General features: G+C 68.1%; 47 protein-coding genes and 5 tRNA genes (2 of these 52 running past the window's edge). 39 read left to right on the top strand and 13 right to left on the bottom strand.

Features of this window, described 5'->3' with window-relative positions; genetic code table 11:
- The 7 genes from glp to NUG20_RS11620 all read left to right on the top strand — a co-directional run.
- Positions 1 to 144, top strand: partial view of a molybdopterin molybdotransferase MoeA gene (gene glp / locus NUG20_RS11650; RefSeq protein ID WP_263394655.1) — the final stretch only. 1074 nt of this gene lie to the left of the window's left edge; 144 of the gene's 1218 nt are visible here — the last part of the coding sequence; its start codon lies beyond the left edge, outside the window; the stop codon is at positions 142 to 144.
- Between the two features lie 576 nt (positions 145 to 720).
- Complete coding sequence (gene moeB, locus NUG20_RS11645; RefSeq protein WP_263394654.1) at positions 721 to 1860, top strand: molybdopterin-synthase adenylyltransferase MoeB; 1140 nt, start codon at positions 721 to 723, stop codon at positions 1858 to 1860.
- 349 nt (positions 1861 to 2209) lie between these two features.
- A complete protein-coding gene (locus tag NUG20_RS11640) occupies positions 2210 to 4054 on the top strand; it encodes a monovalent cation:proton antiporter-2 (CPA2) family protein (RefSeq protein WP_263394653.1) in 1845 nt (614 codons plus the stop codon).
- Positions 4055 to 4543: 489 nt separating this feature from the next.
- A complete protein-coding gene (locus NUG20_RS11635) occupies positions 4544 to 6685 on the top strand; it encodes a TonB-dependent siderophore receptor (RefSeq protein ID WP_263394652.1) in 2142 nt (713 codons plus the stop codon).
- Between the two features lie 37 nt (positions 6686 to 6722).
- Entirely contained in the window at positions 6723 to 7040 is a 318-nt protein-coding gene (locus NUG20_RS11630; RefSeq protein ID WP_263394651.1) for an iron uptake protein, read from the top strand.
- A gap of 27 nt (positions 7041 to 7067) precedes the next feature.
- A complete protein-coding gene (locus NUG20_RS11625) occupies positions 7068 to 8735 on the top strand; it encodes a PepSY-associated TM helix domain-containing protein (protein ID WP_263394650.1) in 1668 nt (555 codons plus the stop codon).
- Positions 8728 to 9114, top strand: coding sequence for a DUF3325 domain-containing protein (locus NUG20_RS11620; protein ID WP_263394649.1), 387 nt, complete (start codon positions 8728 to 8730; stop codon positions 9112 to 9114). Before NUG20_RS11625 ends, NUG20_RS11620 begins: the two co-directional genes overlap by 8 nt.
- A gap of 106 nt (positions 9115 to 9220) precedes the next feature.
- Here NUG20_RS11620 and NUG20_RS11615 read toward each other — a convergent pair whose 3' ends face one another.
- Both NUG20_RS11615 and NUG20_RS11610 read right to left on the bottom strand, forming a co-directional pair.
- A complete protein-coding gene (locus NUG20_RS11615; RefSeq protein ID WP_263394648.1) occupies positions 9221 to 9994 on the bottom strand; it encodes an alpha/beta hydrolase in 774 nt (257 codons plus the stop codon).
- Positions 9995 to 10291, bottom strand: coding sequence for a DUF1244 domain-containing protein (locus NUG20_RS11610; protein ID WP_263394647.1), 297 nt, complete (start codon positions 10289 to 10291; stop codon positions 9995 to 9997).
- A 51-nt stretch (positions 10292 to 10342) separates the two neighbouring features.
- Here NUG20_RS11610 and folD point away from each other — a divergent pair, with 51 nt between their 5' ends.
- The 8 genes from folD (at position 10343) to NUG20_RS11570 (ending at position 19762) form a co-directional block, all read left to right on the top strand.
- The gene (folD, locus tag NUG20_RS11605; protein WP_263394646.1) at positions 10343 to 11263 is read left to right on the top strand and encodes a bifunctional methylenetetrahydrofolate dehydrogenase/methenyltetrahydrofolate cyclohydrolase FolD; all 921 of its coding nucleotides are present in this window, start codon (positions 10343 to 10345) and stop codon (positions 11261 to 11263) included.
- 164 nt (positions 11264 to 11427) lie between these two features.
- Positions 11428 to 12885: an IMP dehydrogenase gene (gene guaB / locus NUG20_RS11600; RefSeq protein ID WP_263394645.1), complete on the top strand. Its 1458-nt coding sequence runs from the start codon at positions 11428 to 11430 to the stop codon at positions 12883 to 12885.
- Positions 12886 to 12891: 6 nt separating this feature from the next.
- A complete protein-coding gene (locus tag NUG20_RS11595; RefSeq protein WP_263394644.1) occupies positions 12892 to 13248 on the top strand; it encodes a hypothetical protein in 357 nt (118 codons plus the stop codon).
- Positions 13232 to 14797: a glutamine-hydrolyzing GMP synthase gene (gene guaA / locus NUG20_RS11590; RefSeq protein ID WP_263394643.1), complete on the top strand. Its 1566-nt coding sequence runs from the start codon at positions 13232 to 13234 to the stop codon at positions 14795 to 14797. The genes NUG20_RS11595 and guaA overlap by 17 nt, the downstream gene beginning before the upstream one ends.
- Positions 14798 to 15149: 352 nt before the next feature.
- On the top strand, positions 15150 to 15824 hold the full coding sequence (locus NUG20_RS11585) for a response regulator (protein WP_263394642.1): 675 nt from the start codon (positions 15150 to 15152) through the stop codon (positions 15822 to 15824).
- Positions 15821 to 17140, top strand: a complete 1320-nt coding sequence (locus tag NUG20_RS11580) for a sensor histidine kinase (RefSeq protein WP_263394641.1) — start codon at positions 15821 to 15823, stop codon at positions 17138 to 17140. Before NUG20_RS11585 ends, NUG20_RS11580 begins: the two co-directional genes overlap by 4 nt.
- 88 nt (positions 17141 to 17228) lie before the next feature.
- A complete protein-coding gene (locus tag NUG20_RS11575) occupies positions 17229 to 17582 on the top strand; it encodes a hypothetical protein (RefSeq protein ID WP_263394640.1) in 354 nt (117 codons plus the stop codon).
- A gap of 32 nt (positions 17583 to 17614) precedes the next feature.
- A complete protein-coding gene (locus tag NUG20_RS11570) occupies positions 17615 to 19762 on the top strand; it encodes a prolyl oligopeptidase family serine peptidase (protein ID WP_263394639.1) in 2148 nt (715 codons plus the stop codon).
- Positions 19763 to 20144: 382 nt separating this feature from the next.
- On the opposite strand, the gene NUG20_RS11565 is transcribed toward NUG20_RS11570, so the two are convergent.
- Complete coding sequence (locus tag NUG20_RS11565) at positions 20145 to 20612, bottom strand: PaaI family thioesterase (protein WP_263394638.1); 468 nt, start codon at positions 20610 to 20612, stop codon at positions 20145 to 20147.
- Positions 20613 to 21196: 584 nt separating this feature from the next.
- On the bottom strand, positions 21197 to 23134 hold the full coding sequence (locus NUG20_RS11560; RefSeq protein ID WP_263394637.1) for a M61 family metallopeptidase: 1938 nt from the start codon (positions 23132 to 23134) through the stop codon (positions 21197 to 21199).
- A 731-nt stretch (positions 23135 to 23865) separates the two neighbouring features.
- Between NUG20_RS11560 and NUG20_RS11555 the strand changes: the two genes are divergently transcribed.
- From NUG20_RS11555 to NUG20_RS11540, 4 genes are all read left to right on the top strand, one after another.
- Positions 23866 to 24981, top strand: coding sequence for an ATP-binding protein (locus NUG20_RS11555; protein ID WP_263394636.1), 1116 nt, complete (start codon positions 23866 to 23868; stop codon positions 24979 to 24981).
- Positions 24982 to 24985: 4 nt separating this feature from the next.
- A complete protein-coding gene (locus tag NUG20_RS11550; protein WP_263394635.1) occupies positions 24986 to 25345 on the top strand; it encodes a response regulator in 360 nt (119 codons plus the stop codon).
- Between the two features lie 416 nt (positions 25346 to 25761).
- The gene (locus NUG20_RS11545) at positions 25762 to 27276 is read left to right on the top strand and encodes an ATPase domain-containing protein (protein WP_263394634.1); all 1515 of its coding nucleotides are present in this window, start codon (positions 25762 to 25764) and stop codon (positions 27274 to 27276) included.
- On the top strand, positions 27273 to 28985 hold the full coding sequence (locus tag NUG20_RS11540) for a response regulator (protein ID WP_263394633.1): 1713 nt from the start codon (positions 27273 to 27275) through the stop codon (positions 28983 to 28985). Before NUG20_RS11545 ends, NUG20_RS11540 begins: the two co-directional genes overlap by 4 nt.
- A 36-nt stretch (positions 28986 to 29021) precedes the next feature.
- On the opposite strand, the gene NUG20_RS11535 is transcribed toward NUG20_RS11540, so the two are convergent.
- A complete protein-coding gene (locus NUG20_RS11535) occupies positions 29022 to 30374 on the bottom strand; it encodes an Nramp family divalent metal transporter (protein ID WP_286038006.1) in 1353 nt (450 codons plus the stop codon).
- A gap of 146 nt (positions 30375 to 30520) precedes the next feature.
- Here NUG20_RS11535 and mntR point away from each other — a divergent pair, with 146 nt between their 5' ends.
- From mntR to orn, 3 genes are all read left to right on the top strand, one after another.
- Entirely contained in the window at positions 30521 to 30985 is a 465-nt protein-coding gene (gene mntR / locus NUG20_RS11530; protein WP_263394632.1) for a manganese-binding transcriptional regulator MntR, read from the top strand.
- Positions 30982 to 31479, top strand: a complete 498-nt coding sequence (tadA, locus tag NUG20_RS11525; protein ID WP_263394631.1) for a tRNA adenosine(34) deaminase TadA — start codon at positions 30982 to 30984, stop codon at positions 31477 to 31479. The genes mntR and tadA overlap by 4 nt, the downstream gene beginning before the upstream one ends.
- 115 nt (positions 31480 to 31594) lie before the next feature.
- Positions 31595 to 32176 carry an oligoribonuclease gene (gene orn / locus NUG20_RS11520; RefSeq protein ID WP_263394630.1) on the top strand — a complete coding sequence of 194 codons (582 nt, stop codon included), beginning with the start codon at positions 31595 to 31597 and terminating at the stop codon, positions 32174 to 32176.
- 66 nt (positions 32177 to 32242) lie between these two features.
- Here the strand turns inward: orn and NUG20_RS11515 are convergent, their stop codons facing one another.
- Together NUG20_RS11515 and ppsA are read right to left on the bottom strand one after the other, a co-directional pair.
- Entirely contained in the window at positions 32243 to 33199 is a 957-nt protein-coding gene (locus NUG20_RS11515) for a mechanosensitive ion channel family protein (RefSeq protein WP_263394629.1), read from the bottom strand.
- Positions 33199 to 35574 (bottom strand): phosphoenolpyruvate synthase, encoded by a 2376-nt coding sequence (gene ppsA, locus NUG20_RS11510; protein ID WP_263394628.1) that lies wholly within the window; start codon positions 35572 to 35574, stop codon positions 33199 to 33201. The genes NUG20_RS11515 and ppsA overlap by 1 nt, the downstream gene beginning before the upstream one ends.
- A gap of 146 nt (positions 35575 to 35720) precedes the next feature.
- Between ppsA and NUG20_RS11505 the strand changes: the two genes are divergently transcribed.
- From NUG20_RS11505 to NUG20_RS11495, 3 genes are all read left to right on the top strand, one after another.
- Positions 35721 to 36542 carry a posphoenolpyruvate synthetase regulatory kinase/phosphorylase PpsR gene (locus tag NUG20_RS11505; RefSeq protein WP_263394627.1) on the top strand — a complete coding sequence of 274 codons (822 nt, stop codon included), beginning with the start codon at positions 35721 to 35723 and terminating at the stop codon, positions 36540 to 36542.
- Positions 36543 to 36685: 143 nt separating this feature from the next.
- Complete coding sequence (locus tag NUG20_RS11500) at positions 36686 to 37192, top strand: DUF1249 domain-containing protein (RefSeq protein WP_263394626.1); 507 nt, start codon at positions 36686 to 36688, stop codon at positions 37190 to 37192.
- Positions 37193 to 37295: 103 nt separating this feature from the next.
- Positions 37296 to 37784 carry an NUDIX hydrolase gene (locus NUG20_RS11495; RefSeq protein WP_263394625.1) on the top strand — a complete coding sequence of 163 codons (489 nt, stop codon included), beginning with the start codon at positions 37296 to 37298 and terminating at the stop codon, positions 37782 to 37784.
- Between the two features lie 282 nt (positions 37785 to 38066).
- Here NUG20_RS11495 and NUG20_RS11490 read toward each other — a convergent pair whose 3' ends face one another.
- The gene (locus NUG20_RS11490; RefSeq protein ID WP_263394624.1) at positions 38067 to 38825 is read right to left on the bottom strand and encodes a 3-hydroxybutyrate dehydrogenase; all 759 of its coding nucleotides are present in this window, start codon (positions 38823 to 38825) and stop codon (positions 38067 to 38069) included.
- 142 nt (positions 38826 to 38967) lie between these two features.
- Here NUG20_RS11490 and NUG20_RS11485 point away from each other — a divergent pair, with 142 nt between their 5' ends.
- From NUG20_RS11485 to NUG20_RS11460, 6 genes are read left to right on the top strand one after another with little or no spacing between them, the layout of a single operon-like run.
- Positions 38968 to 39582, top strand: a complete 615-nt coding sequence (locus NUG20_RS11485) for a CDP-alcohol phosphatidyltransferase family protein (RefSeq protein WP_263394623.1) — start codon at positions 38968 to 38970, stop codon at positions 39580 to 39582.
- 46 nt (positions 39583 to 39628) lie between these two features.
- Positions 39629 to 40810 (top strand): class III poly(R)-hydroxyalkanoic acid synthase subunit PhaE, encoded by a 1182-nt coding sequence (phaE, locus tag NUG20_RS11480; protein WP_263394622.1) that lies wholly within the window; start codon positions 39629 to 39631, stop codon positions 40808 to 40810.
- Positions 40807 to 41883, top strand: a complete 1077-nt coding sequence (locus NUG20_RS11475) for a class III poly(R)-hydroxyalkanoic acid synthase subunit PhaC (protein WP_263394621.1) — start codon at positions 40807 to 40809, stop codon at positions 41881 to 41883. The genes phaE and NUG20_RS11475 overlap by 4 nt, the downstream gene beginning before the upstream one ends.
- Positions 41884 to 41926: 43 nt before the next feature.
- Entirely contained in the window at positions 41927 to 42310 is a 384-nt protein-coding gene (locus tag NUG20_RS11470) for a YfeK family protein (protein ID WP_263398460.1), read from the top strand.
- A 28-nt stretch (positions 42311 to 42338) separates the two neighbouring features.
- Positions 42339 to 42548, top strand: a complete 210-nt coding sequence (locus NUG20_RS11465; protein ID WP_263394620.1) for a PspC domain-containing protein — start codon at positions 42339 to 42341, stop codon at positions 42546 to 42548.
- Positions 42549 to 42559: 11 nt separating this feature from the next.
- On the top strand, positions 42560 to 42997 hold the full coding sequence (locus NUG20_RS11460; protein ID WP_263398459.1) for a hypothetical protein: 438 nt from the start codon (positions 42560 to 42562) through the stop codon (positions 42995 to 42997).
- Between the two features lie 2 nt (positions 42998 to 42999).
- Here the strand turns inward: NUG20_RS11460 and NUG20_RS11455 are convergent, their stop codons facing one another.
- A complete protein-coding gene (locus NUG20_RS11455; protein ID WP_263394619.1) occupies positions 43000 to 44211 on the bottom strand; it encodes an NAD(P)/FAD-dependent oxidoreductase in 1212 nt (403 codons plus the stop codon).
- 175 nt (positions 44212 to 44386) lie between these two features.
- Between NUG20_RS11455 and NUG20_RS11450 the strand changes: the two genes are divergently transcribed.
- From NUG20_RS11450 to NUG20_RS11440, 3 genes are all read left to right on the top strand, one after another.
- Complete coding sequence (locus NUG20_RS11450) at positions 44387 to 44602, top strand: hypothetical protein (RefSeq protein ID WP_263394618.1); 216 nt, start codon at positions 44387 to 44389, stop codon at positions 44600 to 44602.
- Positions 44603 to 44677: 75 nt separating this feature from the next.
- Positions 44678 to 46306 (top strand): hybrid sensor histidine kinase/response regulator, encoded by a 1629-nt coding sequence (locus NUG20_RS11445; protein ID WP_263394617.1) that lies wholly within the window; start codon positions 44678 to 44680, stop codon positions 46304 to 46306.
- A gap of 127 nt (positions 46307 to 46433) precedes the next feature.
- Positions 46434 to 48812, top strand: coding sequence for a Tex family protein (locus NUG20_RS11440; protein WP_263394616.1), 2379 nt, complete (start codon positions 46434 to 46436; stop codon positions 48810 to 48812).
- 66 nt (positions 48813 to 48878) lie between these two features.
- On the opposite strand, the gene NUG20_RS11435 is transcribed toward NUG20_RS11440, so the two are convergent.
- Positions 48879 to 52730, bottom strand: a complete 3852-nt coding sequence (locus NUG20_RS11435; protein ID WP_263394615.1) for a PAS domain-containing protein — start codon at positions 52728 to 52730, stop codon at positions 48879 to 48881.
- A 116-nt stretch (positions 52731 to 52846) separates the two neighbouring features.
- Positions 52847 to 53227: a response regulator gene (locus NUG20_RS11430; protein WP_263394614.1), complete on the bottom strand. Its 381-nt coding sequence runs from the start codon at positions 53225 to 53227 to the stop codon at positions 52847 to 52849.
- Between the two features lie 134 nt (positions 53228 to 53361).
- Here NUG20_RS11430 and NUG20_RS11425 point away from each other — a divergent pair.
- The 5 genes from NUG20_RS11425 (at position 53362) to NUG20_RS11405 (ending at position 54478) form a co-directional block, all read left to right on the top strand.
- A tRNA-Leu gene (locus NUG20_RS11425) sits at positions 53362 to 53448 on the top strand.
- A gap of 528 nt (positions 53449 to 53976) precedes the next feature.
- A tRNA-Ala gene (locus tag NUG20_RS11420) sits at positions 53977 to 54052 on the top strand.
- Between the two features lie 48 nt (positions 54053 to 54100).
- A tRNA-Glu gene (locus tag NUG20_RS11415) sits at positions 54101 to 54176 on the top strand.
- Positions 54177 to 54281: 105 nt separating this feature from the next.
- A tRNA-Ala gene (locus NUG20_RS11410) sits at positions 54282 to 54357 on the top strand.
- Between the two features lie 45 nt (positions 54358 to 54402).
- Positions 54403 to 54478: transfer RNA gene (locus NUG20_RS11405), tRNA-Glu, on the top strand.
- A 64-nt stretch (positions 54479 to 54542) separates the two neighbouring features.
- Here the strand turns inward: NUG20_RS11405 and NUG20_RS11400 are convergent.
- Together NUG20_RS11400 and NUG20_RS11395 are read right to left on the bottom strand one after the other, a co-directional pair.
- Entirely contained in the window at positions 54543 to 56423 is a 1881-nt protein-coding gene (locus NUG20_RS11400) for an esterase/lipase family protein (RefSeq protein WP_263394613.1), read from the bottom strand.
- On the bottom strand, positions 56420 to 57256 hold the end of the coding sequence (locus NUG20_RS11395) for an efflux RND transporter permease subunit (protein WP_263394612.1). It continues 2244 nt past the right edge of the window; 837 of the gene's 3081 nt are visible here — the last part of the coding sequence; the start codon falls outside the window, past its right edge; it ends in the stop codon at positions 56420 to 56422. Before NUG20_RS11395 ends, NUG20_RS11400 begins: the two co-directional genes overlap by 4 nt.

The following is a 57256-nucleotide window of genomic DNA, read 5'->3' as shown; positions in this document are numbered from 1 at the left end:
CACGGCCAGCTGTGGGTGGAGCCGAACCCGGCCGACGGTTCGCATCGCCTGCGCGGCGCCGCCGACAGTGACGTGCTGCTGCGCCTGGACGAGGGCGCGCGCCAGTTCGAGGCCGGCGAAGTGGTCGAGGTGTTCGCGTACTGAGTCACGTGTGCGGTCGCCGGGCAGGTGAGCGCGTCAGATCGAGCGCGGGCTGTGGAGCGTCGCGCTACCTGAGTGACCGGCTGGCGACCTGTCGCTCTGGTGCGATCGAGATAGGCCGAGTCGCTCGATGTCGGCGAAGTGGTCGAAGTGTTCGCGTATTGAGCCGCGCGTTTGGTTACCCGGCAGGTGAGCGCGTCAGGACGAGTGAGGGCTGCGGAATGTCGTGCAGCCTACGCTGGCGGATTGGCTGCCTGCCACTCTGGTGCGATTGAGATAGGTGCGCCGCTTCGATGCTGGCGAGTGGTCGAGGTGTTCGCGTATTCGTTCCGCCGTGGGCCCGTGGGCCGCCGAAAGGCGCACGGCGGGTCGCGCGCGTGAGCAGGCGTTGCGCCGACCGGCCCCGGCCGCTGTGCTGCGGCCTGGGCACCTCGAGGCGATCGAGATGCGCCATGCAGCGCTTGGGTGAGGCGGAGCAGGGAAGGGCGAGGCGGCTTCCGCCCATCGGCCCACGCACGATGCGCTCCCGGACGTCCTGGCGCGAACGACGCGCCGCCGGTTTGCGCCGATAATGGGCGCATGAGCATCAGCGAACTGACCCCGCAGCAGGCCCGTGCGCGCATCGCCCAGGGCGCGCGGTTGATCGACGTGCGCGAGGAACACGAGCGCGCATCCGGCATGGCCGAGGACGCGCTCGGCGTGGCCCGCGCGCAACTGCAGGACGACCCGGCCGCGCATCTGGGCGCGGCCGACGCCGAGGTGATCCTGATCTGCCAGAGCGGCAAGCGTTCGCACGAGGCGGCGCTGTTCCTGCAGCGGGCCGGATATTCGAGAATCGCCTCGGTGCTGGGCGGCACCACACGCTGGCAGCGCGACGGCTTGCCGCTGCAGCGGCCGGCGTTGGCGCCGGAGCAGCAGGATTTCTTCGAGCGCTATTCGCGCCACCTGCGCCTGCCCGAGGTCGGCATCGAGGGCCAGCGGCGGCTGCAGGCGGCGCGCGTGCTGCTGGTCGGCGCCGGCGGGCTGGGCTCGCCGGCGGGCTTCTACCTGGCGGCGGCCGGAGTCGGCCAGCTGCGCATCGCCGACGACGACGTGGTCGACCGCAGCAACCTGCAACGGCAGATCCTGCACACGGAGGCGCGGATCGGGCAGCCCAAGGTGACCTCGGCGGCCGCGGCGCTGGGCGCGTTGAACCCGGGCGTGACGGTCGAGGCGGTGCGCGAACGGGTGACCGCGGCCAATGTCGAACGCCTGCTGCAGGACGTGGACGTGGTGCTCGACGGCTCGGACAATTTCCCGGCGCGCTATCTGCTCAACGATGCCTGCGTGAAGCTGGGCAAGCCGCTGGTGTACGGCGCGGTGCAGCGTTTCGAGGGCCAGGTCAGCGTGTTCGACGCCGGCCGCCGGCGAGGCCAGGCGCCATGCTACCGCTGTCTGTTTCCGGAGCCGCCGCCGCCGGAGTTCGCGCCCAGTTGCGCCGAGGCCGGCGTGCTCGGCGTGCTGCCCGGCATCGTCGGCCTGCTGCAGGCCAACGAGGTGCTGAAACTGCTGCTGGACATCGGCGAGCCGTTGCGCGGACGCCTGCTGTATTTCGACGCACTGACGATGCGTTTCCGCGAAACCCGCCTGGCCGCCGACCCGCAGTGCCCGCTATGCGCACCGGGGCAGGCGTTCCCCGGCTACATCGACTACGCGCGGTTCTGCAGCGCGGAAACCTGAGCCGGACGCGGAGCCGCCTTCGCTGGCACACAGTTGCAGTCAGTTGCGCGCAAACGTCACGAAGCAAAAAGCCCCTCTCCCCTCGGGAGAGGGGTTGGGGTGAGGGTCCGGCGCGAAGCGTCTCGTGGATTTGGGTACACGAGGCTGCGCCCGTACCCTCATCCGCCCCTGCGGGGCACCTTCTCCCAAAAAGGGGGCCATGGTCCCGCTGGGAGAAGGGAACAGCAACAGCCGACGCGCGCCTGCCTCCATGAAACACGAAGCGACTCCCGTCGCGACCACCGCGCCACCATGTCGCGCGCCGGCGCATGGGCTGGGGCCGTCCCGGCCTTGTGCGTAGAATCGGCGCATGACCAACGCAGTCGACAGCAGTGAATTGATCAAGGTGGTGGCGCTGCTCGGCGCCGCGGTGGTGGCGGTGCCGGTGTTCCGTCGCCTGGGCCTGGGCTCGGTGCTCGGCTATCTTGCCGCGGGCCTGGCGATCGGGCCGTTCGGCCTGGGCTGGTTCGCCGATCCGCAGGCGATCCTGCATGTGGCCGAACTGGGCGTGGTGATGTTCCTGTTCGTGATCGGGCTGGAGATGCGGCCGTCGCATCTGTGGAGCCTGCGCAAGCAGATCTTCGGCCTGGGCACGCTGCAGATCGCAGTCTGCGCCGCGGTGCTGACCGGGGTCGGACTGGGCCTGGGCATGCCGCTGCCGGTGGCCTTCATCGCCGCGTCCGGATTCGTGCTCACCTCCACCGCGGTGGTGATGCAATTGCTCGGCGAGCGCGGCGACATCGCCTTGCCGGCCGGGCAGAAGATCGTCGCGATCCTGCTGTTCGAGGACTTGCTGATCGTGCCGCTGCTGGCGGTGGTGGCATGGATGGCGCCGCTGCCGGCGATGCCGGACGCGCCGTCGCGCTGGGTCGGCATCGGCGTGGGCGCCGCGGCGATCGTCGGCTTGCTGGTGGCCGGACGCTGGCTGCTGAACCCGCTGTTCCGGCTGCTGGCCGCGGCCAAGGCGCGCGAAGTGATGACCGCCGCGGCGCTGCTGGTGGTGCTGGGCGCGGCGCTGCTGATGCAGCTCGGCGGGCTGTCGATGGCGATGGGCGCGTTCCTGGCCGGGGTGCTGCTGTCCGAGTCCACCTTCCGTCACCAGATCGAGGCCGACATCGAGCCGTTCCGCGGCATCCTGCTGGGGCTGTTCTTCCTCGGCGTGGGCATGGCCTTGAACCTCGCCGTGGTCGCGCAGAACTGGCCGCTGATCCTCAGCGGCGTGCTCGCGTTCATGGCCGCCAAGGCCGCCTGCATCTACCTGGTCGCGCGCGTCACCGGCAGCGGCAACGCGCAGGCGTTGGACCGCGGCGTGCTGATGGCGCAGGGCGGCGAGTTCGCGTTCGTGCTGTTCGCCGCGGCCGGCGCGGCCGGGGTCATCGATGCCCGGGTCAACGCCAACCTGACCGCGATCGTGGTGCTGTCGATGGCGCTGACCCCGCTGTTCGTGCTGCTGTACCGGCGCTGGGCGCCGGTGGAGGCGCCGTCGCTGGACGGCGTGGAAGCGGCCGACGGACTCACCGGCAGCGTGCTGATCATCGGCTTCGGCCGCTTCGGCCAGGTCGCCAGCCAGTCGCTGCTGGCGCGCGACGTGGACGTGACCATCATCGACAACGACATCGAGATGATCCAGAGCGCGGCCGAGTTCGGCTTCAAGATCTATTACGGCGACGGCACCCGCCTGGACGTGCTGCATGCCTCCGGCGCGCACAGCGTGCGCGCGATCGCGGTATGCATCGACAATCGCGAGGCGGCCAACCGCATCGTGGAACTGGCCACGCAGGAGTTCCCGCACGCCAAGTTGCTGGTGCGATCGTACGACCGCGAGCATGCGCTGAAACTGATCGCCGCCGGCGTGGACTACCAGATCCGCGAGACCTTCGAATCGGCGGTGGAATTCGGCCAGGCCGCGTTGATCGAACTGGGCATGGCCGAGGACGAGGCCGCGGGCATCGCCCGCGAGATCCGCCGCCGCGACGCCGAGCGCCTGGAGCTGGAGATCGCCGCCGGCGACGTGCGCGCCGGCAGCGGCCTGATGTACGGCAACGCCGTCCCGACCGTGCCCAAGCCGACGCCGTTCACCCCGCCGCGGCGCGAGAGCCGCACGCTCAATCCGGAAGCGGTGCCGGAAGACGCGCCGTCGGGGCAGGGCGACTAGGGCAGGGCGCTGCCCCGCAACGGGACGCTGCGCTCCATTCGTCGGCGAGTGGCCGACGTTCAAGGATCCATCCGGAAGAGGCCTATTAGGGCCGGGCCGAACAGAGCCCGCCGCGCCCGGTCTGCCGTCGGTGGAGATGAAGCCGGAGCCATTTCTTGAGTGTTGCGGAGATGTTCCAAAAGCACAGGCGGCTCCTGACGGTTCGCCATGGCGCCAGCCTGAGTGCCCGCTTGGCCCACGCACCACGGCGCGTCGATTGGAGCAGCGATTGACGGCTGCTGAACCTGTCTATAAAATGCGAATCATTCTTAATTGCACTCATTGGGCGCTCCACGCATCCGCACCGACCACGCGTCGCTTCCTGAAAGCCCGCCTGTCCGGTGCGAAGCCGCGCTCACCGCTTTACTCCTCAGCCCCCCAGACAGGCCAATGCGCTCAAAGAATTCCAGTCGGCTGCAATCCGCGACGTACAAGAATCCGTCGTCCTTCATGCGCGGCCACCTGGCCATCGCGATCGGCCTGGGCCTGGCGTGCCTGTCGGGCGCCGCGCTCGCCGCGCCGCAGGACGCCGCGGCCGGCGCGCAGGGCGGCAGCGCCGACACCGCCGCAACCGACCTGGACGCGGTGATGGTGGTCTCCCAGCGGGCCAGCCGGGTCAGTAACGGCGCGACCAACCTGGACCTGGACATCAAGGACACGCCGCAGTCGATCAGCGTGGTCAGCGCCGCGCAGATGGAGCAGTTCGGCACCGACAGCCTCAACGAGGCGCTGCGCCTGAGCACCGGCATCCAGGTCGAGGAATGGGAGACGAACCGCACCACCTTCACCGCGCGTGGCTTCGACATCGCCAACACCCAGATCGACGGCGTCGGCCTGCCCAACGGCTGGGGCATCGTCACCGGCGCGGTGGACACCTTCGGCTACGAGAAGCTGGAAGTGATCCGCGGCGCCAACGGCCTGTTGACCGGCGTGGGCAACGCCGCCGGCACGATCAACTACGTGCGCAAGCGCCCGACCAACGACCCGCGCGGGACGGTCGGCGTCAGCTATGGCTCGTGGGGCACCACGCGCGAAGAGCTGGACTATTCGACCCCGTTCACCGCCGACGGCACCTGGGCCGGCCGCGTGGTGGCCGCCCACGAGGAAGGCGGTTCCTACCTGCGCGGCAAGGACGACCAGCGCGATTTCTTCTATGGCGTGGTCGACGGGCAGATCGGCGAGAACGGCACGTTGACGTTCGGCTACTCCTGGCAGGACGCGCAGACCGACGGCAACATGTGGGGCGCGCTGGGCTTCATGTACAGCGATGGCACCCAGGCCGAATGGAGTCGCAGCGCCTCGACCACGCAGGACTGGACCTACTGGGACACCACGACCCAGACCGCGTTCGTCGAGTACATGCACCAGTTCGGCCCGGACTGGCTGCTGAAGCTGTCCTACAACCGCCGCGACATCCGCAACGACGACAAGTTGTTCTACGCCACCGACCTGGCCGGCACCGGCCTGCAGCCGGGCACCAACCTGGGCTTGTACGGCTACCCATGGGGTGGCAAGGACGAACTGACCGCCGACCTGGGCGCGGCCACGCTCAACGGCCATTTCCAGATGTTCGGCCGCGATCAGGAAGTGATGCTGGGGGTGAGCTGGTCCAGGAGCGAGAACACCAATCGCGAATACGCCCAGGCGATGTGCGGCGCCGCGCCTTGCGGCTATCTCGCCATGCCCAGCTTCCCATGGCCCGGCGACGCCATTGCCGAGCCGGTGTGGGGCGACAGTTCCGTGTACAGCACCCTGGACGAGCGGCTCAAGCGCGCCTACGGTGCGACCCGGCTGACGCTGAGCGACCGGCTCAAGGCCGTGGTCGGCGTCAACTATGCCCAATACCACCGCGACGGCGTCAACTACGGCGTGGTCTTCGACCAGACCGAGAGCAAGACCAGCCCGTACGCGGGGCTGACGTTCGACTTCAACGAACACGTGCTCGGCTATGCCAGCTATTCGGACATCTATCAGCCGCAGAGCCAGTCCGACGAGAACGGCCGCTACCTGGATCCGACCAAGGGTTCGAACTACGAAGTCGGCATCAAGGCCGACTGGCTGGACCAGCGCCTGCTGACCACGCTGGCCGTGTTCAAGGCCGAGCAGAACGGGCTGGCCACCGGCGCCGGCTACAACGCGCTCGGCCAGTTCTACTACACCGGCGTCGATGTCGAGTCCAAGGGCGTGGAACTGGAGGCGACCGGCAAGCTCACCGACGACCTCGACGTGGTGTTCGGCTACACCGCGCTGAAGCTGACCGGCCAGGACGGCGACGACACCTACCGGTGGGTGCCGCGGCGCACCGCCAACCTGATGCTCAGCGCGCGCCTGCCCAGCTACACCGCGCTATCCTTCGGGATCGGCGGACGCTGGCAGAGCGATATCTCCAACGTGGAGAGCAGCGGCTTCACCGTGCGCCAGGGCAGCTATGCGGTATTCAACGGCTTCGTCGCCTGGGATTTCCTGCCCAACGCGACGGTGCGCCTCAACGCCAACAACCTCGCCGACGAGAAGTACATCAACACCTTGCGCTACAGCGGCTACTACGGCGCGCCGCGCAACTACACGCTCAGCCTGAACTGGCGGTTCTGACCCCGCTCCGACCCACGCACAGACCATCGCCGACGCCATGTCCCGCACCGCCGCAAGCTCCGCTCCCTTCGCCGCCCCGCGCCTGCGCCTGGCCTCGCGCATCGCCGCGGCGGTGCTCGGCGGCTACGCCTTCGCGTGGGGAACGGTCGCCGCGGTCACCGCCTTGCTGTTCGCGGCCGACATGGAGTTCCACGATGCCGAGTTCCTGGGCGCCATCGCCGGACTGCTCGCCTATCTGGTGGCGTTCCTGTGGGCGATCGCGGCGCGGCGCCTGGCGCGGGTCTGGGCGGTGCTGCTGGGCGCCGGTGCGCTGATGGCCGCCGGCGCGTCGTACGTGCAATCGTTGCTGGCGTAATGTGCCGACCTTGAAACGGAGATAGTCGTGTTCCAGAGCTTCCGTCAATCCATGGCCTGGCTGCACACCTGGTTCGGCCTGGTCCTGGGCTTCGTGCTCATGGCCGCGTTCTTCTTCGGCGCGCTGTCGGTGTTCGACCGCGAGATCGACCGCTGGGCGATCCCGGCCACGCGTATCGAGCCGCAGCCCATGCCCTCGTTCGAGCGCGTGCTGCGCCCGGCGTTCGAGCGGATGCGGCCGACGCCTGAGGCCATCGACGCGATGCGCCCGCGCGTGAACGGCGCCATGCCCGAGCGCTTCGACACGGTGGTCAGCTGGAGCGCCTACACCACCCACCGCGACCCGGTGCTGGCGCTGTACGCCGGCTACGACGTGCCCAATGCCAAGGACCCGGAAGAAGCCATCTGGGCCTACAGCACCATCGATCCGCGCAATGGCCGCGCGCTGCCCAACGACCGCCTCAAGCTCGGCAGCGAGTTCTTCTACCCGATGCACTACAGCCTGACGCTGGACTGGAAGAACCTGGGCATCTGGATCGTCGGGTTCTCGGCGCTGATGATGCTCGTCGCGCTGGTCAGCGGCGTGGTGATGCACCGCAAGCTGTTCCGCGAGTTCTTCACCTTCCGTCCGGGCAAGGCGCGGCTGCGCAGCGTGCTCGACCTGCACAACCTCACCGGCGTGGTGGCGCTGCCGTTCCACTTCTTCTTCGCCTTCACCGGGCTGGTGATCTTCGCCAGCAGCTACTACTTCCCGGTCGGCCATACCCAGTTGCACGCGTTGCACGACCTGCACGAGCAGGTGGAAGCGCGCGAGACCGGGCTGCCGCACGACCGCGCCGGCGTACCCGCGGGCCTGGCGCCGGTGGATGCGATGGTCGCCGAAGCCCAGCGCCGCTGGCAGGCCAAGGGCAAGGCTGGCGAGGTCGGGTTCCTGGTGCTGCAGCACGTGGGCGACGCCAACGGCTACGTCAGCGTGTACCGCGCCGGCACCGACCGCATCGCGCTGGTCGGCGACGGCGTGCACTTCAAGGCCTCGACCGGCGCGCTGATCAGGGAAGACCCGCCGACCACGCCGGTCGGACGCGTCAGCGAGTTCCTCACCGGGCTGCACCTGCAGCACTTCCGCCATTGGCTGCTGCGCTGGTTCTACGTGCTGGGCGGGCTGGCCGGCGCGGTGTGCATCGCGACCGGCTTCGTGTTCTTCGTCGAGAAACGCAAGCGCCAGCATGCCAAGCAGGGCAGCCAGGGCGCGCGCATCGTCGATGCGCTGGCGGTGACCACGGTGACCGGCATGGTGCTGGCGACGCTGGGAATCCTGCTGGCCAACCGCCTGCTGCCGGAAGACCTGCCAGCGCGCGGCGATTGGGAGCGTTGGGCGTTCTGGGCGACCTGGATGCTGGCGCTGCTGCACGCGACCTGGCGCAGCGCGGCTGTCGCCCAGGGCCTGCCCAATCCCGCCTGGCGCGAACAGTGCTGGGCGATCGCCACCGGTGCGTTGGCCGCGGTGGCGTTGAACTGGATCACCACCGGCGACCACCTCGTGCGTACGCTCGCGGCCGGCTACTGGCCGGTCGCCGGCATCGACCTGTTCCTGCTGTCCAGCGCCACGCTGGCGTTCGTGGCCGCACGCAGGCTGGGACGGCGCGCGCGCGTCGCGCAGCCGCGTTCGTTGGCCGAGGAGCCTGCACGTGCCTGACGCCCTCTCCTCGGCCTGCCTGTTGGCGGCGGCCGTGCTCGCTAGCGTCGCCGGCATGGGCTGGCTGGCGCTGTCGATGCAGGCGCACGCGCAGCAGGTCCTGGGCCGCGTTCCGTCGCTGCCGGCGGCGCGCGTGCTGCGTTGGATGGGCGCGTCCGCGCTCGTCGTGGCGCTGGGGCTGTGCCTGGCGGTCGATCACGCCTCCATGGCGGCCTTGGTCTGGGTGATGACCCTGACCGGCGCGTCGCTGCTCGTCGCCTTCACCCTGGCCTGGCGCCCGCATTGGCTGCGCGCGCTCGTTCCGTGGGCGCGCCCGCTGCCGGCCCACGCGGGCGAGGCACGCGCGCAGCGGCGCGGGGATCCTCTACGGGACCGATAGGCGCCAGGCGCCGGTCCGTTGTCGCGTCGTCCGCAGCCCCGCCGGCACCTTGCCGTCGCGGCCTCGGGAAAACCGAAGTTCTCCGGACGGCCCGGGAGACGCAGCCTCAGCGCAAAAACGCCCGCAACGCCTGCGCATAGCGCGGGTCGGCGCTGATGTCGTCGTGTCCTGCGCGGGGCAGGGAGACCAGCTCGGGCGGCTGCGGCAGCGCATCGAGCAGGCGCTGCGTGCTCGATGCCGGCACCACCTGGTCGCGTCCGGCGCGTAGTACCAGCAAGGGGCCGCGGTAGCCGCGCAGCGCGCTCGCCGAGTCGTAGCGATCGCGCAGCAGCCAGCGCACCGGCGCCCACGGGTAGTGCGCTTGCGCGGCGGAGGCCAGGCTGTCGAACGGAGTGACCAGCACCAGCCGCGCCAACGGCCGCCGCGCCGCCAGCTGGCTGGCGACGCCGCTGCCCAGGCTGCGCCCGAGCACGGCGATCTCGGCTTGCGGCTGGGTGGCGCGCACGTGGTCGTACAACGCCAGGGCGTCGCCGATCAGCGCCGCCTCGTTCGGCGTGCCGTCGCTGGCGCCGTAGCCGCGATAGGCCAGCAGGTACACGCTGTAGTCGGGCAGCAGCGGCGCCAGCTGCGCGCGGGCATGGCGCAGGTCTTCGGCGTTGCCGCCGAAGTACAGCAACACCTTGTCGCGGCCCGGATTGACCCGCCAGCCGCGCAACGACAGGGCGGGGCTGCGCTGCAGGGTGAAATCGGTCTGCGCCGCAGGCACCCGGGTCGCCTGCGGGAAATACAGCAGTTCGCGCTGGCCAAGGTAGAGCAGGGCGCAGACCACCAGGTAGGCGACGATCGCGATGGCCGCCACGATGCCCAGATTGCGCAGCATCTATCCGTGCCGGCGCTGCGCGTCGGCGAAGGCCGCCAGTTGCTCCGGGGTGGCCTCGGCCTGGAACTGCGCCTTCCAATCGGCGAAGGGCATGCCATAGACGCGTTCGCGCGCCTGCTCCTTGCTCAGGGTCTCGCCTTCGGCGGCCGCGGCCTCGCGGTACCAGTCGGCCAAGCAGTTGCGGCAGAAGCCGGCCAGGATCATCAGGTCGATGTTCTGCACGTCGCTGCGCTCCTGGTTGAGGTGCTGCAGCAGCCGCCGGAACGCGGCGGCCTCGATGCGGGTGGTGTCGGTCATGGCGGAATCGGGGACAATGGGGTCCCCCAGACTCTACACCCGCTCGCCCTGATGACCGACTCCGCGCCCGTCTCCTCCGTTCCAGCCCGCATCCTCGACGGGCGGCGCATCGCCGACGGCCTGCTCGACCAGCTCAAGGCCCGGGTCGATGCGCGGCTGGCGGCCGGGCAGCCGCGGCCGGGCCTGGCGGTGGTGCTGGTCGGCGGTGATCCGGCGTCCACGGTGTACGTGCGCAACAAGCGCCGCGCGGCGGAAAAGGTCGGCATCGAGGCGTTCGACTACGATCTTCCGGCAGGTACCGGCGAAGCCGAGCTGTTGGCGCTGATCGACCGCCTTAATGCCGACCCGAAGGTCCACGGCATTCTGGTGCAGCTGCCGCTGCCGGGCATTCCCGACGCCAGCCGGCTGATCCACCGCATCGATCCGCGCAAGGACGTGGACGGCTTCCACCCGGAGAACGTCGGCCACCTGGCGCTGCGCGAATTCGGCCTGCGTCCGTGCACGCCGCGCGGCATCGTCACTCTGCTCGGGCATACCGACCAGCCGGTGCGCGGGCGCAACGCCACCATCGTCGGGGTCAGCAACCACGTCGGCCGGCCGATGGCGCTGGAACTGCTGATCGCCGGCTGCACGGTCAGCTGCTGCCACAAGTTCACCCCGGCGGACGTGCTGCAGGCGCGGGTGCGCGACGCCGACATCCTGGTGGTGGCGGTGGGCCGTCCCGGCCTGATCCCCGGCGAGTGGGTCAAGCCCGGCGCGGTGGTGATCGACGTCGGCATCAACCGCCTCGACGACGGCCGCCTGGTCGGCGACGTCGGCTTCGACGCGGCCGCGCAGCGCGCCAGCTGGATCACCCCGGTGCCGGGCGGAGTCGGGCCGATGACGGTGGCCACGCTGATGCAGAACACGATCGAAGCGGCTGATGCAGCCGGGACTGCCGGGACCGGGGACCAGGGACCGGGGACCCGGTAGAAGCAAACGCCGAGCTGAAGCATCGGTGGCCGATACATGTGGCTTTACCGAGAGACGTTCTTCGGGTCCCCGGTCCCTGGTCCCCGGTTCCGGCTTCTTGTCCCATAGCCTCAGCCCCCCATTTCCGGTTAAAATGCCGCGCTTCCCCACATTCGGGTCCGCCGATGCTGCGCATCCAGGCTGAAGCTCTTACCTACGACGACGTTTCGCTCGTCCCCGCCCATTCGATCGTCCTGCCGAAGGACGTCAGCCTGGAAACCCGGCTGACCCGCGACCTGCGCCTGAAATTGCCGATCCTGTCGGCGGCGATGGACACGGTGACCGAACACCGCCTCGCGGTGGCCATGGCCCAGCTCGGCGGCATCGGCATCATCCACAAGAACCTGACCCCGGTGCAGCAGGCCGCCGAAGTGGCCAAGGTCAAGAAGTTCGAATCCGGGGTGATCACCGAGCCGTTCACGGTCGGTCCGGAAACGACCATCGGCGAAGTGCTGAAACTGACCCGCGCGCGCAACATCTCCGGCGTGCCGGTGGTCGACGGCAGCGAGCTGGTCGGCATCGTCACCAGCCGCGACATGCGCTTCGAGAAGAAGCTCGACGATCCGGTCCGCCACATCATGACCAAGAAGGATCGCCTGGTCACCGTGCGCGAAGGCGCCAGCGACGAGGAAGTGCTGCAGCTGCTGCACCGCCACCGCATCGAGAAGATCCTGGTGGTCAACGACGGCTTCGAGCTGCGCGGCCTGATCACGGTCAAGGACATCCAGAAGAAAACCGACAACCCGAACGCGGCCAAGGACGCGTCCACGCGCCTGCTGGTCGGCGCGGCGGTCGGCGTCGGCGGCGACACCGAGCAGCGCATCGAGCTGCTCGCCGCGGCGGGCGTGGACGTGGTCATCGTCGATACCGCGCACGGCCACTCGCAGGGCGTGATCGACCGCGTGGCCTGGGTCAAGAAGACCTACCCGCAGCTGCAGGTGATCGGCGGCAACATCGTCACCGGCGATGCCGCGCTGGCGCTGATGGACGCCGGCGCCGACGCGGTCAAGGTCGGCGTGGGCCCGGGCTCGATCTGCACCACGCGCGTGGTCGCCGGCGTGGGCGTGCCGCAGATCACCGCGGTGGACATGGTCGCCGAGGCGTTGCAGGACCGCATCCCGCTGATCGCCGACGGCGGCATCCGCTACTCGGGCGACATCGGCAAGGCGCTGGTCGCCGGCGCCTCCACGGTGATGGTCGGCGGCCTGTTCGCCGGCACCGAGGAAGCCCCGGGCGAGGTCGAACTGTTCCAGGGCCGCAGCTACAAGAGCTACCGCGGCATGGGCAGCCTGGGCGCGATGGAGAAGGGCAGCAAGGACCGTTACTTCCAGGACGCCTCCGACGCCGACAAGCTGGTGCCGGAAGGCATCGAAGGCCGCGTGCCGTACCGCGGCCCGCTCAGCGGCATCATCCACCAGCTGATCGGCGGCCTGCGCGCCACCATGGGCTACGTGGGCTGCGCGACCATCGAGGAAATGCGCACCAAGCCGAAGTTCGTCACCATCACCGGTGCCGGCCAGCGCGAAAGCCATGTCCACGACGTGCAGATCACCAAGGAACCGCCGAACTATCGGATGGGCTGATCTGCCGTGTTCAGGGCGGCGCTGGCCTATCTTGCGTTGATCGCGCTTCTAACCGCATTGGCGATCGGGGTGTACGCGGTGTCGCCGGGGCTGTACGGCGCGACATTCTTCGGCTCGACGTATCTGTTGGTCGCGCTGTCCCCGGCGGTGCTGGGGATCGGCGCAGCCGCCCGCTTCCAGCGAGCGGCCACGCGCATCGCGATCGCCACGACGCTGGCGATCGCCGTCCATGTGCTGTTTCTCGTCATGGGCACCAATCTGTTGTGGCCGGGGGCGCTTTTCGCGCCGCTGCTTTCCCTGTTTCTGGAGTGGCGCCGGGCGCGCCGCCTTCGCACTGCGAGTAACCATGTCCGACCTGCATAACGACAAGATCCTGATCCTCGATTTCGGCGCGCAGTACACGCAGCTGATCGCGCGGCGCATTCGCGAACTGGGGGTCTACTGCGAGATCTGGGCCTGGGACCACGATCCGGCGCAGATCGCCGGCTTCGGCGCCAAGGGCATCATCCTGTCCGGCGGCCCCGAATCGACCACGCTGCCGGGTGCGCCGGTCGCGCCGCAGGAAGTGTTCGACAGCGGCCTGCCGGTGTTCGGCATCTGCTACGGCATGCAGACCCTGGCCGCGCAGCTGGGCGGCGCCACCGAGGCGGCCGACCAGCGCGAGTTCGGCCATGCGGAAGTGGACGTGGTCGCGCCCGACGCGCTGTTCTCCGGCCTCAGCGACCATCCCGGCGCCGCGCGCCTGAACGTGTGGATGAGCCACGGCGACCACGTCTCCCAGGTGCCGCCGGGCTTCACCATCACCGCGGTGACCGATCGCATCCCGGTCGCGGCGATGGCCAACGAGGCCAAGCGTTGGTACGGCGTGCAGTTCCACCCGGAAGTCACCCACACGCTGCAGGGCCAGACCCTGCTGCGCCGCTTCGTGGTCGACGTCTGCGGCTGCGAGACCCTGTGGACCGCGGCCAACATCATCGACGACCAGATCGCGCGCGTGCGCGCCCAGGTCGGCGAGGACGAAGTGATCCTGGGCCTGTCCGGCGGCGTCGATTCGTCGGTGGTCGCCGCGCTGCTGCACAAGGCGATCGGCGACAAGCTGACCTGCGTGTTCGTCGATACCGGCCTGCTGCGCTGGCAGGAAGGCGACCAGGTGATGGCGATGTTCGCCGAACACATGGGCGTCAAGGTGATCCGGGTCAACGCCGCCGACCGCTATTTCGACGCATTGGCCGGCGTCAGCGACCCGGAAGCCAAGCGCAAGATCATCGGCAACCTGTTCGTGGAAATCTTCGACGAGGAGTCGAACAAGCTGGCCAATGCCAAGTGGCTGGCGCAGGGCACGATCTATCCGGACGTGATCGAGTCGGCCGGCAGCAAGACCGGCAAGGCGCACGTGATCAAGAGTCACCACAACGTCGGCGGCCTGCCTGAGCACATGAAGCTGGGCCTGGTCGAGCCGTTGCGCGAGCTGTTCAAGGACGAAGTGCGGCGCTTGGGCGTGGAACTCGGCCTGCCGCGCACGATGGTCTACCGCCATCCGTTCCCCGGCCCCGGCCTGGGTGTACGCATCCTCGGCGAAGTGAAGCGCGAGTACGCCGAACTGCTGGCCAAGGCCGATGCGATCTTCATCGAAGAGCTGCGCAAGGCCGACCTGTACGACAAGACCAGCCAGGCGTTCGCAGTGTTCCTGCCGGTCAAGTCGGTGGGCGTGGTCGGCGACGCGCGCGCCTACGAATGGGTGATCGCGCTGCGCGCGGTGGAGACCATCGACTTCATGACCGCACACTGGGCGCACCTGCCGTACGACTTCCTGGGCACGGTGAGCAACCGCATCATCAACGAACTGCGCGGCGTCTCGCGCGTGGTCTACGACATCTCCGGCAAGCCGCCGGCGACGATCGAGTGGGAGTGATTTTCGCCGGTCCGGGCGTATCCGGCCTGCGCGATGGACCTCGCCCATATTGATCAGCCGCAAAATCGGAAGTACCGTCTGGAGCGATGAGCGCTTGGCGGTATCTTTCGACATGAGTATCTGAGGAAGGTCATTTCCCGCCAAGACTCACTCCAAAATCGTATCCCGGTACTTTTGGAGGCGACGCGCAAATGCAGCCGGATGCCGCGATCGAGGCTCTGAAGCCGCGGAGCACGATGTGCAAGGTCGCGGCTCGAGACGGTATGTACGTGCGCGTCATGCCAGCCGTGCGATAGAGGCCGCACCTACCCAAGGTGTCGTCCGGCACGACATGTCGATCCGAGGTGCAATCGTGAGAGTTTTGATTGTTGAGGACGAGACGGAATTCGCAAACGCGCTGCGAATTGCGCTCGAGCGAGAGCGCTTCATTGTCGATCAGGCGGACCGCATATCGATGGCGCAGGAAGCGGCCATGTCGGGATCTTATGATCTGGTGCTGCTCGATCGCACTCTGCCGGATGGGGATGGGCTGTCGCTCTTGCCGATATTGCGTGAAACACACCCTGGGCTTCCGGTCATTGTGCTGAGCGCGCGCGGCGAAGTGATCGACCGTATTGCTGGCCTGGACCGAGGCGCTGACGACTATCTCATCAAGCCGTTCGATATAGACGAGATGTTTGCCCGCATCCGCGCGGTACGGCGGCGTCCCGCAGAGTTGGGGAGCGAGGAAATCCATGTCGGCGCGCTTGTGTTCGACGTGACGAACGACGAGGCGAGCGTCGGAGGTGCCAGGCTTGAACTTACCCGCCGAGAGTTGCGCGTTCTGACCGCGCTCGTGAAGCGTCGCGGCAGAACGGTACTGAGAGAGTCTCTCGAGCAGGCAGTCTATGGTTTTGACGACGAGGTGCAGTCGAACACGCTGGACTCCCACATCTCGCGCCTTCGCCGCAAGCTCGCCGAAGCGGATGCGCAGGTCGAAATCCACGCCATCAAGGGCGTTGGCTACCTGTTGAAAGATCTGTCATGAAGCAAGGTTCGCCTTCGCTGAAACGCCCGCTGATCGTCAAACCGCTGATCTTCCAGCTCGCGACATTGCTGATCGCCTGCACATTCTTCATGACGTTGGCGCTTCGCATGGACAGCGGCGGCCTTTACACCGACGAGGCGATTACGCCGGTGATCGCGCGCGCGATCGTCCGTGATCAGAACGGGAGTCTTTCGGTGCGCGAGACACCGGAACTGGCCGAGCTTCGCGAAAAATCTCCGGATCTCTGGTTTGTGGCCGAGGACGATTCCGGCCGAAGCGTCGCATTTGGCAGCGTGCCGTCGCAATACGCATCGCTTCTCGGGCGACTGCGTGATCTATCCTACGCGCAGCTGCGCGATCGGTCTCCACCTTACCGCCTGTCGGCGGTGATCCGGCGAGAGGTCGCCCCGGCCGGGACCTTGACGATTCTGGGGCATGGCAAGCTGACCGACGTCAGTCTCGTCGTTCTTCTTGCGTCCAATTTTATCGTCATTCCAATCTTCCTCGCACTGGCACTGATCTCGCTGCTGGTGACGCCATGGATCGTTCGGCAAGCGCTCGCCGGTGTATCCAAGATCGCTCAGGAGGCCGAGCAGATCGACGCGAACCGGCGTGGGCGGCGGCTGAGCGAGGAGCATGTGCCGACCGAAATCGCGCCGTTGGTGCGAGCCGTGAACGATGCCCTGCGCAGGCTTGACGAGGGCTATGAGCGGCAGCGGCGCTTCATCGCCTCCGCCGCGCACGAGCTGCGCACGCCCATCGCCATCCTGCGCTTGAAAGTGGACACCGCAGCCGAGCCGGCCACACGCAAGCTGAGTGGCGATGTGGCACGGCTAAGCAACCTGGCCGAGCAGATGCTCGATATTCAGCGGTTGGACGCCGACTGGAGCGACGAAAGCATCGATCTCGAAGCGCTCGCCCGGCGTGTCGCCGCGGATCTGGCGCCGCTACTGATTGCATCGGAGCGCTCGATCGAGTTGCAGATCGAAGGAAAAGCGTCGCTTCGCGGTGATACGGGTGCGATCGAGCGGGTGATGACGAATCTCATACAGAATGCAATCGAGCATGGCGGGCATCATGTCGTTCTGCGCGTACTGGAAGCAGGCTTCGAGGTGGAGGACGACGGTCCGGGCATACCACCAGAGGAGCGTGAACGCGTGTTCGAACCGTTCCATCGCTTGCGACCACGTTCGACCGGGAGCGGACTCGGCCTCAACTTGGTGCAGCAGATCATTGAAAGGCACGACGGACGGGTTTCGATCTCAAGCGCGCCTGGCGGCGGCACGATCGTGCGTGCCGAGTTTGCTTCGCGCTGACGGTTTTTGCTCGAGCCCAGGTTCCCGCAATCTTGGCCTGCTTTCCTAGCGGTGTCGCCGATGACGGCACCGAAAGGAGTGCAAGGAAATGATCAGAAAAAATCCTCTCAGCTTGTATCGATCCGCATTGATGACGCTCGCCGCGATTCTGGCCACTGCTGGCATCGCGGGCAGCGCATCCGCGATCGATTGGGGGCGCGAAGCCCACCAAGAAGACCGTAGAACTTGCGAACGGTTTGGGGCGGATCACGGCAGGGATTTCACGAGGTGCATGCTTGAACAGCAGCGCCGCCGCGACGACGCGTTGCTCAACGCGTCCGAGCAGCAGCGGAACAATGCTGAAGCCGCGCGGGACAATGTGGAGACAGTCCGCAGGATGCGGTGCAACCGCGAGGCCGAGCGAGCGCGAGAACGCGGCGAGCGGCCGGAGTGGTGCCGTTGATCTCCCGACGACGGTTCGGGAAAGCACTATGCGTGTCCGCCGTGTTGGCGGGTGCGCAGACGGCTTGCTTCGATGGTGGGAGCACGGCGAAAGAATCTTCGCCCGGCCCGGACACCATGCAGATCGCGTACCCGGAGACAACGCGCGGTATGGTGGCCGACAATCGGTTCGGCGTATCTGTTCCGGATCCCTATCGTTGGCTCGAAGGGGATTCCCGCACCGACAAGCACGTCGCGGCGTGGATCCACGCGCAGCAGCGCTTGACGACGGCGTACCTTTCCAACCTGCCCGGCCGTGAGGTCTTCCGCCGATCGCTCGCCTCGACCTATGACTATGAGCGCCTCGGCATCCCGCAGAAGAGCGGGGGCCATTACTTCTTCACGCGCAAAGCGGGCGATCAGAACCAACCCGTGCTGGTCATGCGCGACGACGCGGGCGCCGAGCGCATCCTGATCGATCCCGCGGCATGGTCGAAGGACGGCACCGTCGCGTTTGCGGAATGGAGGGCATCACGAGACGGGACGCGCGTGGCCTATGCCGTGCAGGATGGCGGCAGCGACTGGCGCACGATCCGCGTCCTCGACGTGACAACCGGGAAGGCGACGGGTGACGTCGTGCAGTGGGCACGGTTCACGCAGATCGCATGGGCCAATGACGGATCGGGTTTCTACTATTCCCGATATCCCGAACCCAGGCGCGGCGCCGCCGACGCCGCAAGTCTTCTCAATCACGCCATTTATTTCCATCGGATCGGCACGCCGCAGGCGGACGACACGCTGTTCTTCGCGACACCATCGAAGCCTGGGCGGATCAACTCCGCCGGCCTCACCGCCGATGGCCGTTATGCGATCGTCTATTCGAGCGATGATCTGGTGCATGCCGACGTCTCGGTGGTCGACCTGGGGCGGCGCGGCCGATCGCCCCGCCCATTGATCGAGAACGCACGGGATCGATGGTCGGTCATTGGCAATGTCGGCACGAGGCTCCTGCTGATGACCGACAAGGGCGCCGAACGATCGAAAATCGTGAGCGTGGATCTCGATGCGCCGAGGCCAGTGTTCACGGACCTGCTGCCGCAGCAGGACGCCATCTTGACCGGCGGATATCTGTCCGGGGGGCGGCTCCTCGCGACCTACCTTGTCGACGCCAAATCGGAGATCCACCGCTTCAAGCTTGATGGCAGCGCCGAGGGCATTGTGAATTTGCCCGGCATCGGCAGCGTGAGCACTGTCGTCGGCGAGCCGGAGGATCGCGAAGCATTCTTCGTCTACGCGAGCTTCAACCAGCCCAATACGGTCTATCGATATGACGTCGCGAGCGGACGAGTGGGTGCATGGGTAACGCCAAAGATCGGCGCCGACCTGGCCTCGATCACCGTCTCGCAACATTTCTATCGGTCGAAGGACGGCGCGCGGGTGCCGATGTTCATCGCACGGCGGAAAGGTACGTCTGGCCCCGTTCCGACCCTCCTGACCGGCTATGGTGGCTTCGCGATCAGCATGCCGCCGGGTTATTCCGCCATGCTGACTCCGTGGATTCTGCAGGGCGGCGCTGTCGCGTTCGTCAACATGCGCGGCGGCGGCGAATATGGCGCAGCGTGGCATGCGGCAGGGCGCGGCTTGAAGAAGCAGAACGGCTTCGACGACATGATCGGCGCGGCCGAGTATCTGCGCGCGAACAAGATGGCGCCGTCCGACGGCGTCGCGATCTATGGCGACTCCGCGGGCGGATTGATGGTCGGCGCGGTCGTCAACCAGCGTCCCGACCTGTTTGCGGCGGCACTGCCGAGCGTCGGCGTCATGGACATGCTGCGTTTCGGCAAGTTCACCGGCGGCGCCTTGTGGCTTGGCGAGTACGGCGATAGCGAGCGCGAGGCCGATTTCCGCAACCTCCTGTCCTATTCGCCCTATCACAATGTCAGGGCAGGCAAGCCGTATCCCGCGATCCTAGTGATGACCGCCGATGCGGACAATCGCGTCGTGCCGGCGCATAGCTATAAATATCTCGCTGCACTGCAGGCTGCGGACCTGGGCCCCCGGCCGCGGCTGCTGCGGGTCGATGCCCGAGCGGGCCATGGCACAGGCAAGCCGACCAGCAAGGTGATCGAGGAGGCGGCCGACATGCTGGCGTTCGCCGCGCATTGGACGGGCCTCAACGTAGGAGACGAGACAAAGCAATAGGTGGAATGACCCGGCCGCGATCTGCGGTTTGTCTTTCGCGCATGCCTGGACGCCGCCGGATGCATCCCTGGAGCGCTATGTCGGTGGACGGCGAAACGGGACATGCGCTGCAGCTCGTCGAACGCCGGGGCAATGCGCTGTACTGGGTCGGTAAAGCTCGTCGTGAGGCTTGCGACTTCGTGGCCGTTGGACTACGGATGTGCCGCCGGCGGGCTTTCCGGCGCTGGGAGCGCCAAGGGCCTTCGCCGAGATTGCGCTCGAGCGTGAGGGAGACGTGCCGGAGGGCGCTCTCACGGTGCACGCGACCGTCCCAAGGTCCATCGAGACGGTTGCGGATCTTCCGGCGTATCCGGACGAACTTTGCAGTTGCTGTTTTTTCGGGTCAGGAGCGCTGCCGTTGGGGGCGCTCCATCACCAACAGGGTCGAGGTCGCGCTGGCATAGATGCGCGCGTTGGCGTCCTTCAGCGTCGCCTCGGCAAAGGCGGCACGGCGGCCGACGGACAGGACGCGGCCTTCCGCGCGGAGCGGGCCGGTGTCGGCGGTGATCGGGCGCAGGTACGAAACCTTCAGTTCCAAAGTGGTGTAGGCCTGGTCCGCCGACAACGTGGAGTGTACGGCGCAACCGCACGCCGAATCGAGCAGCGTCGCGGCATAGCCGCCGTGGACGGTGCCGATCGGGTTGTAGGCGTGCACGCTGGGCGTGCCTGCGAAGACGGCCCATCCATCGCCGGCTTCGACGAAAGTGAAGTCCAGCGAATCGCCGATCGGCGGTCGGCCTCCGGCGGCGATCAGCGCCTGCAGGGTCTCAAGCCCGGAAAGGCCGGGGGCGATTTCGTCGACGAGATTCACTGGCATGTCTCCAATGTGGGCCGGCCGCAGGGCGCGGACGGCTTCGGCAAGATTGGCGTCTGCAGGGCGCATCGCCTTTCTGTTTATATGATGGCCATAATATATGGCCGTGCCAAGCGGCGGCCCTGACGGGGGCGTGGCCGACATTTCGCGCGGCTGCATGGCCACGCGCTCCTCGGTCGGCAGCGAAGGCCATGCGGGACTCGGCGAACTGGTGAAATCGTCCGGGCGGTCACCCTGGACGCCTCGAGTCACGTCTGCGCCGTGCCATTGCCGATGCAGAGATCCCGGCTCGACCGATGTCCGCGCTCTCGCCGCTTCGTCCAGACCGTGCAGACCGGCATGTCGATCTGGTCCCGCGACGGTGCCAGCCACAAGGAACTGGAAGACGTGGCGCGGGTTGCCATGCTGGAGTGGGCCGCGCGCATCGCAGAAGCTCGTAGGCAGGTGCTTGTCCCCAGCTCGGGACGATCGCCATGCTTGGAACATCTTTCGATATTGGGGATCGAGGGAAAGCCGCGGCCCGATCGGGGGTCAGCAGGGCAGGGCGGCGGCAGCGCCGGCGACGAGCAGCGGAGGCTGGATCATTTTTGCCGCGGCGCGAACAGCGTCCCCAGTCGATCCGGCTGTCCCGCGATCCGTTCCAGGTGCGGGTAGCGCAGCGTGCCGCGGTAATCCAGGGTGCGGGCGACAGTGCGGCCGTCCTGCTCGAACGTCACGCTGATCGGAGCGCTCGCTGCATGGCGCACCGCTTCGATCAGCCCATCGCACGTGAACGGCGCGCCGCCGATGGACACGATCTTCGTCTTCGGGCCGATCCCCGCGCGGTAGGCCGGCCCATCCCACGCGATCGAACGGACCAGCCCGCTATCGGCCACCGTCAACCCGATCGAGTAGGACAGATCGGTCACGTCGAGTTCCTTCTCGTTCTGGCGGTACGCAGCGGTCGCGGTGTCGCTGTAGGCCAGCCGCCATCCCTGTCGTGCGAGCCCCGCTGACACGTCGAGTTCCGCGTGGCCGTCGAGCCAGCGCCGGAGGAAGCGGGCCCAGTCATACGGCGCGACCGCGTTCAGCGCCTTGGCCACATCGTCGAATACATAGGTCCGCGTCGGCGCATCGGGCGCGGCGCCGGCGAAGAAGATCCTCGCAAAATCATCGATCCCACGCCGCCCGCCGCTCTGCTCGCGCAACAGGGCATCGACGTCGAGCCACAGCAGGACGCCCTCCAGATAATAGTCCCGGCGGCGTTGCCAGTCGCGCCATGGAACCGCCTTGCGCAGCATGAACGCGGGATAGTTGACGTCGTCCGACAGCGATCGCCAGGCACGGCCCGGGCGGTTGGCGATTTCGGCCGCATCCAGCGCCAGCTTGTCGAGCGTCTCCTCGCGCGTGCGCAGCCCCGATCGCGCGGCCAGTACGCGGCCCCAGAACTCCGTCTGGCCTTCGTAGACCCAGAGCAGGCTGCCGCCCTGCGGCTCGTTCGGCGTCGGCGTCCACAGATCGGCGGGCGACCGATAGAGGCCGTTCCAGGCGTGGACGAATTCGTGCGCGAGGATATCGCGGTTGTTGAGCTGTCCCTCCCAGTCGGAGAAGTAGCTCGAGGGCAGGGAGATCTCGCTCGACCTCCGGTGCTCGGTTCCCCCGGCCGACCCGTCGTCCTCCATGCGGGCGAGGAAGGCGTAGTGCCCGAACGGCGCCGCGCCGAACACGGCGCCCGCCTGCTCCACCATGCGGCTCAGGGCCTCGATGCGCTCCGGCGCGACGGCCAGATCGTCGGGCCGGCGCGCGATCAGGTCGACCGACACCGTCGCCGGTCCCAGCGCGGACAACGACAGTTGCCGAGCGTGGCGCGCAGCATAGACCGGCGCGTCGAGCAGGGTTTCGAGCGAGACTGGCGCGAACCGCGATCTGCCGTCGCGGCTGTCGAGCGCCACGAGCGAGGTGAAGGGCTGCAGTCCCGCCGGGAACGTCACGGTCGCGGCAATGGTCAAGTTGCGCGCGTACCAGCCGGCCGGGTACAGGATCAGCCGCTGCCAGGGCACGACCACCAGGTCCGGCGAGAGCTCATCGTCGGCGCCGACGATCTGGAACCGCACCTCGATGGCCTGCGTGCCGGCAGGCACCTCCAGATCGAAGGCGTGCGGATCGCGCGGATTGCGGCGCCACGCCAGCGGCCGGCCATCGGCCTCCACCTGCAGCCCAGCGAGATCGACCACCGAGAGGCTCGGTCCATGGCTCGCCGCCTCCCAGCGCGGGTAGAGCAGCGTTATGGCGCCCGCCCGCTGTACCGGGATGCGCTCGCGAACGACGAACAGCTTGTGCGCCACATCGGCCTGCTCGACGTCGAGTTCGATCGTGCCGGCAAAGACGTGGTCGACCGGCCGCGCGATCGATGGGCTCTCCAACACCTGGACCGGAAGCGTCGGTGTCTGTCCGGCGGCCGTGGAGACGCCGACAAGACACGCCGTTGCGGCGGCGAGCAATCCCCAGGTGCGTCGCCAAGCGAACGCTGTCGCAATCATGTCAAAACTCCTCCCCATCGTTTACGCCGGCTTCTCAGGTAGAAACCAATGCGGTTTCGAATGCGCCGGTCTCTTGCTCGCAGTGCCGGACCTTCACAGAGCTCGTCCGAGATCAGCGGCTCCAGCCACAGCAAATTGCGGCGAAGATTACCTGCAATGGCCTCGGCTTGGATCGCTGTGGATCAGGACATGCAAATTCCACGACCAAGGCGTCGAATACCGTGCGGGAGCGCGTGCCGGTTTTCGGATCTTCGTCGAGCACGGACGAAGATCGCGCTGGCTATCCGCACGCCCATCGGAGCCGACGGATCCGACCGCTGATCCGATCAACGCGCCGGCTTCCCGGCAGCGTTTGTTCGAAGGCGTTGTCAGGATGGCGCTGGCGATCATGCCAAAGAGATGATCGGCCCGTGGCGCAAACCCGGGTTGGCCACCGAGCCCGCGCGCCCGCTGCGCATTCCCGCCGGCGCCGGCGCGGGTGGTGCCGACCGAAGCCTGCCGGCCAAGGCAATCCACCATGGTGGCCAGGAAGCCGCCGATGGCGATGCGCGACAGGACGTGCCGGAGCGGGCCGGTTGCAGCAAGCGGAGCCCTGGCGTCCCGCCGGCTGGCTGTCCTGCACCAGGCGGGCAAGGGCGCGCGGGCGATTCGCTGCCACGGGGACGAAATCCACAAAAAACTAACAAATAGCTGGCTACTTTGAGTGCACTTCACAGCGCCACCTTGATTGAATGCGCATTCCGCTTGCGACCGAAGCAGACCGGCTGCTCCTGCAGAGCGTGACCGACTACGCGATCTACATGCTCGACCCGGACGGCTTCATCCTCAGCTGGAATACCGGCGGCCGCCACATCAAGGGCTACGAGGAGGCCGAGATCATCGGCCAGCATTTTTCCAGGTTCTATACCCCGCAGGACGCCGCCGACGGCTTGCCGCGGAGGGGACTGGACACGGCCAAGCGCGAAGGCCGCTACGAGGCCGAAGGCTGGCGGGTGAGGAAGGACGGCTCGCATTTCCGCGCCAGCGTCGTCATCGATCCGGTGTGGAAGGACGGCGACCTGGTGGGCTATGCAAAGGTCACCCGCGACGTCACCGAAAAGTTCAACGCCGCCGAAAACCTGCGCAAGGCCGAACGCGCCCTGGCGCAGGCGCAGAAGGTGCAGGCCATCGGCCGCTTGACGCTGGGCATCGCGCACGATTTCAACAACCTGCTGGCGATCATCGTCGGCAGCCTGGACCTGCTGGCCAAGAGCCAGCACGACGCACGCAGCAAGCTGCTGATCGGCGCGGCGACCGACGCGGCCGAGCGCGGCAGCAGGCTGTCGCAGCAGATGCTGGCTTTCGCCCGCGGCCAGGACCTGGTGCCCGAGCCGAACGAGGTCAATGCGCTGATCTTTGAGGGCGCCGAGCTGTATCGGCGGGTGGCCGGCGAGAGCATCGCCTGCGAGTTCGCGCTTGCAGAGGCGCTGCCGACGGTCGTGGTCGACGCCAGCCAGTTCGAGGCTGCGCTGATGAACCTGGTCGCGAACGCGCGCGATGCGATGCCGCACGGCCGGATCGTGATTTCCACCCGGCTCTGCCGGTCCGACGCGACCCAGCACGTGGAAGCCAAGCCCGATCACGACTACGTCTGCGTCGCGGTGCAGGACGACGGCCCGGGCATGTCCGAGGAGGTGCGGCTGCGCGCCATGGAGCCGTTCTTCACCACCAAGGACGTCGGCAGCGGCAGCGGCCTGGGCTTGAGCCAGGTATTCGGATTCGCCGGCCAGTCGGGCGGGTTCGCGACCATCGAAAGCGAGGAGGGGGAAGGCACCCTGGTCACCATGTACATCCCCGTTGCGAATTGACGCCATGACCAACAGAAAGATCCTGTACGTCGAGGACGATGCGTTGCTGCGGATGGTGACGGTTCTCGCTCTGAAGGATGCCGGGTTCGACGTGCTCGAGGCGGCCAACGGCATCCAGGCACAGGCGGAACTGGCCATCGGCCAGTTCGACTGCGTGATCAGCGACATCAGCATGCCCGGCGGCGTGAGCGGCATCGAGGTCGCGCGGACCGCGCAGGCGATGAATCCGGACTGCGTGACGATCCTGGTGTCCGGCTATGCGCTCTCGCAGCTGCCGCCGTTGCCGCCCACGGCGCGGTTCCTGTCCAAGCCGTATCGCATGCACGAGCTGTTGGGGACGCTCGATTCGCAAGGCAGTGCATGACCTCGCCACCGCGCCCGGCGATGTCGTCGCCACGGCGTGCCGCGCCGATGCCGCGGTGCTTCGCGCCCGGCCGGCTCCAGTCAGTTTGTTTTCAGGGCCCGCATCGTCGCGACGGTATGAAACCAGGCCGGCGATCGGCGCCGTTTGTGGCGCGATTGCGCATGACATGAAGGCCGTTGGCGGCGCGTCCGACGCCGCTTGTGCCTACACAGAAAAATCACTTTGCCGAACGTAGTGTGCTTGGCGTCGATGATGCGTGAGCATGGGGCGTGCCCGTGGGGGCGTGCGCCGGCCGCACATCTGGACGAGGCGTGCTGACGCAGGGCGAACTCGCATCCGAGTCGCTGCGCGTGGCCCGCGGAACGCCGTGGGAGAGCACTGCCTTTCAATCCAAAATGCAACCAAAAAGGACGACCATGACACCCCAACCGCAGCCCGAGCACGTGAACAGCGATGACCTGCCACGCATCTCGACCGGCAGTGTGGGTCTGGACAACATCCTTGGCGGCGGCGTCGATGCCAACCGCCTCTACCTGTACGAAGGCCGGCCAGGCACCGGCAAGACCACCATCGCCTTGCAGTTCCTGCTGGAAGGCGCGCGGCATGGCGAGCGCGTGCTCTACATCACCCTGTCCGAGACCCAGCGCGAACTGCGCCTGGTGGCTGCCCGCCACGGCTGGAGCATGAACCAGGTCGAGGTGTTCGAACTGGTGCCGCCGGAGACCGCGCTGGATCCGGAGCGCGAACTCACCGTGTTCCATCCGGCGGAAATGGAACTGACCGAGACCACCAAGCTGATCTTCGACAAGATCGAACAGCTCAATCCCAGCCGCGTGGTCCTGGACAGCCTGTCGGAACTGCGCCTGCTTGCGCAGAGTCCGCTGCGCTATCGCCGCCAGGTGCTGGCGCTGAAGCATTTCTTCGCCAGCCGCCAGTGCACGGTGATCCTGCTCGACGACCTGTCCTCCCAGGAAAACGACCTGCAGCTGCATTCCATCACCCACGGCGTGGTGCTGCTGGAGCAGTTGGCCATCGACTACGGCGCCGAACGTCGGCGCCTGCGTGTGATCAAGATGCGCGGCATCCAGTTCCGCGGCGGCTACCACGACTTCACCATCGAAAAGGGCGGGCTGGAGATCTATCCGCGGCTGATCGCGGCCGAATACAAGCATCACCAGATTGAAGAAGTCGCTCCCAGCGGCAACGCCGAGCTGGATCGCCTGCTCGGCGGCGGGTTGGAGCGCGGCACCAATGTCCTGCTGTTGGGCGCGGCCGGCGTGGGCAAGTCCTCGCTGGCGTTGAGCTTCGCCATCGCCGCGGCCGAGCGCGGCGAACACAGTGTGTTCTTCGCCTTCGACGAGGGGCGCAGCACGGTGGAGGCGCGCGCGCGCACCTTAGGCCTGCCGCTGCAGGAAAAACTCGACAACGGGCTGATCCGTTTCCAGCAGATCGATCCGGCGGAGATGTCGCCGGGCCAGTTCGCCGCGACAGTACGCCGCAGCGTGGAGGTGGAAGGGGCCAAGGTGGTCGTCATCGACAGCCTCAACGGCTACCTCAATGCGATGCCGGACGAGCGCTTCCTGATCCTGCAGATGCACGAGCTGCTCAGCTACCTGGGCCAGCAGGGCGTGCTGACCATCCTGGTGCTGGCGCAGCACGGCCTGGTCGGTCCGATGGAAACGCCGCTGGACCTGAGCTACCTGAGCGATTCGGTGCTGATGCTGCGCTATTTCGAGGTGAACGGCACGGTGCGCCGTGCGCTGTCGGTGGTGAAGAAGCGCAGCGGCAGCCACGAGAACACCATCCGCGAATTCCGCCTCGGCGGCGACGGCATCCACGTCGGTCCGCCGCTCAAGGGATTCAGCGGCATCTTCTCCGGAACGCCACGCTACAGCGGGGAGGATCTGCCGCTGCTGGATACGCTTGCATGAGCAGCAGCGACGCGACCGAACACCGCGTCCTCGTGCATGCGCCGATCGGGCGCGACGGCGCGGCCTCGGTGGAACTGCTGCGGCGTGGCGGGGTGGTGGCCTACAACTGCGCGAACCTGGACGCGCTGGTGCGGGAGCTGAACGTCGGCGCCGCGGCGGTGTTCGTCGCCGAGGAAGGCCTGTTCGGCAAGGATGCGGCGGCGCTGTACGCCTGGGCCGATGCGCAGCCAGCCTGGTCGGACCTGCCGTTCCTGGTGCTGACCAGCCATCAGGAACAACCATCCGTGGTGGCCTGGCGCCGCAACCTGGTGGCCTCGCTGCGCAACGTCGCCCTGCTCGAACGGCCGGTGCAGGCCATCACCTTCACCAGTACCATCCGCGCCGCGTTGCGCGCGCGCGCGCGCCAGTACGAAGTGCGCTCGCTGCTGCAGGCGCAGGCCTCGGCGGCGCAGGAACTGGAAGCGCAGGTGGTGGCGCGCACGCGCGAGCTGGAAGAGGCCAACCGCCTGCTGCGCACGCAGATGGACGAACGCGCCCGGGTCGAGGAAACCCTGCGCCAGGCGCAGAAGATCGAGGCGATCGGGCAATTGACCGGTGGCGTCGCGCACGATTTCAACAATCTGCTGATGGTGATCTCCGGCGGCCTGGCGATGCTCGACACGCAGGCCGATCCGGCTGTGCGCAAGCGGCTGATGGACGGCATGCAGAAGGCCGCGCAGCGCGGCGCTGGACTGACCCGGCAGTTGCTGGCGTTCTCGCGGCGACAGGAACTCAAGCCCGAGCCGGTCGACCTGACCCGGCAGATCGGCGGCATGCGCGAACTGCTGGACCGCAGCCTGCGCGGCGACGTGCACGTGGATTTCGATTTCGCCGAAGGCCTGTGGCCGATCGAGGTGGACCCGGGCGAGCTGGAACTGGTGGTGCTCAACCTCACGGTCAACGCGCGCGATGCGATGCCCAACGGCGGCACCATCGTGGTGCGGGCGCAGAACGTGCCGGGCGCCGGCAAGACCGATCCGGATTTCATCCGCGTGTCGATCATCGACACCGGCACCGGCATGGCGCCGGAAGTGAAGGCGCGGGTGTTCGAGCCGTTCTACACCACCAAGGACATCGGCAAGGGCTCGGGCCTGGGCCTGGCGCAGGTGCACGGATTCGTGCAGCAATCCGGCGGGTCTATCCACATCGACAGCGATCTCGGGCAGGGCACGGCGATCCACCTGCTGCTGCCGCGCTCGTTCCGCGCGCCGGCGCCGGACGAGCGGCACCTGGTGGACGTGCAGGTCGCGCGCCGTGCCCCGGGCGAAGCCGGCTATGTGCTGCTGGTGGAGGACGACGACGAGGTCGCGGCCCTGGTCGGCGAGATGCTGCGCCAGCTGGGTTACCAGGTCACCCGCGTGGCCAGCGCGGCGGCGGCGCTGGGCGCATTGGCCAACGAGCGCGCGGTGGACATCGTGTTCTCCGACATCATGATGCCTGGCGGCATGAACGGCCTGGAACTGGTCCACGAGATCCGCACGCGGCGCAAGGCGCTGCCGATCCTGCTCACCAGCGGCTATGCGGAAGCGGCGAAGTCCGCGGCCGAGGCCGAAGGCGTGCAGATCCTGTCCAAGCCCTATCGGTTGGACGAACTGGCCGCCGCGCTGCAGCAGGTGCGGGCCAACGCCGACACGTCCGGCAAGTCGGAGGCCGCGCCGCTGTGTTCGTGACCGGCCACGCCGCGCTGTCCAGGCGGCAGCCGCGGCTCAGTGCAGCAGGGTATCGGCGAGCAGCTTCACGTTCAGCGCCACGATCAGCGCGGCGATCGCCCACGACAGCCTGATCAGCCAGCGCGGCGCCACCAGCGCGCCCATCTTGCGTTTGTCGGCGACGAAGCGCACCAGCGGGATCACCGCGAACGGCAACTGCATCGACAGCAGCACCTGGCTCAGCACCAGCAGCTTGGCGGTGCCTTGCTCGCCGTACAGCCAGGTCACCACCACCACCGGCACGATCGCCAGGCCGCGGGTCAGCAGCCGCCGCGCCCACGCCGGGATGCGCAGGTGCAGGAAGCCTTCCATCACGATCTGTCCGGCCAGCGTCGCGGTCACCGTGGAGTTGATGCCCGAGGCCAGCAACGCCACCGCGAACAGGGTCGAGGCCAGGCCGACGCCGAGCATCGGCGCCAGCAGTTCGTAGGCCTGCTCGATCTCCTCCACGTCGGTGCGGCCGTGCGCATGGAACACCGCCGCGGCCAGCACCAGGATCGCGGCGTTGACGAACAGCGCCAGGCTCAGCGCGATGGTGCTGTCGGTCAGCGCCCAGCGCAGCGCCGAGCGGCGGCCCTGGTCGTTGCGTTCGTAGGCGCGGGTCTGCACGATCGACGAGTGCAGGTACAGGTTGTGCGGCATCACCGTGGCGCCGATGATGCCGATCGCCAGGTACAGCGCGGCCGGGTTGGTCACCACTTCGGCACGCGGGATGAAGCCGGCCAGCACCTCGCGCAGCGGCGGCGCGGCCAGCGCGATCTGTACCAGGAAGCAGGCGAAGATCACCAGCAGCAGCGCGATCACGAACGCCTCCAGGGTGCGGAAGCCGCGCCGCATCAGGTACAGCACCAGCAGCGCGTCGACCGCGGTGATGATCGCGCCAATGGTCAACGGGATGCCGAACAGCAGCTTCAGCGCGATCGCGGTGCCGATCACCTCGGCCAGGTCGCAGGCCACGATCGCCGCCTCGCAGGCCAGCCACAGCAGGAAGTTGACCGGCCTGGAATAGTGTTCGCGGCAGGCCTGCGCCAGATCGCGGCCGGTGGCGATGCCCAGCCGCGCCGCCAGGCCCTGCAGCACGATCGCCATCAGGTTCGACAGCAGGATCACCGACAGCAGCAGGTAGCCGAAATGCGAGCCGCCGGCGATGTCGGTGGCCCAGTTGCCCGGGTCCATGTAGCCCACCGAAACCATGTAGCCCGGCCCGAGGAAGGCCAGGAAGCGGCGCCAGCCGAGGCCGCCGCTGGGCACGGCGACGCTGCCGTTCATGCGCCCGAGGCTGCGCCGCGGCGGGTCGCTGGCCTGCGGCCAGGCGGCGTTGGAATCGGGCAGGGGCAGGGGATCGGCCATGGCGGAAGCGCGCGTGGAAGGAGCGCGAGAAGTATATAGCACTTGCTATGCTACTTAGCATTGGCAAATCGAATCGCGGCGATAGGCGCAATTTCGGCCAGAATAGGCGGCGGCCGGCGTGCGCCGGCACGGACAAGGGCGTTGCGATGCAGAAAAGCGGGAAGTTGACGGCGCCAGGGGCGGTGCTGCTCGACGCGCAGGTACAGGTCGAAAGCTTCCGCCAGGTGCGCGAGGCGCACCGCCTGGAGCTGATCGAGGACTATGTGGAGCTGATCTCCGACTTGCTGGCCGATGGCGGCGAGGCGCGGCAGGTGGACATCGCCGCGCGCCTGGGGGTGGCCCAGCCGACCGTGGCGAAGATGCTCAAGCGCCTGGTCAAGGGCGGCTGGGTGGTGCAGCGGCCCTACCGTGGCGTGTTCCTGACGCCGGAGGGCGAGGCGCTGGCGGCCGCCAGCCGGCAGCGGCACCAGACCGTGGAGCAGTTCCTGCTGGCCTTGGGCATCGACGAGGACATCGCGCGGCGCGACGCCGAGGGCATCGAACACCACGTCAGCGAAGCCACGCTGGCGGTGTTCGCCGAGTTCGTGCGCAAGCACGCCGCGGCGCGATGAACGGCGCGGACGACAGCGCCGCGCGCGACGAACGCTGGATGCTGCACGCGTTGGCCCTGGCCGACCGCGCCGAGCGCGAGTTCGACGAGATTCCGGTCGGCGCGGTGCTGGTCTCGGCCACGGACGAGGTGCTGGGCGAGGGCTGGAACCTTAACATCGCCGAGCACGATCCCAGCGCGCATGCCGAGATCGTGGCGCTGCGCCAGGCCGGACGCCGGCTCGGCAACCATCGCCTGGTCGGCAGCACCCTGTACGTGACCCTGGAGCCGTGCGCGATGTGCGCGATGGCGGTGGTGCATGCGCGGGTGGCGCAGCTGGTGTTCGCGGCGGCGGATCCGAAGACCGGCGCCTGCGGCAGCGTGTTCGATCTGGTGGCCGATCCGCGCCACAACCACCGCGTGCAGGTGCGCGGCGGGGTGCTGGCGGCGCCGGCCGGGCTGCGCCTGACCAACTATTTCCGCGCCAAGCGCGGCAGGCCGCTGCTCGGCAGTTGAGCGCGGCGTCCTGGCGGCCGCCGGACGTGAAGCCGCTGCGCGACGCGCGCTATCATGCGCGACCGATACGAAACCCCCGCGCCGGCAGCGCCGCCGCGAACGACTGGATGGTGCTATGGCGGAACCGCGCGTGGACAACGATCGTCTGATCTGGATCGATCTGGAAATGACCGGATTGGATACCGACAAGGATTCGATCATCGAGATCGCCACGGTGGTCACCGACACACAGCTCAACGTGCTGGCCGAGGGTCCGGAATTCGCCATCGCCCATCCGCTGCAGACGCTGCAGGCGATGGACGAGTGGAACCGCAACCAGCACCGCCATTCCGGGCTGTGGCAGCGCGTGCTCGACAGCAACGTCACCCTGGGCCAGGCCGAGGCGCAGACCGTGGCGTTCCTGGCGCAGTGGTGCAAGCCGGGCGCTTCGCCGATGTGCGGCAACTCGATCTGCCAGGACCGGCGTTTCCTGCACCGACAGATGCCGCGGCTGGAGCGCTTTTTCCACTACCGCAATCTGGACGTGTCCACGCTGAAGGAACTGGCGCGGCGCTGGGCACCGGCGATCGCGTCGGGACTCAACAAGACCTCCTCGCACACCGCGCTCAGCGACGTGCACGACTCGATCGACGAGCTGCGCTACTACCGTCCGTTCATGGGTGCGCTGAGCGGGCAGGGCGGCGGCGCCGCGCGCTGAAGTCCCGCGATGCAGCGCGTAGGACCGTGCCTGGCGGGCACGGTCTTGCGGCGCGCCGGGATGGCCTCAACGGGCCAGCGGCGGGCCCTGCTTGGTCTCGCCGTCGTCGGTCACACCCTTCAGCAACAGCTCGGCGATCGGGCGGCCATCGGCATCGTGGTGATACACGTGCAGATCGCGCTGCGGATAGGGAATGCTGAGCCCGTTCTCCAGCAGCTGGTTACGGATGTTCTCCAGCGTGGTGCTCTTGGCCGCGCCGAAGTCGCCGTTCCTGGCGTAGGCGAACAGCATCAGGTCCACCGTGCTCTCGCCCAGGTTGGTGACCTGCACGAACGGCGCCGGCGTCTCCAGGATGTTCGGATTGTCCTGGGCGATCTGCAGCAGCAGCTGCTGGGCTTTCTTCAGGTCGTCGCCATAGCCGACGCCGACAGTGATCTCCAGGCGCCGGTTGGGCAGGGTGCTGTAGTTGACGATCGGCGCGGTGGTGATGGTGCTGTTGGGCAGGGTGATCATGCGTTCGTCGAAGCTGCGGATGCGGGTCTGGAAGATCCGGATCTCGTCGACGATGCCTTCCTGCCCGGCTATGACCACGTGGTCGCCGTCGCGCATCGGCCGCAGCACGATCAGCATCACCCCGGAGGCGATGTTGGACAGCGAATCCTTCAGCGCCAGGCCGACCGCCAGGCCGGCCGCGCCGAGCACCGCGAACAGCGACGTCGGCGGCACCCCGATCTTCTGCAGCGCCGACACGAACACCAGCACCAGCAGCAGCGCATAGGCGACGTTGCGCAGGAAATTGCTGAGCGTGGTTTCCACCCGTGCGCGCATCAGCGCACGGTGCAGCCACTGGCTCAGGCGCTTGGCGATCCACATCCCCAGCACCAGGATGACCAGCGCCACGCCCCAGTTGAGCGCGTACTGCGCCCAATCCAGGTCCCGCCAGCTCAAGGTTTGCCGCACCTGTGCCGGCGCGGCGGGGGCGGCCGTCGCGGCCGCCGCCAGCAACGTCGCTACCGTCCCCATCAGCTGGCGGCTTTCAGCTTGGCCAGGCGCAGCCAGGTATCGACCACGGTGTCGGGATTCAGCGATACCGACTCGATGCCTTCCTGCATCAGCCACTCGGCCAGGTCCGGATGGTCAGACGGACCCTGGCCGCAGATGCCGACGTACTTGCCCTTGGCGCGCGCGGCCTTGATCGCCATCGACAGCATCTTCTTCACCGCCGGATTACGCTCGTCGAACAGGTGCGCCACGATCGACGAATCGCGGTCCAGGCCCAGGGTGAGCTGGGTCAGGTCGTTGGAGCCGATCGAGAAGCCGTCGAAGATCTCCAGGAACTCGTCGGCGAGCAGTGCGTTCGACGGCACCTCGCACATCATGATGATCTTCAGGTTGTTCTCGCCCTGGCGCAGCCCGTTCTGGGCCAGCACCTCGATGACCTTGCGGCCTTCCTCGAGGGTGCGCACGAACGGGATCATCACCCACATGTTGTCCAGGCCCATCTCGTTGCGGACCTTGAGCACAGCCTTGCATTCCAGTGCGAACGCGGCCGAGAAGCTCGGATCGACGTAGCGGCTGGCGCCGCGGAAGCCGATCATCGGGTTCTCTTCGTGCGGCTCGTAGTTGCTGCCGCCGATCAGGTTGGCGTACTCGTTGGACTTGAAGTCCGACAGGCGCACGATCACCGGGTTCGGCGCCACCGACGCGGTCAGCGTGGCGATGCCTTCGGCCAGGCGGTTGATGTAGAAACTGACCGGATCGGCGTAGCCGGCGATCTTCTCGTCGATCTTCTTCTTGGTCGCCGCGTCCTGCTTGGCGTACTCCAGCAGGGCGTTGGGATGGATGCCGATGTGCGCGGCGATGATCATCTCCAGCCGCGCCAAGCCGATGCCGGCGTTGGGCAACTGGCCGAAGTCGAACGCGCGCTCCGGGTTGGCCACGTTCATCATGATCTTCAGCGGCGCCGGCGGCATGTTGCCCAGGTCGGTGGTGGTGCGCTCAAACGGCAGCAGGTCGGCGTAGATGAAGCCGGTGTCGCCCTCGGCGCAGCTGACCGTGACCTCGCGGCCGTCCTCGATCAGCTCCATCGCGTTGCCGGTGCCGACCACCGCCGGCACGCCCAGCTCGCGGGCGATGATCGCCGCGTGGCAGGTGCGGCCGCCGCGGTTGGTGACGATCGCCGAGGCGCGCTTCATCACCGGCTCCCAATCCGGATCGGTCATGTCCGCGACCAGCACGTCGCCGGGCTGCACCCGGCTCATGTCGTCCAGGCTGCGCACCACGCGGGCCACGCCGGCGCCGATCTTCTGGCCGATGGCGCGGCCTTCGGCGATCACCGTGCCGCGCTTTTCCAGCGCGAAGCGCTCGATCTGGGTGGCATGGCCGCGCGACTTCACGGTTTCGGGACGCGCCTGCACGATGAACAGCTTGCCGCTGACGCCGTCCTTCGCCCACTCGATGTCCATCGGCCGCTGGTAGTGCTTCTCGATCACCAGTGCCTGCTTGGACAGTTCCTGCACGTCCTCGTCGCTGATCGAGAAGGTGTTGCGCAGCTCGGCCGGGGTGTCCTCGATGCGCACGCGCTCGCCTGGTACGTCTGAATACACCATGCGAATCAGCTTGCTGCCCAGCGAACGGCGCAGGATCGCCGGCTTGCCGGCATTGAGGGTGGGCTTGTAGACGTAGAACTCGTCGGGATTGACCGCGCCCTGCACGACCATCTCGCCGAGGCCGAAACTCGAGGTAACGAACACCACGTCGCGGAAACCGGACTCGGTGTCGAGCGTGAACAGCACGCCGGAGGCGCCGACGCCGGAGCGCACCATCAGCTGCACGCCGGCCGACAGGAACACGTCCTCGTGCTTGAAGCCGTGGTGCACGCGGTAGGCGATGGCGCGGTCGTTGTACAGGCTGGCGAAGACTTCCTTGACCTTGTGCAGCACGTCGTCGGCGCCGGTCACGTTGAGGAAGGTCTCCTGCTGGCCGGCGAAGCTGGCGTCGGGCAGGTCTTCGGCGGTGGCCGAGGAGCGCACCGCGACGGCCACGTCGCCGCCGCCGTTCTCCGCGCACAGCTGCGCGTAGGCCTCGCGGATCGCCTGGTCCAGCTCCGGCTGCAGCGGCGCCTCGGTGACCCAGCCGCGGATTTCCTTGCCGGCCACGGTCAGCGCGCCGACGTCTTCCACGTCCAGCGTCGCCAGTTTGTCGAAGATGCGCTGGTAGAGATTGTTGTGGGCGACGAACGCCTTGAACGCTTCGGCGGTGGTGGCGAAACCGCCGGGCACCGAGACGCCGAGTCCTGCCAGGTTGCCGATCATTTCGCCGAGGGAAGAGTTCTTGCCACCGACGCGGGCCAGGTCGGTCAAGCGCAACTCGTGCAACCAAAGGATGTTCTCGTTCAAGCGCGATGCTCCGTAGGGCCATCGCCCGAGGCGGGCAGAGTGGCCGCGTCCGTGGGGGAAGAAGCCGATATCATGCAGTGCGCACCCGAGTGGGCACAAGCTCAAGCGGGTGCATCCGTTGGGTTTCAGCAAGGAGAATGCAGGCTATGTCGACGATCCGACCGGTGTTCTACGTGTCCGATGGAACCGGTATCACCGCTGAAACCATTGGGCATAGCCTGCTCACCCAGTTCAGCGGTTTCAGCTTCGTCACCGACCGCATGTCGTTCATCGACGATCCGGAAAAAGCGCGCGAAGCGGCGCAGCGCATCCACGCCGCGGGGGAGCGTTACCAGGTGCGGCCGATCGTGGTCAACTCCTGCGTCGATCCGCAGCTGAGCATGCTGCTGTCCGAAAGCGGCGCGCTGATGCTCGATGTGTTCGCGCCGTTCATCGAGCCGCTGGAGCGCGAATTGAACGCGCCGCGGCATTCGCGGGTAGGGCGGGCGCACGGCATGGTCGATTTCGAGACCTACCACCGCCGCATCAACGCGATGAACTTCGCGTTGGCCCACGACGACGGCATCGCGATCAACTACGACGAGGCCGACCTGATCCTGGTTGCCGTCTCGCGCGCCGGCAAGACGCCGACCTGCATCTACCTGGCGCTGCATTACGGCGTGCGCGCGGCCAACTATCCGTTGACCGAGGAGGACCTGGAGCACGACCGGCTGCCGCCGCGGCTGCGTCCCTACCGCAGCAAGCTGTTCGGGCTGACCATCGACCCGGACCGCCTGCAGCAGATCCGCCAGGAGCGGCGGCCGAATTCGCGCTATTCCAACCTGGAAACGTGCCGGCGCGAGGTGTCCGCGGCCGAGACCATGTTCAGGATGGAGCGGATCCCGACCCTGAGCACCACGCATACCTCGATCGAGGAGATTTCCAGCAAGGTGCTGGCCACGCTGGGCCTGCAGCGCGAGATGTTCTGAATGGGGCGGCGCCAGGCGGCGGACTGCGCAGGAGCGCGTCGGGCAGGGGCGCAAAACCGCCGTGCCGAGACCTCCAAGGTAGGCCCCGGCGGGCGATCCGTCAATGCTGCCGCGCGAGCGTTTCAACGTGTAGCATCGGCTCCATGCAGCACGCCCTGACCCGCAGCGAACGCATCCCCCGGCTCAGCCGATTCGGCTGGCTGATGGGGCTGTACGCCGAGAACTACGTTCACCTCAATCGCCTGTTCGTCCCGTCGGACCTGGCCGTGGGCAGCTACCTGTCCTCGATCGGCGACGGCCTGGACCTGCGCCTGGACGTGATCGAGCACCACCGCTACACGGTGGAACTGCGCCTGACCTACGACCTGTGCGACCCGCTCACCGGCGAGCCAGACCCGTCGGCCTACGTGCGCATGTACCGCGACGCGCGCCAGGCCGAGACCACGCATTGCTACGTCGGCCGCCGCTGGCAGGACGTGATGGGCCTGTATCCGCCGCCGGCGGAACTGATCAGCCACCGCATGCGCATGAACACCTTCCTCAGCAAATGGCTGGAATACCTGGCCGAACGCGGCCATGGCGTGGCCACGCTGAAGCCGGCCGCGCCATTGCCGCGGCCGGCGCAGGATGCGCCGGTGCCGCTGCTTTAGATCGTGGTGACGTTAGGCCGTGCTGCCGTAACAGTGGTGGCGTAGACCGCTCGTCGCGGCGGATGCGGCATACTGCGCGCCCGCCGACTCGCCCGACCGCCGCATGCCTTACACCCCGATCGTCGCCACGCTGGGCTACGTGTTGTCGCCCGATCGTTCCAAGGTGCTGCTGATCCATCGCAACGCGCGGCCCGGCGACCATCACCTGGGCAAGTACAACGGCCTGGGCGGCAAGGTCGAGGCGGACGAGGACGTGCTGGACGGCATGCGCCGCGAGATCCGCGAGGAGGCCGGCATCGAATGCGAGGCGCTGCAATTGCGCGGCACCATCAGCTGGCCCGGCTTCGGCAAGCACGGCGAGGACTGGCTGGGCTTCCTGTTCCTGATCAGCGCCTACAGCGGCGAACCGTTCGCCGAGAACGCCGAGGGCACGCTGGCCTGGGTGCCGGTGGCGGACATGCCATCGCTGCCGCTGTGGGAGGGCGACCGGCATTTCCTGCCGCTGGTGTTCGACGCCGATCCACGCCCGTTCCACGGGGTGATGCCGTATCGCGACGGGCGCATGCTGTCGTGGCGCTACTCGCGCGCCTGAGCGCCGCCGCGCCTTTGTCCACAGCGGCTGTGGATCGATCCTGCACAAGCCTGTGGGCAAGCGCGGCAAGTCGCTGATACGGCTGGCCGATTTTGCCGACTGGCGAAACTTTCGCCAGCCGCTGCCGCGCTTCTCCACAGCGGGTGTGGATGGAACCGGCCGAAGTCTGTGGATAAGAGTGCGGCCGCGTTGCAGCGCAACGCCCGCCGCCGCATTGGCGAAAAATTCGCCAGCAAGGATCGCCGTTCCGCAACCCCATTGTTGCCGGCACGCGCCGTCACGCTACTGCGCGGTCCAGCCGCCGTCGATGGCGATGGTCTGCGCGGTGATGTTGCGCGCCGCCGGCGAGGCCAGGAACGCGACGCAGCCGGCCAGCTCGTCGTAGTCGATGAACACGCCCTTGGGCATTGGCTTGAGCATCACCTGCGCGATCACGTCGGCTTCGGAGATGCCGCGGGTGCGCGCCTGGTCGGCGATCTGCTTGTCCACCAGCGGGGTTTTCACGTAGCTGGGGCACAGCGTGTTGATGGTGATGTCGGTGTCGGCGGTTTCCAGCGCCACGGCCTTGGAGAATCCGACCAGGCCATGCTTGGCGGCGACGTAGGCGCTCTTGTACGGGCTGGCGACCAGCGAATGGATGCTGCCGATGTTGACGATGCGGCCGAAGCCGCGCGCGCGCATGCCCGGCAGCAGCGCCTGGGTCAGCCGCGCCACGCCGGTCAGCATCACCTCGACCAGCAGGCTCCACTTGGCCATCGGGAAGTCCTGCAGCGGCGCCACGTGCTGCAATCCGGCGTTGTTGACCAGCACGTCCACGGGCCGCGAGATCGCCGCCAGGGCCGCATCGATGCTGGCCTCGTTGCTCACGTCCAGCGCCACCGCCTCGGCCGAGCCGCCGGCCGCGCGCAGTTGCGCGGCTACCGCGGCGGCCGCGTCCGCATCCAGGTCGCTGACGACGATGTGGCGGCCGCCGGCGGCCAGTTCGCGGGCAATGCCGGCGCCGATGCCGCTGGCGGCGCCGGTGATCAGGACGGTCTGCATGGGAAGCACCTGTGGGCGAGGGGCGACAAGCGTAGCAGCGCGCCGCGACGGCGCCATGGCGGCGATCCTCGCCACTGCGCTGGCGCCACGCTACCCTGTGCCGGTCGCACCCTTCTCACGCCGGATCCGCCACGCTATGCCGATGAAACGCCACTTCTCCATGCTGCGCGAATTCCAGTTGGCCGACTGGTTCACCCTGGCCAACGCCTTCTGCGGCACCGGCGCGGTGTTCGCGTCGATGCGCTTCCTGCAGGAGGGCCGGCGCAGCGACCTGCTGATCGGCATGGCGCTGATCCCGCTGGCGTTCGTGTTCGATGCGCTGGACGGGCGCGTGGCGCGCTGGCGCAAGTCCTCGTCCACCCTCGGCCGCGAACTGGATTCGCTGGCCGACGTGATCTCCTTCGGCGTCGCCCCGGCCGCGCTGGCCTACGCCTGCGGCATGCAGGGCGGCTGGGACTGGCTGGTGCTGAGCTTCTTCGTGTGCTGCGGGGTCAGCCGCCTGGCGCGCTACAACGTCACCGCTGAGCAGCTGGCCGGCGACGGCGACAAGGTGCCGTATTTCGAAGGCACGCCGATCCCCAGCAGCCTGGCGTTGGTGATCGTGCTCGCGGTCGCCGCGTACCTGGGCCACATCGGCGACGCGCTGTGGTGGGGCCAATGGCGGCTGGGGCCGTGGCTGCTGCACCCGCTGGTGCTGCTGTTCGCGCTGTCCGGTTCGCTGATGATCAGCAAGACCCTGCGTATTCCCAAGCCCTGACCGGGTGCAGTTGCTATCATCCCCCGTCTGACCTGGGAGGGTGGCGATGAAGGCTAGCGGCGGCAACGATGCCGGCGATTTCGAGGCGTTGGCGCGGCAGTACTGGGGCGCGTGGAGCGAGGCGCTGCGCCAGGGCGGGGCTGCGCCCGCAGCGCCAGCAGATGGCGCCGCCGGTCCGTGGCGCGAGGCGATCGACACCTGGGCGCAATGGCTGCCGCGCGGCACCGCGCCGCAGGCCGAGGATGCGGTGGCGCAGCTGCAGCGGCAGGCCGGCGACTGGTTCGGCGCGATGCAGCAGGTGGCCGCGCAGTTCGCCGGGCGCGATGCCGGCAGCGCGGACGTGGCCGCGGCGTGGAAGCAGCAGGTACAGGGCCAGCGCGAGCAGATGCTGCAATGGCTGCTCGGCACCGCCCGCGGTGCCGGCCAGGTCGGTGTGGATCCGTGGCTGCAGCAGGCGGCGCAATGGCTGCAGGGCTGGCAGCGCGACAGCGGGCCGTGGCTGCAGATGCCGGGCTTCGGCCCGGGCCGCAACCACCATGCGCGCTGGCGCGCGCTGGCCAAGGCGCAGCAGGACTACCAGGCGCAGCTGCAGGCGTACATGGGCCAGTTGCAGGGCGCGATCGACAACGCCTTCGGCGTGTTCGAGGCCAAGCTGCGCGAGCACGAGGATCCCGGCCGCCAGCTGACCAACGCGCGGGCGATGTTCGACCTGTGGATCGACGCCGCCGAGGAAGCCTATGCGGCTTCGGCGTTGTCGGAGGAGTTCCGCGAGGTCTATGCCGGCTTCGCCAACGCGCAGATGCGCCTGCGTTCGCTGCTGCAGCGCGAGACCGAGCAGCTGTGCGAGCAATTGGGCCTGCCGACCCGCAGCGAACTGGATGCGGCGCATCGGCACATCGCCGATCTGGAGCGGCGGCTGCGGCGGCTGGAGCGCGGTGCCGCGCCGGTCGCGGCGACGGCGAACCCCCAGTCCACCGAGAACGCCGCACCCGCATCGCGCCCGCAGCCGCGCGGGCGGCCTGACGCTGCTCCCGCGTCCAAGGCGGCGCCAGCCGGCACGCCGGCCAAGGCCGCCGCGAAGCAGCCCACCAAGCGCGCCGCTTCCGCGTCCAAGCCGCCGGTCAAATCCAAGCCTGTCGCGTCGTCCAGGTCTGCCGCGGCGTCCAAGCCCGCCGCCAGGCCGGCGCGTGGCAAGCCGGGCGCGGCGCCGCGCCGGGGCCGCGCATGAAAGGGCCGTTGAGCTTCAGCAGCGACGACCTGCTGCAGGAAACCCTGGAGCTGCAGCGCAAGCTCATGGAAGGGCTGCGCGTGCTGCCCGGGCTGGATGAGGTGCAGTACGGCGTCACCGAGCGGCAGGAGGTGTGGCGCGACGGCAAGGTGGTGCTGTACCGCTTCGTCGGCAACAAGCCGCCGACCGCGAAGGTGCCGCTGCTGATCGTCTATGCGCTGGTCAACCGCCCGTACATGGTCGACCTGCAGGCCGACCGCTCGCTGGTGCAGGGCCTGCTGGCGCTGGGCGAGGACGTGTATGTGCTGGACTGGGGCTATCCGGACCGGTCCGAGCGCTACCTGACCCTGGAAGACTATCTGCTGCGCTACATCGACGGCGCGGTCGACCACCTGCGCGCGGCCACGGCCGACGCGCCGGTCAACGTGCTCGGCATCTGCCAGGGCGGCACCTTCTCGCTGTGCTATGCGGCGCTGCAGCCGGCGAAGGTGCGCAACCTGGTGACGATGGTGACCCCGGTGGATTTCCATACTCCGGACAACATGCTGTCCAACTGGGCGCGCCAGGTGGACGTGGATCTGTTCGTGGACACGCTGGGCAACGTGCCGGCGGATCTGATGAACGCCAGCTACCTGATGCTCAAGCCGTTCCGGTTGAACCTGCAGAAATACGTCGGGCTGCTGGACATCCTCGACGATCCGCGCGCGCTGGAGGACTTCCTGCGCATGGAAAAATGGATCTTCGATTCGCCCGACCTGGCCGGCGAGACGTTCCGCGAGTTCGTCAAGCAGTTCTACCAGGACAACGCGCTGATGCATGGCCGCGCGCGCATCGGCGACCACGCCGTGGACCTGGCCCGGGTCGACATGCCGGTGCTCAATGTCTATGCCGAGCAGGACCACCTGGTGCCGCCGGACGCATCGCGCGCGCTGCGCGGCCTGGTCGGCAGCGAGGACTACGCCGAGCTCAGCTTTCGCGGCGGCCACATCGGCATCTACGTGTCCGGCCGCGCGCAACGCGAAGTGCCGGGGGCGCTGCACCGCTGGCTCGCCGAGCGCGATGGCGGAGAATAGATACATGATGAAACCCACCACGCGATCCGCGCAGCGGCTCGGCATGCGCCTGTCCGCGTTCGGCCTGGCCTGCGTCTGCACGGTCGCGGCCGCAGCCGTGCCGTCGCCGGTCGCCGAGCGCGAGATCAACGCACTGCTGGCGGCCTTGCAGGCCTCGCCGTGCCAGTTCCAGCGCAACGGCAGCTGGTATCCGGCGGCGGAGGCCAAGGCGCACCTGCAGCGCAAGTACGACTACCTGCGCAAGCGCGAGATGGCCGCCACCGCCGAGCAGTTCATCGAGCGCGGCGCCAGCCAAAGCAGTAGCAGCGGCAAGGCCTACCGGGTGGCGTGTCCGGGCCAGCCGGAGCAGGATGCGGCGGCCTGGTTCGCGCAACAGCTGGCGGTGCTGCGCCGTCACGCCCCGTCCGCGGCGCCGCGCCCAGACTGAGCGCGCATTTGCCGCAGGAGCCGCCGCCATGTCCCAGCCCAAGCCCACCCGTACGCTGTCGCGCTCGCTCGACGATCGCATGATCGCCGGCGTGATCGGCGGCATCGCGCATCGCTTCGGCTGGAGCGCGACGCTGCTGCGCGTGGTCTACGTGATCGGCTCGATCGCCTCGGCCGCGTTCCCCGGCATCCTGGTCTACCTGATCCTGTGGCTGCTGATTCCCAACGAAGCCGATTGACGCAGCCGGCGATGGCGCTGCGCCTGGCCGGGTTCGTGCTGGGCGCGCTGTGGACCTTGCCCAATACGCTGCTGGGCCTGACAGCAGGACTCGCCGCGATGCTGGTCGGCGCCCGTGCGCGGGTCAGCCGGCGCGAGCTGGCGCTGGTGTTCGACCGGTTTCCCTGGGGGCCGCGCGGCGCATTGACGCTGGGCAACGTGATCCTGGTCAGCGCCGACGACCTGGACGTGGCCTGTGCCACCTACGAACACGCCGCCGGTCGCTGCCGGCACCCGAACGTACGCCTCGGCGATCACGAGCGCGCCCACGTGCTGCAGTACCTGGTGCTGGGGCCGCTGTTCCTGCCGGTGTACTTCGCCTGCGGCGGCGTCCATGTACGCAACCCGCTTGAGCGCGCCGCCGATCGCTACGCGATGCTCGGCCGCGGCTGGTGGCCGGGGCGGCGCTGAGCTCAGTCCAGCCGGGCGAAACCGAACAGCTGCTTGAGCGGATGCGCGCGGCGCTCGATGTGCGCACGCAGCAGGCTGGCGCCGAGCATGCTGTAGGTGATGCCATTGCCGCCGTAGGCCATCGCGAACTGCATGCGCGGCCCGCGCTGCGGATGCGGGCCGAAGAAGGGCAGGCCGTCTTCGGTTTCGGCGAAGGTGCCGGCCCAGGCGAAGGTGGGCTTCAGGTCCAGGCCCGGCATCGCCTTGGCGATCTTGCGCGACAGCGTGCGCGCCTTGCCGTCGACGCGGGCGTCGCGGCGCAGCGGAATGTCCACGCCGTCGTCCTCGCCGCCGGCGACGATGCGTCCGTTGCCGGTGGTGCGCAGGTACAGGTAGGGGCGCGCGCTTTCCCACACCATCGTGTGCTTCAGCGCGCCGAGCACCGCGTCGTCCAGCGGATCGCTGACGAACGCGTAGCTGCTGCGGTTGCGGGCCACGCGCCGGTCCAGCCAGCGCTGGCTGGCGTAGCCGGCGGCGATCACCACATGCCCGGCGCGGACCTGTAGGCCCTGCTCGGTGTGCAGGGTGGCGCCGCGGCGGCTCAGGTCGATGCGCTCGACGCGGGTGCGGTCGTAGACCCCGACGCCGCGCTTGTGCGCGCGGCCGAGCAGGCGGTAGGTCAGGCGGTAGGGGTCCACCCGCGCCGCCTGGCGGCTGAGGATCGCGCCGTGGGCGTCGATGCCGTAGTCGGCGCGCAGCGCCTGTGCATCCAGCCACTCCACCTCGAGTCCGTGGCGCGCGCGCAGCTGCAGCTCCTGCTGCAGCACGCGCACGTGACGGCGGCGGCTGGCGTAGTACAGGCTGTCGTTCCAGCCGAAGTCGACATCGCGCAGCGGCCGCGCCAGCGCCCGCAACTGCTCCACCGCCTGCGCACAGGAGCGGTAGGCGAGGGCGGCGGCGTCCTCGTCGTAGCGCTTGGCCAGATCGAGCATGTGGGTGTCGATCTCGTACTGCAGCAATGCGGTGCTGGCGGCGGTACTGCCCCAGCCGACGTCGCGTTGTTCCAGCACAACGACCTCGTGGCCGTGCGCGGACAGTTCGTCGGCGATCAGCGCGGCGGTGATGCCGCCGCCGACGATCGCCACATCGCAGCGCAGGTCGTTGCGCAGTTGCGGGAAGGCCTGTATCAGGCCGTTGCGCACGGACCAGAAGGGGTAGCCGCTCTTGAGATCCATGCAGGTCCGCCAGGGAGGGGTGCGCGACTACCGGGCATGGGCAGTTAAGCCGATGTGAGAAAGAAGTAAGTCATCTGCGGGCAAACAGCGACGATTAACCTGCGTGGAGAATCCCCTCACGTGGCGCTGTGTAGGCTGCGCGCCAGTTCCACGAATTCCCAACAGAGGAAGCGTCATGTCGGTCGTTCTGTATATCGGTGGCAGCAAGGATGGCGAGAAGGGCGTGATGCCCTACGGCTTCAGCAAATCGATGAAGGAAACCGCCTCAGGGCCGGAGATCTACGTCGAACGTGTGCTAGCGGTGAGCGATCGGCAGGTGCGGATCATGGCGCTGGAATCGTTGCAGGACGAAATCGTGGTGGAACGGCTGCACAAGTACTATTCGCGTTGACGCCGGCGTGCGGACCCCGGTGTGGTCGCCCGCATAGGCGGGCCAGCAACGGTTCGCATGGAACTACGATCGACCATGCCAGCACCCGATACCAGCAAGCCATCGCGCGTCACCGTCCACGAAAACACCACCGCCGACCTGTCCGACCACCGCAGCGACATCTTCTTCGCCGCCGTGGAAACCACGCGCATGCCGATGATCGTCACCGATCCCAGGCAGGCGGACAACCCGATCGTGTTCGTCAACCGCGCGTTCGTGGAGATGACCGGCTACAGCAGCGACGAACTGCTCGGCAACAACTGCCGCTTCTTGCAGGGACCGGACACCGATCGCGATACCGTGGACAGCGTGCGCGAGGCGATCGCCACACGCAGCGAAGTGGCGGTGGAGATCCTCAACTATCGCAAGGACGGTTCCAGTTTCTGGAATGCGTTGTTCATCTCGCCGGTCTACAACGAGCACGGCGAGCTGGTCTACTTCTTCGGCTCGCAGTTGGACGTCAGCCGCCGCCGCGATACCGAGGACGCCTTGCGCCAGGCGCAGAAGATGGAGGCGCTGGGCCAGCTGACCGGCGGCATCGCGCACGACTTCAACAACCTGCTGCAGGTCATGTCCGGCTATCTGGAACTGATCGAGCATGCGGTGGAGCGCGAGCCGCTGGATCCGGCGCGGCTGCGCAAGAGCGTGGAGCGCGCGCGCGACGCCGCCGGCCAGGCCGCGCGGCTGACCCAGCAATTGCTGGCCTTCGCGCGCAAGCAGAAGCTGGAAGGGCGCGTGCTCAACCTCAATGCGCTGGTCGCCGGCATGAGCGACGTGGCCGAGCGCACGCTGGGCGACGGCATCACCTTCGCGCTGGACCTGGCGGCCGACCTGCGCAACTGCCGGATCGATCCGACCCAGGCCGAGGTGGCGCTGCTCAACATCCTGATCAACGCGCGCGACGCGATGGCCGCGCAGCCTGCGCCGCGCCTGGTCATCCAGACCCGCAACGTGTCGATCCGCGCCGACGAGCCCACCACCTACGACAACCTGTTGCCCGGCCACTACGTCTGCGTCTCGGTCACCGACAACGGCAGCGGCATGTCGCCGGACGTGCTGGCCCACGTGCTGGATCCGTTCTTCACCACCAAGGACGAGGGCAAGGGCACCGGCCTGGGGCTGTCGATGGTGTATGGCTTCGCCAAGCAGTCCGGCGGCGCGGTGCGGCTGTATTCGGAAGAGGGCCACGGCACCACGGTGCGGCTGTACTTCCCGATCGACGACAATGTCGAGAACGTCTCGCCGCGCGATTCGCGCACCCGCCGCGCGTTCGACCGGCAGGGCGACGAGACGATCCTGATCGTGGAGGACCGGCCGGACATCGCCGAACTGGCGCGCCTGTTCCTGGAGGACCAGGGCTACGCCACCCACGTCGTGCACAACGCGCGCGAGGCGCTGCAACTGCTCGACAGCGGCGTGCACGTGGACCTGCTGTATTCGGACCTGATCATGCCCGGCGGACTCAATGGGGTGATGCTGGCGCGCGAGGCGCGGCGGCGCCGGCCCAGGCTCAAGGTGTTGCTGACCACCGGCTACGCCGAGTCCACGATCGAGCGCACCGATGCCGGCGGCGCCGAGTTCGAGGTGCTGTCCAAGCCCTACAACCGCCTGGACCTGACCCGCAAGGTGCGCATCGTGCTGGATGGCCCCACCGGCGTGAGCTGATGCGGCAGGCAGGCTGGTCGGCGTGCGCTGACGCCGACAGGTCGGCGTGCGCCTGTCAACGGGTTCCCCGATGGCCCGGGCGCTGCGAAAATGCCGGTTTTCCGCAAGGCGGCTCCGGCCGGACGCAATGCACGACACTCAGCTCGCCCAGCAGATCGCCCGTACCATCGCCGAGGAAATCGGCGCCCAGCCCGCGCAGGCGCGCGCCGCGATCGCCTTGCTCGACGAAGGCGCCAGCGTGCCGTTCATCGCGCGCTACCGCAAGGAAGTCACCGGCGGCCTCGACGACACCCAGTTGCGCAACCTGGAAACCCGCCTGACCTATCTGCGCGAGCTGGAAGACCGCCGCGCCGCGGTGCTGGCCAGCATCGACGAACAGGGCAAGCTCAGCGACGAACTGCGCGCGGAGATCGTCGCCGCCGATACCAAGTCGCGGCTGGAAGACCTGTACCTGCCGTACAAGCCCAAGCGCCGCACGCGTGCGCAGATCGCGCGCGAAGCGGGCCTGGAACCGCTGGCCGATGGCCTGCTGGCCGACCCGTCGCTGACCCCGGACAGCTTCGCCGCGAGCTTCGTCGACGCCGACAAGGGCGTGGCCGACGTCAAGGCGGCGCTGGAGGGCGCGCGCGCGATCCTGATGGAGCGCTGGGGCGAGGACGCGGCGCTGGTCGGCGAACTGCGCGGCTGGCTCGGCGACGTCGGCGTGATCCGCGCGCGCGTGGCCGAGGGCAAGGAGCAGGAAGGCGCCAAGTACCGCGACTACTTCGACCATGCCGAGGCGCTGGCCAAGATTCCCTCGCACCGGCTGCTGGCGCTGTTCCGCGCGCGCCGCGAGGAAATCGTGTACCTGGAACTGGACCCGGGCAGCGACGCCGAGGCCGGCCACCAGTACGCCGAAGGCCGTGTCGCGCTGCGCGCCGGCATCGCCAACCAGGGCCGCCCCGGCGACCGCTGGCTGCTCGATGCGTGCCGCCTGACCTGGCGCGCCAAGCTGCACATGCACCTGCTGCTGGACCTGTTCAACCAGGCGCGCGAAAAGGCCGAAGCCGAGGCGATCGCGGTGTTCGGCGACAACCTGCAGGACCTGATGCTGGCCGCGCCGGCCGGCGCGCGGGTGACCCTGGGCCTGGATCCGGGCATCCGCACCGGCTGCAAGATCGCGGTGGTCGATGCCACCGGCAAGCTGCTCGCCACCGATACCATCTATCCGCACGAGCCGCGCAAGCAGTGGGACCAGTCGCTGCACACGCTCAGGCAGCTGTGCACGCAACATGGCGTGGAACTGATCGCGATCGGCAACGGCACCGCCAGCCGCGAGACCGACAGGCTCGCCGCCGACCTGATCAAGCAGAACCCGCAGCTGAAGCTGGAGAAGATCGTGGTCAGCGAGGCCGGCGCGTCGGTGTATTCGGCGTCCGAATTCGCGGCCAAGGAGTTCCCGCAGCTGGACGTGTCGCTGCGCGGCGCGGTGTCGATCGCGCGGCGCCTGCAGGATCCGCTGGCCGAGCTGGTCAAGATCGAGCCGAAGGCGATCGGCGTGGGCCAGTACCAGCACGACGTGGACCAGTACCGCCTGGCGCGGGCGCTGGACGCGCGCGTGGAGGACTGCGTCAACGCGGTCGGCGTCCACGTCAACACCGCCTCGGCGGCGCTGCTGTCGCGCGTGTCCGGGCTGTCGGCCAGCGTGGCCGAGAACATCGTCCGTCACCGCGACGACAACGGCCCGTTCAAGCGCCGCAAGGAACTGCTGAAGGTGCCGCGGCTGGGCGAGAAGACCTTCGAGCAATGCGCCGGCTTCCTGCGCATCGCCGACGGCGACGAGCCGCTGGACGCCTCGGCGGTGCACCCGGAAGCGTATCCGGTGGTGGAGCGCATCGTCGGCGCCACCGGCAAACCGATCAAGGCGCTGATCGGCGACGGCGGCTTCCTGCGCGCGCTCAAGCCGGACCAGTTCACCGACGAAAAGTTCGGCGTGCCGACCGTGCGCGACATCCTCAAGGAACTGGAGAAGCCAGGCCGCGATCCGCGTCCGGAGTTCAAGGCCGCGCGCTTCGCCGACGGGGTGGAGGACATCAAGGACCTCAAGCCGGGCATGGTGCTGGAGGGCGTGGTCAGCAACGTCGCCGCGTTCGGCGCGTTCGTCGACATCGGCGTGCACCAGGACGGGCTGGTGCACATCTCCGCGTTGTCCGACAGCTACGTCAAGGATCCGCGCGACGTGGTCAAGGCCGGCGACATCGTCAAGGTCAAGGTGCTGGAAGTGGACGTGGCGCGCAAGCGCATCGCGTTGACCCGGCGCCTGGACGATACGCCGGCGCCGGCGTCGGCGCGCGCCGGCGAGCGCGACGGCGGCGCGCGTCCGGCGGCAGGCGCGCCGCGTCGCGAACGCGATGCGCGCGGCGGCAATGGCGGCAATGGCGGAGGCAACGGCAAGCCGCGCGCCGCGGCCGCGCCGCCGCAGAACAGCGCCCTGGCCGACGCGTTCGCGCGCGCCAAGCGCAGCTGAGCGGGCACAGCCGCGTGCCGCTGGCCGGGCCGCGGCACGCACGGCGCGCAGCGTTGCCGCGCCGGCTCAGGCCGGTTCGGTCTGCGCGTTCGGATCCTGCTGGGCGGCGATCTGCGGCTGGGTCAGCGAGGCCGCCAGCGCGATCAGCTTGGCCGGGTCCACTGGCTTGCCCAGATGCGCGTTGAAGCCGGCTTCCAGCGCCAGCGAGCGGTCCTCGCCGCGCACGTACGCGGTCAACGCGATCGCCGGGATGCGGCTGGCCGCACCGGCACCGCGGGCGCGCACGCTGCGGATCAGGCTGTGCCCGTCGCGGCGCGGCATGCCGACGTCGCTGACCAGCAGGTCGTAGGGACGCTCGCGCAGCAGGGATTCGGCGTCGTCGGCGGACACCGCGGCGTCGACCACCGCGCCGACTTGCTGCAGGAAGCGCTGGGTGATGCCGCGCGAATCCATGTCGTCGTCGACGACCAGCACGCGCAGCCCGTTCAGGCGGATCCTGCCGCGCTGCATCGCCGCGGCGGCGAGCGCCGCGCTGTCGCTGCGGCGCGCCGGATCCAGGCCTGGCAGGTCGTTGCGCGGCAGCAGCAGGGTAAAGGTGGCGCCGAGGCCGACCCCTTCGCTGCTGACCGACAGCTGGCCGTGGTGCATTTCCGTCAGTTGCTTGGCGATCGCCAGGCCCAGGCCCAGGCCCAGGCCGCCGGCGCTGCGCGTGCTGCTGGCGTCGGCCTGGCGGAAACGGTCGAACACGTGCGGCAGGAACAGCGGGTCGATGCCGGCGCCGCTGTCGCTGACGCTGATGCGCAGATGGGTGGCGCTATGGTCGAGCGTCACCGTGACCTTGCCCCCGCTAGGGGTGAACTTGATCGCATTGCCGATCAGGTTGGTCAGTACCTGCTGCAGGCGCACCGCGTCGCCGAGATAGGGCAGGGTGGCGCTGTCGCTGCACGGGGTCAGGACGATGTCGATGCCTTTGCTCTCGGCGCCGGGCCGGGCCGTATCGATCGCTTCGCCCGCCAGTGCGCACAGGTCCAGCTCGGCCGGTTCCAGGCGCACCTTGCCGGACAGGATGGCGCTCATGTCCAGCAGGTCGTCGATGATCTGCGCCTGCGCATGGGCGCTGCGTTCGATCACTTCCAGGCCCCGGGTCAGGTCCGTCTCGCGCACCGCCGCGCCCTGCATCAGCCGCGACCAGCCCAGGATCGCGTTGAGCGGGGTGCGCAGTTCGTGGCTCAGCGTGGCCAGGAATTCGTCCTTCATGCGGCTGGCGCGCTCGGCCTCGCCGCGCGCGCTCTGCTCGGCGGCAAGCAGCTGCTGCAGGCGCAGGTCGGTCTCGCGGCGTTCGATGATGATGCCGGCCAGGTGCGAGGCCGAGCGCGCCAGGTCCTGCTCGTGCGCGGTCGGGTAGTGCACGAACGGGTAGTACAGCGCGACCACGCCCAGGACCTGGCCGTCGCTGGCCAGGATCGGGGTGGAGCAACAGGCGACGATGTCCGCTTCGGCCGCCATCACCAGGTACTGCTGCCAGTTCGCGTCCACCCGCACATCGCTGCACAGCACCTGCCGACGCAGGAATGCGGCGCGTCCGCAGCTGCCGCTGTGCTCGCCGATCGGCAGGCGCTGCACCGTCTTGCGGAACACTGCGGGCATGCTCGGCGCGGCGCCTTCCAGCAGGCATTGGCGGTGTTCGTCGACCAACATGATGGTGCAGCGCAGGCCCACGTCGCTCTGCGCCTCGATGCCGCGCGCGATGGCTTCGAGTACCGCGTTCAGCGGCTTGCCGGTGGTGATCATCTCCAGCGCCGCGCGTTCGGCGGCGGTGGCGTTCTCGATCCGCTTGCGCTCGGCGATGTCCAGCAGCGAGCCGATGAAGCCGAGGAACTGGCCGGCGGCGCTGAAGCGCGGCGTGGCGGTGTCTACGCACCAACGGTATTCGCCGTCGTGGCGGCGCAGCCGGTACTCGATGGTGAACGCGCGGCGATCGGCGGCGGCGCGGGTCAGCGCATGGCCGACGGCGGCGACGTCGTCGGCATGGATCTTCTCCATCCAGCCCGATCCCATCGCCTCCTGCTCGGTCTGACCGGTGAACAGGAACCACTGGCGGCTGACGTACTCGCAATCGCCGTCGGCGTTGGCCATCCAGATCAGCACCGGCGCGTTGTCGCACAGGTTGCGGAAGCGCAGTTCGCTTTCCTGCAGCCGTTGTTCGACCACGCGGCGATCGTGGATGTCGGTATTGGTGCCGATCCAGCGCACGATCCGGCCGTCGCCATCGCGGATGGGGAGCGCGCGGCCCAGATGCCAGCGGTAGCTGCCATCGTGGCGGCGCAACGGATACTCGAGCTCGTACGGCTGGCCGCTGCGTATCGCCTCCGGCCAGGCCTGCGTCACCTGCGCCAGGCCTTCTTCGGTATGCACCGTGCGCCAGCTGTCGTGGCCGCGATCGCCGGGCGGCAGCCCGGTGTACTCGTACCAGCGCCGGTTGAAGTAGTCGACATCGCCCTCGGGCGTGGCGGTGAACACGATCTGCGGCATCGCGTCGGCCAGTTCGCGCAGGCGCGCCTCGCTGCGTGCCAGGTCCGACTGCGCGCCGGCGCGCTCCATCGATTCCCAGCAGCGCGCCGCGACCAGCCGCACCAGCTCGATTTCGGCCGAGGTCCAGACCCGTGGCTGCACCTGATGCACGCCGATCGCCGCCACCAGGCGGCCGGCCTTGTGCAGCGGCGCGGTCAGGATCGCGCGCATGCCCATGCGCCGGTAGCCGGGATCGTCGAAGCGCAGCGGCGGCGAATGCGCCTCGGTGTCCTGCACCACCCAGGGCCGGTTCTCGCGCACGCATTCGAGCAGATCGCTGCCGAAGTCGCTGAAGCGCGAGCGCCCGGTCAGGTGCGCGGTGCCGTCGACGTAGTCGGCGCGCACATCGAAGGCGTCCTCGTCGGCATCGACGATCGCATAGGCGCAGCGGTTCGCCTGCAGATGCTGGCCGAGCAGGGCCGCACCGGTCTCGCAGATGGCCTCGGCGCTGTCCAGGTTCTGCAGCGCGTCCTCGAGCATCAGCAGGAAGCTGTCGTGGGCCTGCGCGCGCGCCTGCTCGGTGCGGTCGATCCCGTGCACCAGCACGCCGGTGACGTTGCCCTCGGCGTCGCGCATCGGCTGGTACACGCATTCCAGCGTGGTCTCCGAGACCGCCTCGTGCGGCGTGCGGCGCAGGTTGAAGGTCATCGATTCGCCGGTGAACGGCTGGCCGCTGGCGCGCACGTTGTCGAGCAGGTCGATGAAGCCCTGCTGCAGGATCTCCGGGATCGCCTCGGCCAGCGGCTTGCCGACGACCTCGCGCGGCCCGACCAGTTGCTGGTAGCGCCGGTTGACGCTCTCGACCACGTAGTCCGGGCCGCGCAGGATCGCCAGCGCCGCCGGCGACTGCTCGAACGCGTCGGCCATCTGCGTGCGCTGCGCGTCCAGCGCCTTCAACAGCGCATCGCGCTCGCGTTCCAGCCTGATCTGCGCGGTGTCCTCGGTACACACGCACAGCACGCCGCCGATGCCGCCGTGGTCGTCGAAGATCGGGCTATAGGAAAAAGTGAAATACGCCTCTTCGTCGTAGCCGTTGCGCGTCAGCACGAACGGCACGTGCGCGTTCCAGGTCGGCTCGCCGGTCGCCAGCACCCGTTCGGCCTGCAACCCGACCGTGGGCCACACGTCCGGCCACACCTCGGCCGAGGCGCGCCCGAACGCGAAGGGATGGCGCATCCCGAGGATCGGAATGTAGGCGTCGTTGTAAAGATTGATCATCCGCTGGCCCCAGCGGATCACCATCGGGAAGCGCGAGTTCAGGCACAGCGACAGCGCCGAGCGCAGGCTCTGCGGCCATTCCTGCAGCGGCCCCAGTTCGTGGCCGGACCAATCGGTGGCGCACAGCAACGCTCCCGTGGCGCTGTTGGCGGGCAGCCAGACAGGTGGGGCCGAGCGGTCATGGGCGTTGATGGCGGTTCCTTGAGTCTATCCCTGCCGTGGGGCAGGCTCCCGACCCGGGATTGTCAAGGCCGCGCGGTCATTTTCGCGTGAGCATCGAGCAGCGCCTTGATCAGCTGTTCCGACAGGTAAGGCTTGGTCAGCACGACACCGGCGGCGAAGCCGGCAGGCAGCGATTCGGCGGCGACGCCGGTGGCCAGCACATAGGGGATCGCATGCTCGGTGAGCGTGCGTGCGACCGCTTCGCTGGTTTCGCCGGCGGCCAGGCGGAAATCGAGCACCGCGCGGTCCGGCCGCTCCTGCTCGATCAGCGCAAGCGCCTGCCGTACCGACTCGGCCGGGCCCAGCACTTCGGCGCCGGCTTGAGCGAGCTGCAGTTCCAGCAGCGTGGCGTTCATTTCGTCGTTCTCGACCACCAGGATGCGCAGGCCCTGCAATGCCGACATCGCTTGCTCGTTAAGGTTTGGGAACAGAAATTATAGCGGCAGCGGCGACGGCCTCGGCTAGACCGCGGTCCCGACAAAGATGAAGGATTTACCCCTGTCGCAGACCGATACGGTCGGCTATACTTCGCGGCCGCGCCGAAGTGGCGGAATCGGTAGACGCAGCGGACTCAAAATCCGCCGCCCTTAAAAGCGTGTGGGTTCGAGTCCCACCTTCGGCACCAGGACCTACGGCAGCTTCGGCTGCCGTTTGTTTTTTCGCCGCACGCGATGCGGCGCCTGCGGCGCTGCCAGGCAGCGCCGGCCACGCAGGACAAGATGGCTTCCGAGTTTCCTTGAGCCGAACCTTCTGCGTGGGAGCCGGGCGATCGTTCGCGCGCGCCGCGCGCGATGGCGGCAGACGTGCGCCGCTTGCAGCTACGGAACCCGATGTCGCTGCGGATGCGTGTTGGCGCGCAGATGCATTCCTGCGCCGCAGGACCAGGACCATATGCAGGACCGAAACGGCAGTTGGCCAGGTGCTTGGAATGCGGCGCGCCTGTGCGTCTTCGGTCCGCGCATGGGTACAACGCATGCGGCACCCGGGTGTTTTAAGGCCGCAATGGATCGCGTTCGACCTGTCGAGCAGGGCGCGATCGACGCTTGCGCCTGCGCACGCGCCGATCGCGCGGCCCGCCGCAGTGAAGAAACTTCAAAAAACGCTTGCGCGTGCCGGGCGCCATCGCTAATATTCCGCTCCTCGCAGCACACGTGGGGCCATAGCTCAGCTGGGAGAGCGCTTGCATGGCATGCAAGAGGTCGCCGGTTCGATCCCGGCTGGCTCCACCAACTTTTTCGGGCACTAGGCCTGTCCGCAAAAGCTACATCGTTATCAGCGTCCCCATCGTCTAGAGGCCTAGGACATCACCCTTTCACGGTGGCGACCGGGGTTCGAATCCCCGTGGGGACGCCATTTTATTTGCAAGACATCTGAAGTCCGGCGCTGCCGGACTTTTTTTGTGCGGGATTTGTACATTCCGCGGGAATCGGGTACGATTCCGCTTCTGCCAGTACACGTGGGGCCATAGCTCAGCTGGGAGAGCGCTTGCATGGCATGCAAGAGGTCGCCGGTTCGATCCCGGCTGGCTCCACCAAGTTTTCGGACATAGGCCTGTCCGCAAAGCGGCAACACCATCAGCGTCCCCATCGTCTAGAGGCCTAGGACATCACCCTTTCACGGTGGCGACCGGGGTTCGAATCCCCGTGGGGACGCCATTTCGCAAGAAGACACCCGGCACTGCCGGGTGTTTTTTTGTCTGCGACGCGCCGTGCGTTTTCTTCAACGCAGCAGCTTGCGGATTTCCAGGATGGCTTGCGGAGTTTCCTGCACGCTGTGCCCGGAGGTGATGACGGTTTCCGACGCCGCGCCGTCCAGGTGCGCGCTCCAGTAGGGCACGAAGCCGTCGTCGGATCGCGCCAGCGGCACGCGCGGATCGCGGCGGGCGATGATCGAGTGAAAGGTCACCTTCGGCGAGATCTTCAGGTCCGCCGCGGCCTGGACGAAGTCGTCGTGGTCGCTGAGGTTGTCCATGCTGGTCGGCAGCTTGCCGACCAGGCCGGTGCCGGCGATGTCCTTGAACTGGTCGAGGATGCGCGCGGGCATGCCGATCAGGCCGCCCACCAGGCTGCCGAGCATGCCGCTCGCCTGCGGGGTTCCGCGATGCGGCGAGGCAAGGAAGATCGCCTCGGAGACTTCCGCCATCGGCTCGAAATGCAGCATCGGCGACAGCCTGTTTCGCAGTGCCTGCTGCGCCTGCGGGTCGAGCGCGCTGTCGCCGAACAGGCGCTGCCACAGATGGTCGCCGCCGCTGGAGGACACCATCAACCGCGCCAGCACGCCGCCCATGCTGTGCCCGACCAGCACCATGCCGTGCGCCGAGGCGCTGCGCCGGTGCGGATCGAAATGGTCCAGCGCCTGCTGCAGGCCCTTGCGGATTTCGATGTGGTTGTAGGCGATCGGCAGGTTGGTCGGGTAGTAGACCAGCCAGATCTGATAGCGGGCGCGCAGTTGTTCGTCGCCGAGCAGTTCGTTGGCCAGGTTCACCCAGGCCTCGGGGCTGCTGGCCAGGCCATGCAGCAGCACCAGCACGCGGCGGTTGGGATCGTAGGGCTGGGTCAGGAAGATGTGCGGCCGGTCGATGCCACGGGCCATGCCGAACAGCGTGCGCAATGACTGCGCGGCGAAACCGGAGCGCGCCATCCATACGCCGTGGCCGGCGCTGAAGTTGCCGGCCAGCGGCACGGCGTGGCCGCCCAGCGTGGCGTCGGCGCTCAGGTACGGATCGTAGGCTTCCACCCGCACGGCGCGACTGGCCAGCACCTTGGCCAGGCTGTCGCCATCGAAGCGCAGCAGCACGGTCAGGCTCGGCGTCGGCATTTCGCTATAGGCCGGGCTCGTCTCGTCAGGCGCGCTTGCCGCGTCGCGCAACGAGGCCGCGTTCGGCAGTACCGCGACCATCTCCGCACCGAACCCGTCGCGTCGGTAGACGCTGCGCAGCCCGGTGAAGCGCAGGCCGCTGGCCGGCAACATCGTGTCCGGCATCGGCATTTCCTGCAACGCGCCCAGATGGCCTACATCCAGCATGATCCTCCAGCCGGGCAGGGCCGACAATTCCGCCGCGTTGTCGGCGAGCTGGCCCTGTTGCCGATAGCGCACGAACAGCGCCGACACTGCCTGTTGCACCGCGTAGTTGTAGTAGTCGCGTACTTGGGTCTGGCGATCCTCGAAGGCGCGTTCGCTGGGCGCGCGAGCGCTGAAGAACAGGTAGGCATAGGCGTAGCGCGCGGTTTCCAGCCATGCGCTCAGTTCGGCGTCGCTACGCGGCTGGCGCTTGGCCAGATGCAGCGACGCCTGCAACCACAGTTCGGCGACGGTCGCCAGCGTGCGCTCCTGCGCTACGCCATCGTTGTCGAGCAACTGCTCGGCGCAGTGGCGGGTCCGGGCGCTGCAGGCGCTTTCGCTCAGGCCGAGCATGGCGAGTGTCTCGATCGCCGGGGCGCTGAGATGGCCGGTGGTGAGCGGATCGCCGCGCTTGGCCTGGATGTACTCGGCCGCGCTCACCGACTTCAGCTTGACCATGGCGCAGCCGCTTGCGCCCAGCGCCAGGCACAGCACGGCGAGCAGGCGCCAGGCCCGGCCGGGCTTGCGCTGGCCGATCACGCCGCGGCCGCCCGTGCCGCGCTGCGGCCGGTGCGCAGCGCGAACAGCAGTTCGTACAGCACCGGGATCACGCCGAGCGTGACCAGCGTGCCCAGCGCCAGGCCGCCGATCATGGTGATGGCCATGCCGGTCCACAGCGGACCGGCGAACAGCATCAGCGGGACCAGGCCGACGATGCAGGTCAGTTTGGTCATCACGATCGGGCGCAGGCGCTTGACCGCCGCCGCGACCACCGCGTCGTGCAGGCTCAGGCCGTCCGCAAGTTCGGCATCGATGCGCTCCAGCAGCAGTACCGCGTTGTTGACGATGATGCCGGCCAGCGCGAGCAGGCCGAAGGTGGCCATGAAGCCGAACGGATAGCCGGTGAGCAGCAGCGCGAGGGCGGCGCCGATCAGCACGAACGGCACGCTGGAGACGACGATGAACAGCTTGCGGAACGAATTGAATTGCCAGATGAACAACAGCAGGATCGCGCCAAGCGCATGCGGCATGTACTGCAGCAAGGCCTGGTTGGCCTCGGCCGAATCCTCCAGCTCGCCGCCCATTTCGATGCGGTAGCCGGGCGGCAGGCGCAGCGCGGCGACCTTGTCGGCCAGGGCGGTCACGACTTCGTCGGTGGTCATGCCCGGGTTGTGCCCGGTGACGGTGATGGCGCGGCTCAGGTTGCGGCGCTGGATCGCCGACGGTTCGGAGGACAGGGCGATCTCGGCGATCGCCGACAACGGCACGGCGGCACCACCGGATGGTGGGTAGAGCAGGGTGCTGCCCGGATCGCTGGCCGCGTCGCGTTCGCCGGCGCCGCCGCGCAGCACGATCGGCACGTTGACGCTGTC

Source organism: Xanthomonas sp. CFBP 8443 (assembly GCF_025666195.1).
GTDB lineage: Bacteria > Pseudomonadota > Gammaproteobacteria > Xanthomonadales > Xanthomonadaceae > Xanthomonas_A.
The sequence above is the reverse complement of the archived record's forward strand: the minus strand, read 5'-3'. Positions and strand labels throughout refer to the sequence as shown.

What these genes read in the sequence shown, in the direction of transcription:
- NUG20_RS11460 (WP_263398459.1), top strand. Translation starts at nt 42,560, where the DNA reads ATGGCGCTGCGCCTGGCCGGGTTCGTGCTGGGCGCGCTGTGGACCTTG.
- NUG20_RS11535 (WP_286038006.1), bottom strand. Translation starts at nt 30,374, where the DNA reads ATGGCCGATCCCCTGCCCCTGCCCGATTCCAACGCCGCCTGGCCGCAG.
- NUG20_RS11575 (WP_263394640.1), top strand. Translation starts at nt 17,229, where the DNA reads ATGATCAGAAAAAATCCTCTCAGCTTGTATCGATCCGCATTGATGACG.
- NUG20_RS11440 (WP_263394616.1), top strand. Translation starts at nt 46,434, where the DNA reads ATGCACGACACTCAGCTCGCCCAGCAGATCGCCCGTACCATCGCCGAG.
- NUG20_RS11455 (WP_263394619.1), bottom strand. Translation starts at nt 44,211, where the DNA reads ATGGATCTCAAGAGCGGCTACCCCTTCTGGTCCGTGCGCAACGGCCTG.
- NUG20_RS11470 (WP_263398460.1), top strand. Translation starts at nt 41,927, where the DNA reads ATGCGCCTGTCCGCGTTCGGCCTGGCCTGCGTCTGCACGGTCGCGGCC.
- folD (WP_263394646.1), top strand. Translation starts at nt 10,343, where the DNA reads ATGACCGACTCCGCGCCCGTCTCCTCCGTTCCAGCCCGCATCCTCGAC.
- guaB (WP_263394645.1), top strand. Translation starts at nt 11,428, where the DNA reads ATGCTGCGCATCCAGGCTGAAGCTCTTACCTACGACGACGTTTCGCTC.
- NUG20_RS11580 (WP_263394641.1), top strand. Translation starts at nt 15,821, where the DNA reads ATGAAGCAAGGTTCGCCTTCGCTGAAACGCCCGCTGATCGTCAAACCG.
- NUG20_RS11515 (WP_263394629.1), bottom strand. Translation starts at nt 33,199, where the DNA reads ATGGGGACGGTAGCGACGTTGCTGGCGGCGGCCGCGACGGCCGCCCCC.
- NUG20_RS11540 (WP_263394633.1), top strand. Translation starts at nt 27,273, where the DNA reads ATGAGCAGCAGCGACGCGACCGAACACCGCGTCCTCGTGCATGCGCCG.
- NUG20_RS11545 (WP_263394634.1), top strand. Translation starts at nt 25,762, where the DNA reads ATGACACCCCAACCGCAGCCCGAGCACGTGAACAGCGATGACCTGCCA.
- NUG20_RS11500 (WP_263394626.1), top strand. Translation starts at nt 36,686, where the DNA reads ATGCAGCACGCCCTGACCCGCAGCGAACGCATCCCCCGGCTCAGCCGA.
- NUG20_RS11495 (WP_263394625.1), top strand. Translation starts at nt 37,296, where the DNA reads ATGCCTTACACCCCGATCGTCGCCACGCTGGGCTACGTGTTGTCGCCC.
- tadA (WP_263394631.1), top strand. Translation starts at nt 30,982, where the DNA reads ATGAACGGCGCGGACGACAGCGCCGCGCGCGACGAACGCTGGATGCTG.
- phaE (WP_263394622.1), top strand. Translation starts at nt 39,629, where the DNA reads ATGAAGGCTAGCGGCGGCAACGATGCCGGCGATTTCGAGGCGTTGGCG.
- NUG20_RS11555 (WP_263394636.1), top strand. Translation starts at nt 23,866, where the DNA reads ATGCGCATTCCGCTTGCGACCGAAGCAGACCGGCTGCTCCTGCAGAGC.
- guaA (WP_263394643.1), top strand. Translation starts at nt 13,232, where the DNA reads ATGTCCGACCTGCATAACGACAAGATCCTGATCCTCGATTTCGGCGCG.
- NUG20_RS11560 (WP_263394637.1), bottom strand. Translation starts at nt 23,134, where the DNA reads ATGATTGCGACAGCGTTCGCTTGGCGACGCACCTGGGGATTGCTCGCC.
- mntR (WP_263394632.1), top strand. Translation starts at nt 30,521, where the DNA reads ATGCAGAAAAGCGGGAAGTTGACGGCGCCAGGGGCGGTGCTGCTCGAC.
- NUG20_RS11640 (WP_263394653.1), top strand. Translation starts at nt 2,210, where the DNA reads ATGACCAACGCAGTCGACAGCAGTGAATTGATCAAGGTGGTGGCGCTG.
- NUG20_RS11630 (WP_263394651.1), top strand. Translation starts at nt 6,723, where the DNA reads ATGTCCCGCACCGCCGCAAGCTCCGCTCCCTTCGCCGCCCCGCGCCTG.
- NUG20_RS11615 (WP_263394648.1), bottom strand. Translation starts at nt 9,994, where the DNA reads ATGCTGCGCAATCTGGGCATCGTGGCGGCCATCGCGATCGTCGCCTAC.
- orn (WP_263394630.1), top strand. Translation starts at nt 31,595, where the DNA reads ATGGCGGAACCGCGCGTGGACAACGATCGTCTGATCTGGATCGATCTG.
- NUG20_RS11450 (WP_263394618.1), top strand. Translation starts at nt 44,387, where the DNA reads ATGTCGGTCGTTCTGTATATCGGTGGCAGCAAGGATGGCGAGAAGGGC.
- NUG20_RS11505 (WP_263394627.1), top strand. Translation starts at nt 35,721, where the DNA reads ATGTCGACGATCCGACCGGTGTTCTACGTGTCCGATGGAACCGGTATC.
- NUG20_RS11430 (WP_263394614.1), bottom strand. Translation starts at nt 53,227, where the DNA reads ATGTCGGCATTGCAGGGCCTGCGCATCCTGGTGGTCGAGAACGACGAA.
- moeB (WP_263394654.1), top strand. Translation starts at nt 721, where the DNA reads ATGAGCATCAGCGAACTGACCCCGCAGCAGGCCCGTGCGCGCATCGCC.
- NUG20_RS11635 (WP_263394652.1), top strand. Translation starts at nt 4,544, where the DNA reads ATGCGCGGCCACCTGGCCATCGCGATCGGCCTGGGCCTGGCGTGCCTG.
- NUG20_RS11465 (WP_263394620.1), top strand. Translation starts at nt 42,339, where the DNA reads ATGTCCCAGCCCAAGCCCACCCGTACGCTGTCGCGCTCGCTCGACGAT.
- NUG20_RS11550 (WP_263394635.1), top strand. Translation starts at nt 24,986, where the DNA reads ATGACCAACAGAAAGATCCTGTACGTCGAGGACGATGCGTTGCTGCGG.
- NUG20_RS11610 (WP_263394647.1), bottom strand. Translation starts at nt 10,291, where the DNA reads ATGACCGACACCACCCGCATCGAGGCCGCCGCGTTCCGGCGGCTGCTG.
- NUG20_RS11490 (WP_263394624.1), bottom strand. Translation starts at nt 38,825, where the DNA reads ATGCAGACCGTCCTGATCACCGGCGCCGCCAGCGGCATCGGCGCCGGC.
- NUG20_RS11475 (WP_263394621.1), top strand. Translation starts at nt 40,807, where the DNA reads ATGAAAGGGCCGTTGAGCTTCAGCAGCGACGACCTGCTGCAGGAAACC.
- NUG20_RS11485 (WP_263394623.1), top strand. Translation starts at nt 38,968, where the DNA reads ATGAAACGCCACTTCTCCATGCTGCGCGAATTCCAGTTGGCCGACTGG.
- NUG20_RS11445 (WP_263394617.1), top strand. Translation starts at nt 44,678, where the DNA reads ATGCCAGCACCCGATACCAGCAAGCCATCGCGCGTCACCGTCCACGAA.